This is a genomic window from Stenotrophomonas terrae (assembly GCF_039674165.1).
In the GTDB taxonomy this organism is placed as follows: domain Bacteria; phylum Pseudomonadota; class Gammaproteobacteria; order Xanthomonadales; family Xanthomonadaceae; genus Stenotrophomonas; species Stenotrophomonas terrae_A.
Map to the genome: position 1 here is coordinate 1 of NZ_JBDJMY010000023.1, position 55,605 is coordinate 55,605.

Genomic DNA, 55,605 nt, shown 5'->3' on the forward strand with positions numbered 1-55,605 from the left:
GGCGGATGAGGGGGCTTTGGCTTTTCAAGCAAAAGCGTGGCCGCCCCCCAACCCCCCTACCCCCAGCGGGGGAGGGGGTTCAAGCCAAAGCCAAGGCTAAAAGCCAAAGCCGGGGCTACGCCCAGAACAAAAGCCAAAGCCAAAGCCAAACCCTCGAAAGCAGAAAACCCGGCCTTGGCCGGGTTTTCTTCATGCAACGACTGCTCAGCCGTGAAACACCTTACTCGCCGCGCGTCACACGCTCTTCTTCTTCCAGAATCTTCTGCTGATCGAAGGAGGCCATGATGTCCTTCATGATCGGCCAGGTGCCTTCGCGGCCCAAGGCCGACACCAGGTACCACGGGCCGGTCCAGCCCAGCTCCTTGATGATCTGCTCCGCCGCCACCTTGGCTTCGTCCTCGAACATCAGGTCAGCCTTGTTCAGCACCAGCCAGCGCGGCTTGTTCAGCAGCTCCGGGTCGTGCTTGCCCAGTTCGCGCTCGATCGCACGCACCTGCTCAACCGGCGAAATACCCTCGACACCACCTTCCATCGGCGAGATGTCGACGAGGTGCAACAACAGGCGCGTGCGCTGCAGATGGCGCAGGAACTGCGCACCCAGGCCAGCACCATCAGCCGCCCCTTCGATCAGGCCCGGAATGTCGGCGATCACGAAACTGCGGTAATTCTCGACCTTCACCACGCCCAGGTTCGGGTACAAGGTGGTGAACGGGTAATCAGCCACCTTCGGCGTCGCCGCCGACACGGCTCGGATCAAGGTGCTCTTGCCAGCATTGGGGAAGCCCAGCAGGCCAACGTCAGCCAGCAGCTTCAGCTCCAGCTTGAGCAGACGCTCTTCACCCTCTTCACCCGGCAGCGCCTGACGCGGCGCGCGGTTGGTGGAGCTCTTGAAGTGCATGTTGCCGAGGCCGCCCTTGCCGCCCCTGGCCACCAGCAGGCGATCGCCATGGGTGGTCATGTCACCGATGACTTCATCGGTGTCGACATTCATCACCACGGTGCCAACCGGCACGGTGATGATCAGATCTTCGCCGCCCTTGCCGTAGGCCTGACGGCCCATGCCGTTCTCGCCGCGCTGCGCCTTGAAAATGCGGTCATGGCGGAAGTCGACCAGGGTGTTCAGGTTTGCGTCGGCGCGGATCCAGACGCTGCCGCCATTGCCGCCATCGCCACCATCCGGACCACCGAGCGGAATGAACTTCTCGCGGCGAAAGCCGATACAGCCATTGCCGCCGTTGCCAGCGATGACTTCGATCTCCGCTTCGTCTACAAGTTTCATGAATTTAACGCCGGGATTAGGAAATGGGGATTGGGGAATAGCAAAAGCAGGTACTGCCCATTATCGGCCCTGCACCCCGGAATGTCGGGGTTCCAACGAAAAACCCCGCCGAAGCGGGGCTCTCGTCAGCTGCCCACACCGGAGTATGGGCGGCTTGCGCGTACGGAATTAAGCTTCCGTGACAACGCTGACGGTACGGCGCTTGTTGGCACCCTTCACCGTGAACTCAACCTTGCCATTGACCAGCGCGAACAGCGTGTGGTCACGGCCCAGGCCGACGCCTGCACCCGGGTGGAACTGGGTGCCGCGCTGACGCACGATGATGTTGCCTGCTTCGATGGCCTGGCCACCGAAGATCTTGACGCCGAGGTATTTCGGGTTGGAATCGCGACCGTTGCGCGAGGAACCTACGCCCTTTTTATGTGCCATGACGGATGCTCCTTAGCAATTAGCCGGCGATGCCGGTGATTTCGATTTCGGTGTAGTACTGACGGTGACCCTGACGCTTCATGTGGTGCTTACGGCGACGGAACTTGATGATCCGGACCTTGTCGGCGCGGCCATGAGCCACAACCTTGGCGGTCACCGAAGCGCCCTTCAGCGCGTCACCCAGCTTGATGCCATCGGCATCGCCGAGCATCAGGACGGTGTCAAACTTGATCTCTTGGCCGGCTTCGACTTCGAGTTTTTCAACGCGCAGGGTTTCACCCTGAACGACGCGGTACTGCTTACCGCCTGTTACCAGAACTGCATACATGACCAGACTTCCTCTGTAGTTATTGTGGTCGCCTTGCCCGCCGTCGAGGGCGGACAGAAGCGGGATTTTACCGGCCACACCCAGCTCGGGTCAACCCACCCCCTGCCCTGATACGCCGGGGCTGAACGCCAGTTCAGGCCCGCGCCCGGGATCCACCACATTGGCGGGAAACAGCACTGGCAAAACTGGCAATTGCCCCCAAATGACAAGGCCGCTAGGCTGATTGACTGCCGTCAGCGACGCCCCCACACCCCCTGCTACCGGCCCCCAGCCGGCAGTGGTCCAAATCGGATTTCCCATGGCGATGGATTTCATCCGCATCCGCGGTGCGCGGACGCACAACCTCAAGAACATCGACCTCGACCTGCCTCGCGACAAATTGATCGTGATCACCGGCCTGTCCGGCTCGGGCAAGTCCTCGTTGGCGTTCGACACCATCTATGCCGAAGGCCAGCGCCGCTATGTCGAGTCGCTGTCGGCGTATGCGCGGCAATTCCTGAGCGTGATGGAAAAGCCCGATCTGGATCACATCGAAGGCCTGTCGCCGGCGATCTCCATCGAGCAGAAGTCGACCTCGCACAACCCGCGCTCGACCGTGGGCACCATCACCGAGATCTACGACTACCTGCGCCTGCTCTACGCCCGCGTCGGCAGCCCGCGCTGCCCGGACCACGGTTATCCGCTGGAAGCGCAGACCGTCAGCCAGATGGTCGACCAGGTGCTGACGCTGGATCCGGAGCAGCGCTACATGCTGCTGGCACCGGTCATCCGCGAGCGCAAGGGCGAGCATGCACAGGTCTTCGACCAGTTGCGCGCGCAGGGTTTTGTGCGTGTGCGCGTTGACGGCGAACTGTACGAAATCGATGAAGTGCCGGCGCTGACCCTGCGCCAGAAACACACCATCGAGGCGGTGATCGACCGCTTCCGCCCGCGCGAGGACATCAAGCAGCGCCTGGCCGAAAGCTTTGAAACTGCCCTCAAGCTGGGCGACGGCATGGCCACGGTGATGCCGCTGGAAGCCGCTGACACCACCCCGCAGCTGTTCTCTTCCAAGTACAGCTGCCCGGTCTGCGATTACGCGCTGCCGGAACTGGAACCGCGCCTGTTTTCGTTCAACTCGCCGGTCGGCGCCTGCCCGGGCTGCGATGGCCTGGGCGTTGCCGAGTTCTTTGATCCGAACCGCGTGGTCGTGCACCCGGAACTGTCGCTGGCTGCCGGTGCGGTGCGCGGCTGGGACCGTCGCAATGCCTATTATTTCCAGCTGATCGCCTCGCTCGCCAAGCACTACAAGTTCGACGTGGATGCCACTTGGCAATCGCTGCCGGACAACGTCAAGCAGGCCGTGCTGTACGGCAGCGGCGAAGACCAGATCACCTTCACCTATTTCACCGAAGCCGGTGGCCGCAACCAGCGCAAGCACCGCTTCGAAGGCATCATCCCCAACCTCGAACGCCGCTACCGCGAGACCGAATCGCCGGCCGTGCGCGAGGAGCTGGCCAAGTACATCAGCTCGCGGCCGTGCCCGGAGTGCAAGGGCGCGCGCTTGAACAAGGCGGCGCGCAATGTATTTGTCGCCGACCGTCCGCTGCCGGAAATCGCGGTGCTGCCGATCGATGAAGCCAAGCGCTTCTTCAGCGAGCTGAGCCTGCCCGGCTGGCGCGGGGAGATCGCCACCAAGATCGTCAAGGAAATCGGCGAGCGGTTGGGCTTTCTGGTCGATGTCGGCCTGGATTACCTCACGCTGGAGCGCAAGGCCGACACTTTGTCCGGCGGTGAAGCGCAGCGTATTCGTCTGGCCTCGCAGATCGGTGCCGGCCTGGTTGGCGTGATGTATGTGCTCGACGAGCCGTCCATCGGCCTGCACCAGCGCGACAACGAACGCCTGCTCGGCACCCTCACCCGCCTGCGTGACCTCGGCAATACGGTGATCGTGGTCGAGCATGACGAGGACGCGATCCGGCTGGCCGATTACGTGGTCGATATCGGCCCCGGTGCGGGCGTGCATGGTGGTGAAATCGTTGGCCAGGGCCAGCTGCAGGACCTGCTGGACGCGCCGCGCTCACTGACCGGCCAGTATCTGTCGGGCAAGCGCCGCATCGAGATCCCGGCACGCCGGCACAAGCCCAATCCGAAGATGACGCTGCGCCTGCGCGGCGCCAGCGGCAACAACCTGAAGAACGTGGATCTGGACGTTCCGTCCGGCCTGTTGACCTGCGTGACCGGCGTGTCCGGCTCGGGCAAGTCGACGCTGATCAACGACACCTTGTTCTCGTTGGCGGCGAACGAAATCAACGGCTCTTCGCATCCGATCGCCAAGTACAAGAGCGTCGAAGGCCTGGACCTGTTCGACAAGGTCGTCGACATCGATCAGTCGCCGATTGGCCGCACCCCGCGCTCCAACCCGGCAACGTATACCGGCTTGTTCACGCCGTTGCGCGAGCTGTACGCGCAGGTGCCGGAAGCGCGTGCGCGCGGCTATTCGCCCGGCCGTTTCAGCTTCAACGTGCGCGGCGGCCGCTGCGAAGCCTGCCAGGGCGATGGCTTGATCAAGGTGGAAATGCACTTCCTGCCGGACGTGTACGTGCCTTGCGATGTCTGCCACGGCAAGCGCTACAACCGCGAGACGCTGGAGATCCTCTACAAGGGCTACAACATCAACGACGTGCTGCAGATGACGGTCGAAGATGCATTGCGCCTGTTCGAGCCGGTGCCGTCGATCGCGCGCAAGCTGGAAACGCTGATGGACGTGGGCTTGAGTTACATCAAGTTGGGCCAGAGCGCGACCACGCTGTCCGGTGGTGAAGCACAACGCGTCAAGCTGTCCAAGGAACTGTCGCGCCGTGATACCGGCCGCACCCTGTACATCCTCGACGAGCCGACCACGGGCCTGCATTTCCACGACATCGAAGCGCTGCTCGGCGTGCTGCACAAGCTGCGCGACGAGGGCAATACGGTGGTGGTGATCGAGCACAACCTGGACGTGATCAAGACTGCTGACTGGATCGTTGATCTGGGCCCGGAAGGTGGCCATCGCGGCGGTACCGTGCTGGTCACCGGCACACCCGAAGACGTGGCTGCGCACCCGGACTCCTACACCGGCCAGTTCCTGGCCAAGATGCTGCCTTCAACCAGCGCGCGCCCCGAACAGCCGGCCGCGGTCGCCAACAAGCCCGATGCGCGCCCGCCGCGCAAGGAAAAGCCGGTCAAGAAGACGGCCGCCAAGAAGGCTGCCGCCCCCGCAAAGAAGAAGGCTTCGAAATGAGCAGTGAGCACAAGCAACTGGCCCGCGTACCGATCAGCGTGCGCTGGCGCGACATGGACTCGATGGGCCACGTCAACAATGCCAAGTACGTGTCCTACCTGGAGGAAGCGCGCGTGCGCTGGATGCTGGGCGTGGAAGGCGTGTCGATGAGCGACCGCATCGCCCCGGTGGTAGCCAATACCAACATCAACTACCGGCTGCCGATCGTGTGGCCGAACGACATTGTGGTGGAGTTGTTCGTCGAACGCCTGGGCAACAGCAGTGTGACCATTGGTCACCGCATCGTTGACCAGAACGACGACAGCAAGCTGTACTCGGACGGCAATGTGGTGGTGGTTTGGATGGATACGCAGACCGGCAAGAGCGCGCCGTTGCCGGAGGCTGTGCGCGGGGCTTCGAGCTGAGCCGAAGCGAAGCCTGCAGATCGGAAAGATGCCTGACACATCCCTTCTCCCGCATGCGGGAGAAGGTGGCCCGAAGGGTCGGATGAGGGGAGCTTTTAGAGCTTTTTGAGCTATGAAGCGCCCTCACCCCAACCCCTCTCCCGGTGGGAGAGGGGCTTTAGCTGCGATTGCGAGCATGACGGTGAACTGCCGGCATACGCATCGCCTTACTTCAACGCCACCTTCGGGAAATCCACCGGCACATCCAACGCCACGTTGATGTAGTTGGTGAATAGGTTCAACGCGACATGCGCCAGAATCTCGACGATCTGCTCGTCACCGAAACCCACGCTGCGCAGCTCTGCCACATCGGCATCACCCAGCTGTGCACGTTGCTCAACAACCTTCAACGCAAACCGCAAAGCTGCGGCAGTGCGCGCGTCATCGGATTGCCCCGCCTGTGCGGCGGCCATTTCAGTGGCGGTAGCGCCGGCTTGCTGGCCCAGCACGGTGTGCGCGGCCAGGCAGTACTCGCAGCGGTTGCGGTTGGCGATGGCGACAGCAAGCTGCTCGCCGAGCTTGCTGCCAAGACTTCCGTTGCCCAGGGCGCCAAATGCACCCCACATGCTCTGCAACGCAGCCGGTGAATTGGCGACGGCCTTGAACATGTTCGGCGTCGCGCCGAAGGCTTTGTGGATCTGCGCCAACAGCGGCTGGCTGGCGGCCGGGGCGGTCTGGGTTTGCAGGTTGATGCGTGACATGGTGATCTCCTGATCAGATGGGGTGAACTACCGGGCCGTCAGCCCGTGAGCAAAGTATTGCCTTGCGATCCGAACGATTTGATACGATCAGTCCAACAAACAAACCAATTGATACAGATGAGCACACTTCCGCCCGTGGATCGCCTGGCCGGCGTGCTGGAGAACTTCCGCTTCCAGGCGCAGCTTTTTCACTCCGGCCCGCTGTGCGGGCTGACCAGCTTCGATGCCGATGAAGGCCATGCCTATCTGCACGTGCTGCGCCGCGGGCAGCTTGAGGTCAGCCATCCCGGCAGCCGCGACATCCCGGCCTCAATGCACTTCAACGAACCGACCCTGCTGTTCTATCCGCGCCCGCTCAGCCATCGCTTCCACAACCCGCCACGCGAAGGTGCCGACTTCACCTGCGCGCGGCTGGACTTCGATGGCGGCATCGCCCATCCGCTGGTGCGCGGTTTGCCGTCGCTGATTGCGCTGCCACTGGCCCGTATTCCCGGGCTGGCGATGACGCTGGAGCTGCTGTTCAACGAAACCGACCATGTCCGCTGCGGCCAACGCCTGCTGACCGATCGCTTGTTCGAAGTGGTGGTGATCCAGCTGCTGCGCTGGCTGCTGGATCATCCGCAGGAAGCCGGCATTCCCGCCGGTTTCATCACCGGCTTGTCGGATCCGCGGCTGGCACGTGCGCTGGCCGCCATGCACGACCGCCCCGGCGAAAGCTGGACGCTGAGCAGTCTCGCCGAACAGGCCGGAATGTCGCGCACCGCCTTCGCCAATAGCTTCCGCGATGTGGTCGGGCAGACCCCGCTCGACTACCTGACCGATTGGCGTATCGCCCTGGCCCAGCGCCGGCTGCGCCAAGGCCGGCCGATCAAGGCCCTGGCCGACGAGCTGGGCTATGCCAATGCTTCGGCGCTGTCGCGCGTGTTCGCTGCGAAAACCGGAATGGCGCCGCGTGAATGGCTGAAACAGGCTACTGCCGATCCCGCGGCGGTCAACGGCACTGACTAAGGCGCCGGCGCCTCGCGCCGTACCTGCAACGATCCATCGACCTTTGTTCCACCCTCCAGACTCAGCCGCAACGGCAGCTGCGCACCTTCGGCAAGCGGCACTTCCGGCTGCATCAGCATCAGGTGCATGCCACCGGGCTTGAGTTCGACCGATGTGCCCGCCGCGACCGGCAGGCGTTCGATCTCGCGCATCCGGCTTACCCCCTGCACCATCGTGGTTTCGTGCAAGGACACTTCGCCGAACGCCTTGCTGCCAGCCCCGATCACCACCACCTCGCCGGCACAATCGTTGCGGATCCGCGCATAACCCGCCGCCATCCGCATTGCCCCCGGCGTCAGCCGCACCCACCCCTGCTCCAGCTTCACGCAGGCCGGCGCCGCGGCCGATGCCTCGAATGCACACAGGGCCAACAGTACGCACACGAATGGTTTGGTTATCATCGGGCCACGACTCCTTGCCGTACGAGAAACCGCAGCATGACCACGCTCATCGAAGTGATCAACCATGGCCCCATCCGCGAACTGCGCCTCGCCCGGCCGCCGGTCAACGCGCTGGACACCGAGCTGTGCCGCGCCCTGATTGCCGCCGTCACCCTGGCCATGAGCGACGACGTGCACGGCATCGTGCTGTCCGGCAGCGAGCGCATCTTCACTGGCGGCATGGACGTACCGCACCTGCTGTCGCACGGCGATGACAAGCGCAAGCTGATGGACAGCTGGCAGGCTTTCTTCGGCGCCGCGCGCGCCCTGGCCGAAAGCCGCGTGCCGGTCGTGGCCGCACTCACCGGCCATTCGCCGGCCGGCGGCTGCGTACTGGCGCTGTGCTGCGATTACCGGGTGATGGCGCGCAGCACCGACCCTGCCAAGCCCTATGTGATCGGCCTGAACGAGGTACAGGTAGGCCTGGTGGCACCGGAAGGCATCCAGCGGCTGATGCGTCGCGTGGTTGGCCCGCACCGCGCCAGCGTGCTGCTGAGCGGCGGCCAGCTGGTCAGTGCCGAACGCGCACTGGAGATCGGCCTGGTCGATGAACTGGCAGACGGTGCCCCGCTGGTGGTCCAACGCGCCATCGGCTGGCTGCAGGCCCAGCTCAAGCTGCCGCCGCAGCCGATGCTGCAGACCCGCGCCATTGCCCGTGTCGACCTGCATGAGGCCATGCAGGCCGAGCACATCCAGCTGGAGCGCTTTGTCGAAGCCTGGTTCTCGGCGGATGCGCAGGGCGCTTTGCAGGCCTTGGCTGCTCGCTTGGGCAAGAGCTAGGAACGAGGGGGGCGGAGTGAGTAGCGAGTAAGAGCCAGGGCAAGAGCGAGTGTCCGAAGACTGCGGTGGCGGTGGCTGCGGCTGTTGCCCTCTCTCACTCCTCACTCCTCTTAACCCACTCCTCGCCCCACGGGCTCACTCCTCTTGACTCACTCCTGACCCCTATATAATCGCGGCCTGTCGATAAAAAGGCCGCTGCCTTGTCCAACACGCCCGAACCCGTGGTCTCAGAACTGATTGACCTGCTGTCGCTGGAGCGGCTGGAGGACAACCTGTTCCGTGGCCAGAGCCGTGATATCGGCACCAAATACGTGTTCGGTGGGCAGGTGCTGGGGCAGGCGCTGGCCGCAGCGCAGGCCACGGTCGTAAACGGCCGTCACGTGCACTCGCTGCACGCCTACTTCCTGCGCGCCGGCAATATCGACCACCCCATCGTCTACGACGTTGACCGTACCCGCGACGGTGGCAGTTTCTCGGTCCGCCGGGTTACCGCGATCCAGCACGGCAAGGTGATCTTCTTCTGCGCGGCCTCGTTCCAACAGGCCGAAAGCGGCGCCGAACATCAGCACAAGATGCCGGAAGTGCCGCAGCCCGAAGACATCGAGCCGCAACGTCCGCTGCCCGCCGATGTGCTGGAGCGGCTGCCGGTCAAGGTGCAGCGCTGGCTGTCGCGCGGCGGTCCGTTCGAGTTCCGTCACGTCTACCCGCGCGACGAGCTGAATCCACCCAAGCGCCCGCCCTACCACCAGGTGTGGCTGCGCTTGAACGAGAAGATCGGCGACGCGCCGGAACTGCATCAGGCGCTGTTGGCCTATGCCTCCGATTTCCATCTGTTGGGCACGGCAACCTTTCCGCACGGCATCAGCTACTACCAGCCGCACGTGCAGATGGCCTCGCTGGACCACGCCATCTGGTTCCATCGGCCATTCCGCGTGGATGATTGGCTGCTGTATTCACTGGACAGCCCCAGCGCGCAGGATTCGCGCGGGCTGGCGCGCGGCCAGTTCTATACCCGCGATGGCGTGCTGGTTGCCAGCACCGCGCAGGAAGGCCTGATCCGTGTGACCCCCGACGACAACGAAGCGAGCAAGGGCTGAACCATGCGCAAGATTTTCAGCAGCCAGCGCGTCGAGAACGCCGAAGGTGTGGCGCAGATCCTGCGCGATGCCGGCATCGAGGTGCGCGTCACCAATGGCCGCTCATACCGCACCAAGCGTAGTGGTCAGTTCAGCTATACCGACAAGGTCAACAACGACAACCAGCCCGCCGTGTGGGTGGTGCATGCCAACGACCAGCCGCGTGCGCGCGAAATCCTGCGCGACAAGCGCCTGCTCGATACCACCCGCCGCGACCACCCGACCGCCGAATATGCCTTCCGGGAAACACCGGCTGAAACCGGCACCAGGCGCAACTGGGCCTGGCGCATCCGCATCGCCCTACTGGTGGTGATCGCCGGCGTAGCGCTGGTGATCATGCTGCGCCATCGCAATGCGCCCGCCCCCGCGCCGGCTGCGGCGCCGGCCAGTACCGCAGCACAGAGCCAGCCCACCGCTGCGCCACCGGCCGAAGACGAGTTCCGCGTGCGCATCCAGCCGCAGCCTGACAGCCAGCCACCGGCTCCGGCTCCGGCTCCGGCTCCGGCTCCGGAAAAATAATCGGTCACATCGGGCCGCCGCGTCCGTCCTGTTTGGCAGTACCGTCGCAAAGGCCTGTCCGATGAGCACCGAAACGCTGGAGACCCTGCTGCTGAACGAACTGCCTGCCGCCCGCAAGGGCTGCATGCAGTCCTACGGGCGCATCGTTGTGGCCTGCCAGAACACGGTGACCGCCATCGCCCTGGCCATCACCCGTGACGTGCAGGCCAGCGAGGACATCGCCCAGGAAGCCTTCATCAAGGCCTGGCAGCAACTCACCCAACTCAACAACGCCTCCAGTTTCCTGCCCTGGCTGCGACAGATCACCCGCAACCTGGCCCGCGACTGGCTGCGTGCCAACCGCAACCGTCCGCTCAGCGGCGAGGCCGCGGAAATCGCCATCAGCATGGCGGCCGATCCCTCGCCCAATGGCGTGGATGCAATGGCACGGGTGGAGGAAGAACTGGTCGCCGAGGAAATCATCTCGGCCCTGCCCGAAGACAGCCGCGAAGCCCTGCTGCTGTATTACCGCGAAGGACAAAGCTCGCAGCAGGTGGCGCTGCTGCTCGGCCTGAGCGATGCGGCGGTGCGCAAGCGCTTGTCGCGTGCCCGCGCCAGCGTGCGCGAGGAAATGCTCAAGCGCTTTGGCGAATTTGCACGCAGCACCGCACCGGGCACGGCCTTCGTTGCATTGCTCAGTTCAACGCTGATGCTGGCAGCACCCGGCACCGCCAGCGCGGTGATCCTCGGCACCAGCGCTGGGGTAGCAGGCACGGGGATCGGCAAGCTGGGCATTGGCGGCCTTGGCGCCAGCACCGCCAGCAGCGGTGCGGCGGCGGGCACGCTGGGGGCCATGATCAACAACCTGTTCCCCAACTCGTTTGCTGTCTGGGTGGTGCTGGGCTCTGTTGCGCTCGGCACCGGGGCAACCTATCTCTCCAATCTCTACCTGTTGAGCTATGCCGAAACGGCGGAAGAGAAACGCAGCGTTCGGCGCTTCATGCGTTTGATCACCCTCAGCGCATTTGCGTTCTGCATCTGCACCATGGCCGGCGTGGCCCTGCGCATGGGCGTGGTCGGCGGACTGCTGACGATGGCCGTAGGCATGATCGTTCTGAACTACCAGTATCTTGTGATCCTGCCCCCGTTGATGGCACCCATGCTCGCCCGCGACGCAGCACGCCATGGCCGCACCGGACCCACCTGGGTCTACCAGAGCATGTTCGGGCGCAGCGCCATTGCCGTCACCTCGCTGATCGTGGTGGCACTGGTGCTTTTCGTCCTGCTGCGGCACTGAACCCGGCAAACAAAAACCCCCGCTGTTGCCAGCGGGGGTTGTCGATCGGCGCCTCTCCGGAACTTACTTCGCAGCCGGAGCCTGCGGCGGCACCGGGCCACGCGGGCCACGGTGATCACGATGACCGTCGTTGCGCGCGGCCTCCAGTTCGGCCGGGCTCAACTTGCCATCCTTGTTGGTATCGGCCTTGGCAAACCATTCGGCGCGACGCTGTTCGGCGCGGGCCTGGCGATCTGCCTGGTCGATATAGCCGTCCTTGTTGACGTCCAGACGGGTGAAGTTGGCCTGGTACTCGGCGGCACTGATGCGGCCGTCATGGTCGGTGTCCATGCCGCGCATGAAGCCGCCATCACGCTGCCCGTGCATGCCGCCATGGCGACCGCCGCCGTGACGTCCGGCATGGCGCGGCTGCGGCATTTCTTCGCGCTGCAGCTTGCCGTCCTTGTTCTTGTCCAGTTCGTCAAAGCGCTGTGCCATGCGCGAATGCGCTGCTGCTTCCTGGCGGTCGACCACGCCGTCGTTGTTGGCGTCCAGACGCGCCGGAGCCGGCTTCGGATCGGCCGGTGCGGCAGCCAAAGCCAGGCCGGTCGCCGAGGTGGCCAGCAGCATCGCCAGCAGGAGGAGAGGTTTGCGGTGGGTCTGGGTCATGGTGTGGCTCCGTGGTGAAACTGCGGACGCGGCATTGCGTCCTCGCTACGGTCAACGCCCCAACCGCCGCACCGGTTGACCTGTACTGCGGGGATATTCATCGCGCAGACAGGCGCAGGTTTTGCGACGCGGCGCCGCTATGCTGTGCGCATGGCAGCCCACGGTGACAACAACAACGAAGAACTGCGCCTGTTCCAGACCGGCGAGCACGCCTGTGGCTATTGGCCGGAACGACAGGCGCGCGACCTGGTGCTCGATCCGCAGGATCGCCGCCTGGGCGCGCTGTATCCAATGGCCTTGACCTGGGGCTTCCGCCGCTCCGGCGACCTGGTCTACCGCCCGCACTGCGAAGGCTGTCGCGCCTGTGTCCCGGTGCGCATACCGGTGGCGCGTTTCAACCCGGACCGCAGCCAGCGCCGCTGTCTGGCGCATAACGCCGACCTGGACTACCGCATCCTGCCCGCCGAACGTACCGAAGAGCAGTTCGCGCTGTACCAGCGCTACCTGCAGCACCGCCACCTCCATGGCGGCATGGACGGCCACGGGCCGCACGAGTTCGATCAGTTCCTGATCGGCAGCTGGTCGCACGGCCGCTTCATGGAGATCCGCACCCCGGGCGCTGCCGGCAAGCGCGGGCAATTGCTGGCCGTTGCGGTCACCGACGTCACCGAGCAGGGCCTGTCAGCGGTCTATACCTTCTTCGACCCGGACCAGGCCAAGCGCGGCCTGGGCACCTACGCCATCCTGCAGCAGATCGCCTGGGCGCAGCGCAATGGCCTGCCGCATCTCTATCTGGGCTACTGGATCAACGGCCATCGCAAGATGGACTACAAACGGCGTTTCCATCCGCTGGAGTATTTCGACGGCAAGCGCTGGATGCCGGGCGGCAAAGACAACGCCGAGGGCTTTCCTTGAGTGGGAACGCGCTCAATTGTGACCCCTTGATACACATTTAACCGGTAGTTATGCAGAATGGGAATGTCATCGCGCATCGTGGTGGCGCAAGGAAGTACCCATTCAACAGGAGCAATGCGTGAAGACCCAACTACTGATTCTGGCTGCAATTGGCACCCTGGCCCTGGCCGGCTGCAAGAAGGCCGAAACCCCGGCCACCGACGCCCCGGCCGCTGCACCGGCTACCGCCGCTGCCGAAGTCACCCCGGCTCCGGCCACCGACACCGTCAAGGCCGGCACCGGCGTCCCCGAATGCGACCAGTACCTGGAAAAGGTCTACGCCTGCATCAGCGACAAGGTCCCCGAGGCCCAGCGCGACATGATGAAGCAGGGCATCGAGCAGTCGCGTAGCGCCTGGGCCGGCGTGACCGACAAGACCGAGCTGGCCAACCAGTGCAAGACCGCACTGGAACAGGCCAAGACCAGCTTCGCCCCGATGGGCTGTACGTTCTAAGCAACGTCACAGCGCTGTCCACGAACGCCCCGCTTGCGGGGCGTTCGTGTTTTCGCCTCATCGTCATGGCAACGTGAGAAAATCCATGGATGCGCATCTCAACCCTACTCGCCCCGATGACCCTGCTGTTGGCAGCCTGTTCCACCTCACCCAGCGGCAGTGCCGCCGCGCCGGAGCAGCTGCGGCTGGCGACGTACAACACCTCGCTGTACTCCGATGACGAAGGCGGCCTGATCCGTGAGCTGCAGGGCGACAGCGCGCATGCGCGCAAGATCGCTGCTGTGCTGCAACAAGCACGCCCGGATCTGGTCCTGCTCAACGAATTCGATTTCGACGACGCACACCGTGCCGCCGACCTGTTCCAGCAACGCTATCTTGAAGTCGCCCAGCCCGGCGGCGGCGAACCCCTGAAATACCCCTACCGCTATCTGGCCCCGGTCAATACCGGCGTTCCCAGCGGCCTGGACCTGGACAACAACGGCAGCGTCGGCGGCAAGGGCCGCGAGCGCGGCAACGATGCCTGGGGCTACGGCCTGCACCCCGGCCAGTACGGCATGCTGGTGCTCTCCCGGTATCCCATCGATGAAGCTGCGGTGCGCACCTTCCAGTTGTTGAAGTGGAGCACCCTGCCGGGCGCGCTGCGCCCGATCGATCCGGGCACCGGCAAGTCGTTCTGGCCGGACGCGGTTTGGTCGCAGCTGCGGCTGTCTTCGAAATCGCATTGGGACGTACCGGTGCGCACACCGCTGGGCACCGTGCATGTACTGGCTTCGCACCCCACTCCGCCGGTTTTCGACGGCAAGGAAAAGCGCAACGCCGCCCGCAACCACGACGAACTGCGACTGTGGAAGGAATACCTGGACGGCGGCGACAAGCCTTGGCTATGCGATGACAAGGGCAGCTGCGGCGGCCTGGCCGCCGATGCGCGCTTCGTGATCGTCGGTGATCTGAACAACGACCCGGCCGATGGCGATGGCCGCCATGACGCCATCCTCGAACTGCTGGAACACCCGCGCGTGCTGCGCTACCCGACCCCGAGCAGCATTGGCGCCGAGCAGACCAGCCTGGCCTATGCTGAAAAGGGCATCGTCCGCCGCGGCGCACCGCAGCACGCCACCGGCGACTTCGGCCCGCGCTCGGGCACGATGCGCCTGGACTATGTACTGCCCTCCACTGGCCTGAGCTACATCGGCAGCGGCGTGTTCTGGCCGGCCAACGAGAGCCCGGAGGCGAAGATAGCCGATGGCAGCGACCACCATCTTGTCTGGGTGGATGTGAAATAAAAAAAACGCCGGCTAAGCCGGCGTTTTTTTTGCTTCTGGATTTTGTGGTAACGGCGTAAGCCGCGAAGCAGCTGCATCATCAGATCGCAAAGACCATGGCATTTGAGCAATGCCAGCTTCGCGGCTGACGCCGCTCCTACAAGCTGGCGATACCCTGCATTTGTGGGAGCGGCATAAGCCGCGAAGCTCATACATCATCAGGTCACGACGCTTCCCGCTGCTCCAGTAATGCCAGCTTCGCGGCTGACGCCGCTCCTACAAGCTGGCGGCACCCTGCACTGTAGGAGCGGCGTCAGCCGCGAAGCTGGAGCACCAGCAAGAGCGGTGAAGCTTACCCCTCCCCAACCCTCCCTTTGCCTTCGGCAAAGGGAGGGAGCAGAGCCGCTCAGCGCAGTTCGATGCCAATGGCAGCTGCGGCATCACGGGCGATCGCGCGGGCCTGGTCCACGTCGGCTGCACGAGCAAGCGTCACACCGACGCGGCGTTGGCCCTGCACCATCGGCTTGCCGAACAGGCGCAATGCGGAATCCGGATGTATCAATGCCTCGGCAACGTTGCTGAAGAACGGCACGCCATTGCCCTGCGCCAACATCGCGCACGAAGCCGATGCACCGTTGTGGCGGATCGTCGGAATCGGCAGGCCGAGGATGGCACGCGCGTGCAATGCGAATTCGCTCAGTTCCTGCGACACCAGCGTGACCAGACCGGTGTCGTGCGGACGAGGGGAGACTTCGCTGAACCACACTGCGTCGCCTTTCACGAACAGCTCGACGCCGAACAGGCCCCAGCCACCGAGGTCATCGGTGATCGCCCGCGCAATCTGCTGCGCGCCCTCCAACGCCTTGGCCGACATCGCCTGCGGCTGCCAGCTTTCGCGGTAGTCGCCATCCTTCTGCAGATGGCCGACCGGATCGCAGAACGCGGTACCGCCGGCATGGCGCACGGTCAGCAGGGTGATCTCGTAATCAAAATCGATGAAGCCCTCAACGATGCAGCGGCCGGCACCGGCACGGCCACCGGTCTGTGCGTATTCCCAGGCCGGGCCGATGTCGGCCTCATCGCGCAGTGTGCTCTGGCCCTTGCCCGAGGACGACATCACCGGCTTGACCACGCACGGCAGGCCAATCGCGGCAACGGCGTCGCGGTACTCGGCTTCGGTATCGACGAAGCGATACGGCGAGGTCGGCAGGCCCAGGGTTTCCGCTGCCAGGCGACGGATGCCTTCGCGGTCCATGGTCAGGCGCGCTGCGCGCGCGGTAGGGATGACCCGCAGGCCCTGCTCGGCCTCCAGCTGCACCAGGGTTTCGGTATGGATGGCCTCGATCTCGGGCACCACCAGATGCGGCTGCTCCTGCGCGAGCAGCGCCTTCAGCGCGGCCGGATCCAGCATGTCCAGCACGTGGCTGCGGTGGGCCACCTGCATGGCCGGGGCATTGGCGTAACGGTCGGCGGCAATCACTTCCACCCCGAAACGCTGCAGCTCGATGGCCACCTCCTTGCCCAGTTCGCCCGAACCAAGCAGCAGGACGCGGGTGGCGGACGGGGACAACGGGGTACCGAGGGTGATCATCAGGCAGGTCCGGAAGGGCGATAAAGAGGGTGCCTATTCTAGGCAAGCTGGCCCGGTAAGGGTTGGCCGGCGGCCCCGTCACCACGCGGGGCCGTAGCTCGGGTACGCGTAGCGCACCCGGGATTCACCGCGATGACATCTGGCGCTGCCGCCGGGAAGGATTCCCACACCCCCGGGTGCGCTGCGCTTACCCGGGCTACCGGACCTGGCCGGAAGCCGATTGTCAGAACCGCTTGCATGTTGATATCAATTTGATATCTTCCATATCAACTACCACGGAAGATGTGCCATGAAAGAGAAGTCCATCGGTTCCATGACCGGCATCCCCACCCTGCTTGGCACTCTCCTGATGATGCTTGCCGGCGCCATCGCAATCATCGCAGCGATCGTCGTCACCAAGAATGGCACCGGTGGTGGCGGGCCGATGGTGATCGGCGGCATCGTGCTGGTGATCGTCGGCATCTTCCTCAGCTGCGGCCTGTACATGGTTCAGCCCAACCAGGTGGCCGTGATCAGCCTGTTCGGCAAATACGTCGGCACGGTCAAGGAAAACGGCCTGCGCTGGAACAACCCGTTCTTCAGCAAGCGCACCGTCAGCCAGCGCGTGCGCAACTTCGAAAGCGGCAAGCTCAAGGTCAATGAGCTGGACGGTTCGCCGATCGAAATCGCCGCGGTCATCGTCTGGCAGGTGGTCGATGCTTCCGAAGCGGTCTACAACGTCGACGACTACGAGAGCTTCGTGCACATCCAATCCGAATCGGCGTTGCGGGCGATGGCCACCAGCTATCCCTATGACCAGCACACCGAAGGCCAGCTGGCCCTGCGCAGCCACGCCGCCGAGATCTCCCAGCACCTGAAGGACGAACTGGCCGAGCGCCTGGCCGATGCCGGCGTGCAGGTACTTGATGCCCGCATCAGCCACCTCGCCTACGCACCGGAAATCGCCCAGGCCATGCTGCAGCGTCAGCAGGCCAGCGCGGTGATCGCCGCACGTACGCAGATCGTCGCCGGCGCCGTCGGCATGGTTGAGATGGCACTGCTGGAACTGCAGAAGAACGCCGTCGTCACTCTGGACGAAGAGCGCAAGGCGCACATGGTCAGCAACCTGTTGACGGTGCTGTGCTCGGACCGTGGCACCCAGCCGATCGTCAATGCCGGTTCGCTGTACTGAACAACGTAGTGAGGTAATCGTAGTGAATGTCTTCGCCCCCCTGATCATTGCTGCCACCGGCATCCCCGCCCTGTGTTTCGCCGTATGGAGCGGACGCCCGGGCACCGCGCATGCGCGCGGCATGGGCCTGCGCTGGGCCTTGATCGCGCTGTGCATGTTCGTGGCGGCCACCGGCGTCTATCTGGCCGGTGACAACCGCAACATTGCCTACGGCGTGGTCATCGCGCTGGTGGTTGCGGTCAATGCGCTGGGTATTTCCCTGCTGGTGCATCTGCGTCGCGGCAACAACGGAGCACCCCGCCGGTGAGCGAGAAGAAGGCCTATCCGCTGCGCATCAACGCTGATGTTCTGGCCGCGACCCAGCGCTGGGCCGATGACGAGCTGCGCAGCCTCAACGCGCAGATCGAGTATGTGATCCGCGACGCCCTGCGCAAGGCCGGGCGCCTGCCCAAACCTAAAGCTGATGACAAGGAAGAGCAATGAGCAAGCGTTGGCAGTACCTCACCGTCGAACTTTCTCCGTCCATGCTCAAGGGCGGCCCGGCCAGCGACAAGTTGCAGGCCGAGCTGACCAAGCAAGGCAACCTTGGCTGGGAACTGGTCAACATGGTGCACTACGGGCAGTTCGCACCGGCAATGCTGATCTTCAAGAAGGAGCAGTGATGAAAGCGGCCCGTGCATGGATCACAGGACTTGCACTGCTGGCAGCGGCAGCAACCGCCAACGCAGGCGAGGCACCGGCCACACTGGCAGGCCGCCTGCTTGATCAACTCGATGCCGCGCAATACGCCGCCGCCGAAGCCAGCTTCTCGCCACAGATGAAAGCTGCAGTCCCGGCCGACAAACTCAAGGCGGTGTGGGAGTCATTGCCCGCTCAGATGGGCGCGGCAGGCCCGCGTGGCACCGCCGTAACCAGCGAAACGGATGGCTTCCGCATCGTCGTCATTCCGCTGCAATACGCCAATGGCGGCCTGCAGGCGCGCATCGTGCTGGACAAGGACGACAAGGTTGCCGGCTTCCTGGTGCAGCCCGCCGCCGCGCCGCCGGCACCCGCACCGGCCGCCGACGCCAGCTACATCGAGAAGGATTTCAGCGTACCTGCAAGCGGCACTGCGACCGCCGGGTTGCCGGGCACGCTGACCCTGCCCAAGGGCAAGGGCCCCTTCCCCGCCATCGTATTGGTGCATGGCTCCGGGCCGCAGGACCGCGATGAAAGCGTCGGCCCCAACCGCCCTTTCCTCGACATCGCGCGCGGCTTGGCCGCGCAGGGCATTGCCGTGCTGCGCTACGAAAAACGCAGCCATGCGCGCCCGCAGGATTTCAAGGCGACTTTCAGCATCGATGACGAAACAACCGACGATGCCGTGGCCGCAGTGCGTGCGCTGGCCGCTACCGCAGATATCGATCCCGGGCATATCTACCTGCTCGGCCACAGCCAGGGCGGATTGCTGGCCGGCCGCATCGCCAAGGCCGCCAACGGCACGCTGGCAGGGCTGGTACTGCTGGCTGCACCGGCTCGCCCCATCCTTGATCTGCTGGCCGAACAGAACCGCTACATGGCCAATCTCGACGGCACAGTCAGCAGCGACGAAAACGCGCAGCTGGCCGCGCTGGATGCTGCCATCGCTGCGGTGCGCGCCAATCCGGACGCGCGGCTGATGGAGGTCCCCGGCCGCTTCTGGCAGCAGCTGGAACAGGTGGACCCGGTTGCCGATGCGCGCGACAGCCAACTGCCCATGTTGCTGCTGCAGGGCGGTCGCGACTTCCAGGTGGTCGATGCCGATTGGCAGCGATGGAAGCAGGGGCTGAAAGGCGAGCGTTACCGCTTCCGGCATTACCCCGCGCTCAACCACCTCGGCATCGCCGGTGAAGGCAAGGGTTCGTTGCAGGAATATGCGCGCCCCGGCCATGTCGATGCCGCACTGATCAACGACATCGCACAGTGGATCAAGGCGCAGCCATGAGCAGCCGCAGCGCCACAGGCGCGCCCGCAAGCGCGTCATTCAAGGTCGCCGCCCCCACCAGCTCGCTGTTGTTCTGGCTGTGGTCGCCAATGCTGCTGGTGCTCAGCATCGACCCCTTGATCAGGCTGTTCGCGGGCAAGCTGCCGTTCGAGGCGGCGTTCAATTCCTGGGGCGGCTGGCTGGTGCTGCCGCTGGTCGGCATTGCGTTGACCCTGGCCTACCGCCGCCGCGAACTGCGCCTGGATCCGCAGCAGCTGACCATCGCCGCCACCCTGTACACGCGACGGGTGCCGCTGAGTTCGATGTGGATCGAGCGTGCGCGCATCGTCAACTTTGCCGAGAACCCCGACTTCAAGCCCGGCATGAAGTCCAACGGCTTCCAGTTCCCCGGTTTCCGCGCCGGCCACTTCCATATGAAGGATGGCGGCAAGGGCTTCTGCCTGATCACCGATGACAGCCGTGTGCTGGTCATCCCCTTGCGCGACGGCAACAGCGTACTGGTCAGCCCCGAGCAGCCGCGCGCATTGCTGGATGAACTCAAGCGACTGGCCGGCAACGGCGCACGGGCCTAAGCTGCGCGTATGCGCAACGCTCCCCATATCCTGCTCAATACGCCCGACATCGAAATCTGGCCGGGCGGCCTGCTGCGTGCGCGCAGCAGCGACGATGCCCGCATCCTCGCCCGCGCAAGCCATGTGCTGCGACGCAAGCGCGACGGCCGCTATCTGGCCGCACAGCTGGGCGGCGGGCTGATGCCGCTGGTCAATCGGCTGGCGGACGAGCCCGGCATCGACTTCGCATTGACCGCACTCGACGCCCTGCGCACGCAGCCATCACGCATACCACCGCCGGGCGGCAGCTTGCCGCTGCAACAACTGCATCTGCACCTGCAGCAACTGGACCTGGATGCCGACGCATATGCCACGCAGACCGGCCTGCCGCTGGTCGCCGAACCTGCGCATCTGCGCCTGGCCGGCTTCGATCGCTACCGTCGCCCGCTCTGGCTGACCACCGCTGCAGCGCGCGGCTGGCAGCGCATGCAGCAGGCTGCCGCCATCGATGGCGTAGCGCTGGATGCGATCTCCGGCTACCGCAGCCACGACTATCAACTCGGCATTTTCGAACGCAAGCTGGCACGTGGCCTGAGCGTGGACGAGATCCTCACCGTCAACGCCGCCCCCGGCTACAGCGAGCACCACGGCGGTGACGCGCTGGACATCAGCACGCCTGGCGAACCACCGGCCGAGGAATCCTTCGAGCACACCGCCGGGTTTGCCTGGCTGCAACAGCATGCAGCGCGCTTCGGTTTCCACATGAGCTACCCGCGCGACAACCCGCACGGCATCGTCTACGAACCCTGGCATTGGCGTTACCGCAGCGCAGAAGCGCTGTAGGAACGGGGCACACGGACGCCTGTGGGAGCGGCGTAAGCCGCGAAGCTGGTAATAGTCGAACCGCCGGAACAAACGCAATCAACCGGGCACAAACCAACCGCGGGCTGATGCGTGCGGCCGGCGATTCTCTGTGTTGATGGTTTATTTGCTTCGCGGCTTACGCCGCTCCTACAAGCGCCGGCATGCGCTGTTGTTTGTGGGAGCGGCGTAAGCCGCGAAGCTGGCGTCAATCAAACCATCGGAAAATCGCGCAGTGACTGCGCGTCGGGCGAATGTAAAGCGCTGGTTGGTATGCACAGGCTGTATTCCCTGCGCTGGAACTTCATCGGCTTCGCGGCTTACGCCGCTCCTACAAGCACCGGCGTGCGCTGTTGTTTGTGGGAGCGGCAGCTTGCGGCTGCCGTCGGCTCATCAGCTTCGCGGCTTACGCCGCTCCTACATCCTTACAACCTGCTGATGCGCTCAGTCCTGCGAGCGGTTGGTCTTTTGTTTGGGCTCGGCACTGAAATCGGCGATGCGCCACAGATAGAGGCTGGCCCAGGTCCGGTATGGGCCCCAGCGCTCGCCGCGCTCGGCCAAGGCTTTGGGGGTCAACATGGCCTCACTGCCATCCACACGTTGGGCGCCCTTGCGGATGCCCAGGTCATCTATCGGCAGGATGTCAGGACGCCCCAGGCGAAACATCAGCATCATTTCCACGGTCCAGCGGCCAATCCCGCGCACCGGTACCCAGGCGTCAACGATGGCGTGGTGGTCCATCAGCGACATCTGCCGCAGGTTGGGCAATTCGCCCGCCGCCTCGCGCCGCGTCAGGTCGCGCAATGCCAGTGCCTTGTTGCCCGATACGCCGCAAGCGCGCAGGCCGGCATCGTCGATCAGGCCCAGACTGGCCGCATGCAGGCGCTTGCTGCCAATCGCGGCCTCCACCCGCCCGACGATGGTCGAGGCAGCCTTGCCACTGAGCTGTTGGAACAGGATCGCCCGCGCCAATGCATCCACCGGATCGAAACTGCGCGTCCAGCCCTGCGGTGCCGGCAGCGGCCCCAGCCGGCGCATCCAGCTGGCCAGGCGCTTGTCCACCCGCTGCAGATGCGCCTGGGCAGTGTCGATGTCGAAACCGCGGCTATAGCGGGGCATGGCTCAGCGGCGCAGGGCACTGAGTGCCAGCAGCAACCAACCGCCCATCAAGGTCATGCCACCGGCCGGCGCCAGGGTCGTCGGCCACTGCATCAGCACATTGCCAACCAGGCTGCCCGAGAACAACAACGTCCCCACCAGCAACACATACAGTGCCCCGCGCCCAAGCTGGTTCAACGAGGCCGCGCCCAGACATACCAGCACTGCGCCATGGCCGAATGCGTACAGCGCGGCGGTATTCAAATGCGACTGTGCCAGCGCTTCGCTCACACCATGTGAGGCATAGGCCGAAAGCCCGACTGCCGCCGCCGCCAGCAGGCCGCCGCAGAACGCAAGAAACGAAGGTTTACGCGTCCGCCGCTCCACTCCCAACATGTCCTTCTCCCATCATTCAAGCCAGCACTTGCCACAAAAAAAACGCGCCGCTGGAAGCGGCGCGTTTCTTCGATCAGATCATCGTCAACTACCGATGATTACTTGACCGCCCAGTAGAGGTCGTAGGAACCATCAGTGGTGAAGGCCTTGGCCACGCCACCCTTCCACGACTCATACGGACGATCAACAACTTCGTTGCCGGTGGTGGTTGCCCATGCACGCAGGCCGTTACGGGCCAGGTCCAGGCCAGCCATGTGGCCGGTGTAGGAAGCAAATGCCGAGCGGTGCGCCGGAGCATGCACGTAGGTCACCGGGTTGCCCGCGGGGATCTTGACGGTCAGTTCGGCAGCGTCACCGGCAGCAACCGGTGCAGCAGCAACGGCCGGAGCAGCAGCTTCGCCGTCCTTCTTGTCAGCAGCCTTGTCGGCAGCCGGGGCAGCACTGCCCTTGCGAACCGGCAGAGCCACGTCGAAGGCGTACTTCTCAGCACCGAAATCGGTGGTGACGATACGCACCGGACCGGCAGCGACAAGACCATTGGCATCCATCGTGCGCTTGATCCATTCCATGTTGTCGTCGATCGACTTCTGGATGGCATCGTTGTTGCGGTCGATGTTACCGGCGTTGACCACCAGCAGGTTTTCAGCCGGCACCTGGATGACCTTCAGGTCGACCAGCGGTGCTTCCGGAGCGGCGTAGTCAACGTTCGGCACCGAGGCCAGCATGTTGGCCATGCGCGACAGACCCAGCTTCAGGTCGTCACCGATGTGACGGCTGACGTACAGGCCGGCGTAACGACCAAACAGGTCGAAACCGTAGTTGACGCTGTAGTCCTGGGTGATCTTGACGTTGCGGTCGTTCTTGCCGGTCGGCTCGAGCGTGAACGAGGTGACCTTGTCGGTACCGCGCGTTGCATCATCAATGGCGATCACGACGCGCTTGTTCTTCTCGCTATCGGTGATCTCCCAGCTACCCTGGCCCAGATCCTTGGAGGAAAAGTCCATGCGTGCGCCCTTGCCGGCGTCCGGACCACTGAACTTCAGCTCCACTGCCTTGTCGCGCAGCACAAGCGGATTCCAATCCTTGAAGCGGCGCAGGCTGTTGACCGTGTCATACACGATGGTCATCTTGCGATTGGTTTCGATGCTTTCGGTAATGTGGCGCTCGCCCGGCAGACACACGCCAATGAGGACAAACAGGCCAGCCACGATCCCCAAGGCGATCAGGAACTCGATAATACGGGTCATTCAGGAGTCTCCGGGGCCGATCCCACGGCCGGGTTGATTTGAAGGGAAGCCCCCATCCTATCAGGGTTTCCGCAGGTTGTTCAGCACATTTGGCGCACCGGTTTCCATTACCAGAACGCGCTATCTCCACGCCAGGTTGCAGGGTAGCGTATCAACCGCCAACCCTACGCGCCTTCAGCCGATAGCTTGCACCGTATTTCGCGTGCAGGGCGGCTATTTTCCACCCTCTCCGGTGCCCAGCACCAGCCCTGCCGGCATCTTTTCGCAATCAGCCTGCCGCATTCATCCAGCGCCGGGCAGGCGCACCTGCCCCGGCCCCTTGCTCAGACCAGCTGCAGTTCAAATGCCTTGAGCACGGCACGGGTACGGTCGCGCACACCCAGTTTGGAAAGAATATTGGAGACGTGGTTCTTGATGGTGCCCTCGGCCACACCCAGCGAATTGGCGATCTCCTTGTTGGAAAAGCCACTGGCCATCAGCCTGAGGATCTCGGTCTCGCGGTCGGTCAACGGGTCCGGCCGGTCCAGGCTGACGAACTCGTTGCGCATGTGCTCCAGCCCGGACAGCAGGCGCTGGGTCACCGCCGGCTGCACCAGCGAGCCCCCGTTTGCCACGGTACGGATGGCGCCGACCAGCTGTTCAAGGGTCACATCCTTGAGCAGGTAGCCCTTGGCGCCGGCCTTGAGCCCTGCCAGCACCAGCTGATCATCATCAAAGGTGGTCAGGATGATCGAGGGCGGCAGCGTGCCGGCGCGGCTCAGCGTCTGCAAGGCCTCCAACCCGGACATCACCGGCATGCGCATATCCATCAGCACCACGTCCGGCTGCACCTGCGGTATCACTTCCACCGCCTGGCGCCCGTCGATGGCTTCGGCCACCACTTCGATGCTGTCATCCAGCGCCAGCAGTGAACGGATGCCCTGCCGCACCAGGGTTTGGTCGTCGACCAGACAGACACGGATCATCAATTCACTCCTTGCGGCCCTGAGGCCAACATCATATTGGTTACCAGTGGCAGGCTGGCGCGAAGACAGAAACCCTCACCGCGTCGCGCCGAAACATCCAGCACACCCCCATATTGCGCCAGCCGTTCACGCATGCCGCGCAAACCATTGCCCGGCATTATTTCCTCAAAATCGCCACCGATACCGTCATCATGCGCGCAGATAACCACTTGTTCAGCGTTGCGCTCGACCTTGATCCAGAGATTGCGGGCACCGGCATGGCGCACCGCATTGGTGATGATCTCCTGCGTACAGCGCAGCAGCACGTGCGCACGCTCGGGATCTTCGACGCTGAACGGATCATCCACCTGCAGATGGATGTCCAGTGACGGCACCCGCTCGGTCAAGGGCCGCAAAGCCGCCGCCAGATCAATCGCGCCGCTTTCGCGCAGCTGGCTGACCGCCTCGCGCACGTCAGTGAGCAGCAATTTGGCCAGCGTATGCGCCTGGCGCACGTGTTCCTGCGCCTGGCCTTCGGTGATATGCCCGGCCACTTCAAGATTCAGGCTCAGCGCGGTGAGGTGATGGCCGAGCAGGTCGTGCAGCTCGCGCGAAATGCGGGTGCGTTCATTGACCCGGGCACTCTCGGCCAGCAACAGGCGGGTGGCGCGCAGCTCGGCGTTCAAGCGCCGCTGCTCCTCGCGCGCCTGGGTCTGCTGCCGGGCCACCAGGCTGGTGACAAAGATGAACATCGAGAAGCCGCCGTACAGCAGCGACTGCAGCAGCGCCTCGAACAGGGGCAGGCCCAGGATCAGGTTGTAGACCGGCAGCACCGCCAACTGGCTCAGCACCAGCCAGAAGATCCCCACCCAGCGGCTCAGCAGCCACGGGATCACCCCGGCCGCCACCATCATCAGGATGCTGCCCAGGCCGGTGGCCGAGAGGTAGCTGACCGCCAGCGCCGATACCGTCAGCACCAGCAGCGCCAGGCGGTCGTACCAGCTGGTATGGCCGGCGGCGTTGAGCCCACGGGTCAACCAGAAGTAGCAGCCGCCAAAAGCCAGGTAGGCAACGAACAGCCATACCGCCTCGCCGGCAGCCGGCTGCAGCACGCCCTCTTCCGGGGCGTACTGGGTATAGACCAGGGGCAAGCTGACCAGGGCCCAGGTAAACAGGCCGGCCAGGCGGAGCACACGGGTATGGCTGAGGTATCCCAACATCGGACCATGGTAAGGATCCGGGGGCCTTGGCGCCCTCCCTCGTAAGTCATGGGTGCCGATGATGGCTGCCGGCTCGCCCGGCTCGGCTGACCCATGCGATAATCGCGCCACAGCCCACTGGGCCGACCGCGATACCCCACGGAGTCACAATGTCGATTGTCATCCGCGACGTGCGCGAGCACGAGCTCGATTCCGTCCTGGCACTGAACAACAACGCTGGTCTTGCGATTCTTCCGCTGGATGCAGCCAAGGTCCGCCGTTTCTACGAAACCGCCGAGTATTTCCGGGTTGCCGAACGCGACGGCAACATGGCCGGTTTCCTGGTCGGCTACGGCAGCAACAGTGCACATGACAGCTGCAATTTCGCCTGGTTCCAGCAGCGCTACCCCAGCTTCTTCTATATAGACCGCATCGTGGTGGCCAGCCGCCGCCGCGGCGGTGGTGTCGGCCGCGCGTTCTACGCCGATGCCCAGAGCTACGCCGAGCTGCGCTACCCGCAGATGGCCTGCGAGGTGTTCCTTGACCACGGCGCCGATGCCGCCCTGCTGTTCCATGGCAGCTTCGGTTTCCGCGAGGTCGGCCAGAACACCATGCCCTCGGTCGATGTGCGGGCCAGCATGCTGCTCAAGGATCTGTGCAGCTACGAGTGGGTAAAAGAGACCTATGGCGACAACCTGCCCGACGTTCCCTGGGTAGGCAACACACGCCGGCTGCTGCAACAGCGGCCGACCGGAACCTGAGATGGCAGTGAATTTGGATTACGAACAGGCTGGTGAACTGAAAATCGGGCAGGTCGGCATTGCCAACCTGCGTATCCGCACCCTCGATGTAGCGCGGCTGAGCCAGGAAATGCGCGAGCGCGTGGCGCGCGCGCCCAAGTTGTTTGGCCGGGCGGCGGTGATCCTGGATTTTGGCGGTTTGAGCCAATTGCCCGACCGCGCTACCGCCCAGGAGCTGGTCAACGGCCTGCGCGACGCCGGCGTACTACCGGTCGCGCTGGCCTACGGCACCAGCGAAACCGAGACCCTGGCCCAGCAACTGGGCTTGCCCCTGCTGGCCAAGTTCCGCGCCCAGTACGAGCGCGCCGACGCCGAACCGGCCGCCGCCCCAGCGCCAGCCCCGGCGCCAGCAGCCACCCCGGCAGCAAGTAAACGCGCATCGGCAGCGGTGCCCGCCGCCGCCTCGCAGGCCGTCACCGAGGCCACCGCGCCACAGCCAGGACGCATGCAACTGGCCACCGTGCGCTCCGGCCAGCAGCTCTACGCCGAGAACTGCGACCTGACCGTACTCTCAACAGTGGGTGCCGGCGCCGAGGTCATCGCCGACGGCAGCATCCATATCTACGGTACGCTGCGTGGCCGCGCATTGGCCGGTGCCCAAGGCAACACCAGCGCACGCATTTTCTGTCGCGACTTCCATGCTGAATTAGTCGCGATTGCAGGACGGTATAAGGTACTGGACGATATTCCGGACAACCTGCGCGGCAAGGCCGTACAGGTCTGGCTGGAGCAGGACCAGATCATGATTGCTGCGCTGGATTGACGCAGCCCCCAACGACATTCAGGAGAGATCCTTTGGCTGAAATAATCGTAGTCACTTCCGGCAAAGGTGGCGTGGGCAAGACCACCTCCAGCGCCAGTTTGGCCTGTGGCATCGCGCGGCGCGGCAAGAAAGTCGCCGTCATCGACTTCGACGTCGGCCTGCGCAACCTCGACCTGATCATGGGCTGTGAGCGCCGGGTGGTGTACGACTTCGTCAATGTCGTCCACGGCGAGGCCACGCTCAAGCAGGCACTGATCAAGGACAAGCGTTTCGACAACCTGTACGTGCTGGCCGCCTCGCAGACCCGCGACAAGGACGCACTGAACAAGGAAGGCGTGGAAAAGGTCCTCAAGGACCTGGCTGCCGACGGCTTCGACTACATCATCTGCGACTCCCCGGCTGGCATCGAGAAAGGCGCGTTCCTGGCGATGTACTTCGCCGACCGCGCGGTTGTCGTGGTCAACCCGGAAGTGTCCTCGGTGCGCGACTCGGACCGCATCATCGGCCTGCTCGACTCCAAGACCGCCAACGCCGAAGCCGGCAAGCCGGTACCGGCCTACCTGCTGCTGACCCGCTACAGCCCCTCGCGGGTTGAAACCGGCGAGATGCTGAGCATCACCGACGTGGAAGAAGTGCTGGGGCTCAAGGCCATCGGCGTCATTCCCGAATCGGGCGACGTGCTCAACGCCTCCAACAAGGGCGAGCCGGTCATCCTGGACAACGAATCGCCGGCCGGCCAGGCCTACGATGACGCCGTGAGCCGCATCCTGGGCGAAGACCGCCCGATGCGTTTCATCACCGTGGAGAAGAAGGGCTTCTTCAGCAAGTTGTTTGGAGGATAAGCATGGGACTGCTCGACTTCCTGAGACAGAAGAAGACGACCGCCGAAACGGCGAAAAACCGCCTGCAGATCATCATCGCGCAGGAGCGCAGCACCCGTGGTGGCCCGGATTACCTGCCGCTGCTGCAGCGTGAGCTGCTGGAAGTGATCAAGAAGTACGTCAACATCGACGCCGATGCGGTCCGCGTGGACCTGGTCAAGGATGGCGCCAACGACGTGCTCGATATTTCCGTGGCCCTGCCCGACGACAAGTAACCAACATCCCGGCGGCTGCGGCCGCCGGGGCTTCTGCGCCCGTGAACGAAACCCCTGCCAACGATCCAACCCGCCCGGTGCTGTGCGTGGGAGATATCCAGTGGAGTGACGCGCTGAGCCTGCTCGCGCGCCATGGCCTGCGCCTGAACCATGTTGCTGCGGGCGAGAAAATCCCCGGCAGTTACTGGGGCGAGCCCGAGGCCGGCATCATCGCCTGCGATGTCTATGTGCGCGACGACACACCGGTGCATTCGATGCTGCACGAATCCTGCCACCTGATCGTGCTGCCGCCCGAGCGCCGCGCACAGGTGCATACCGACGCCACCGACTCGGTACCCGAGGAAGACGCCACCTGTTACCTGCAGATCGTGCTGGCCGGGCAATTGCCGGGCGTAGGCAGCGCGCGGCTGATGGCCGACATGGACAGCTGGGGCTATACCTACCGGCTGGGTTCGACCCAGGCCTGGTTTGAGCAGGATGCCGAAGATGCCCGCCAATGGCTGGTTGAGCGCGACCTGCTGCCGCTGTAATTGTGGGAGCGGCGTAAGCCGCGAAGCTGGCAATGCTCGGCGGCCAGCAACGCCGTTATCTGTTGATGTCCCGGCTTCGCGGCTTACGCCGCTCCCACAACAGCCCCCGCTCTAACGCGGTCTGGAGCTGCTCATATCCAGGGTAACGCGGGTGCCGCGCTCCGGCTGCGAATGGATATCCAGCCGCCAGCCCAGGTGATCACATAGCCGCGCGATCAGGTCCAGGCCAATGCCCGCGCCCGGGTTGCGCTCACCCTTGGTCATGCGCGCATAGACCTGCGCGACTTCTTCCGGGCTCATGCCGTGGCCGGGATCCTCGATGCTCAGCACCGCATCGGCGGAAATAGCCATGCGCACCACGCCGCGGTCACTGTTTTCGATGGCGTTGCGCAGCAGGTTGCCAATTGCGGCCTGCACCACTGCCAGCGGCGCAAGTATCCGGCACGGCGCCGCTTCCACCAGCAGCAGTTCCAGCTCCTTGCCCTTGGCCAGGTAACGATGGTCTTCGGCGATTTCCGGCAGCAGCTCATCCAGCGCCACCAGTTCACTCATCGCGGCCAGCTTGGCCGGGTCGCGCGCAAGCACCAGCAGCAACTGGATCAACTGCTCCATGCCGGTGGAGGTACTGCGTACCCGCAGCAGCTGCTGACGCGCCCTTTCCGGCAGGCCCGGCTGCTCCAGCGCCAGCTCGGTGGCGCCACTGATCACCGCGATCGGCGTGCGCAGCTCATGGCTGGCGGTGCTGATGAAGGCCCGCTCACGCTCGACGAAATGCTCATTGCGCTGCAGGTAGTCGTTCAAGGCGCCGGCAATCACTTCCAGCTCGGCACTGCCGCGCCGGTCCACATGCACGCGTTGCCCACGACGTTCGGGGCTCAGTTTGGCGATGTCCTGCGCCAGCACCGACAGCGGCCGTACCAGCCGGGTCATGCCCACCCAGGCCATCAACAGGGTCACCAGCAGCAAGGCCACACCAGCCAGCAGTGCCCAGCGGGTAATGAAGTGCTCAAGCTCGCCGAAATCGGTGATATCCAGTGCCAACACCACCCGCCCGAAGTCGGAGGTATCGCGCACCATCACCGCCATGTCCTTGCCTTCCAGCAAGGCCCCGTCATGCAGCCCGGGATGCAGTTTGGCCAGGCCTTCAGGGATGCCTGCGGGTACATGCGCCGCATAGAAGCGCAGCGTGTCCGAATCCTGCCAGTGGTAGTTCGGGTCGCTGCGCATCTGGCCGATGATGCTGTCCAGCTCGGTGTTCAACAGCGAACGCCACACCGCATGCTCGGCGTGCTCGTGCACGTAGTTGGCCGCACTGAATACCGCCAGCGTCACCAGTGCCACATAGATCGCCAACCAGCCCAGCAGCTTGCGGCGCAGGGTGCGGCGTGTCATTGCGCCGTACCTGCCGCCGGCGCGGACAGGCGATAGCCCACGCGCGGCAAGGTCTGCAACAGCTTCTGCTCGAACGGGCCATCAACCGCGCGCCGCAGTTCGTAGATATGTGAGCGCAGCATGTCGCCATCGGGGGGCTCGTCGCCCCACAGGGCGTATTCGAGCTGGTTGCGGGTGACCGCCGCCGGGCTGGCGCGCATCAGCACTTCCAGCAACTTGCGGCATGCCGGGTACAGATGCAGCACCTGTCCGCCACGCTGGGCTTCAAATGTGGCCATGTCCAGCTGCAGGTCATGCACCTCCAGCACCTTGCGCGGGTTGCGCCCATGGGTGCGTGCCAGCACCGCCTCCAGCCGCACTTCCAGCTCGGGCAGGGCGAAGGGTTTGGTCAGGTAGTCATCGGCGCCGGCGCGGAAGCCGGCGATCTTGTCGGGCAGCTCGTCGCGGGCGGTCAGCATGATCACCGGCACTTCGGAACGGAACTCCTCGCGCAGCTTGCGCAGTACCTCCGGCCCCTCCAGGCGCGGCAGCATCCAGTCCAGCAGAATGGCGTCGTAGCTCTGGGTGCCCGCCAGGTGCAGGCCGGTGATACCGTCCGGAGCGACGTCGAGCGTGTGCCCGCGCGCTTCGAAATAGTCGAACAGGTTGGCGATCAGGTTGCGATTGTCTTCGATGACCAGCAGCCGCATGCGGGCATGACCTTGCTGCCCCGGGCCGGGGCATTACCGACGTATCCTAGCGCCGCAATTGTCGGATTGTCGTCGGATTGGCTTCGGAACCCAGTCGAAGCCGGCCGTTGGCGGTTTCGACGCGTTTCCAACGTTGCCTGCGCCATCATCCTGCCAGCCTTCGACACCGAGCCGCCTGTGCACCCAACTCCGTCCCGCGCTCCCCGTAGCAATCTCTGGTTCGCGATCCTGATCGCGCTGGTCGTCATCAGCTTGCTGGCCGGGCTGGGCATGCGCTCCCCCAACCCGCCGGACGAACCTCGTTTTGTGCTGGCTGCACGGCATATGGTGGAAACCGGGCAGTGGTTGCTGCCACATCGCGGCAGCGAGTTGTATGCGGAAAAGCCGGCCACCTTCATGTGGATCCAGGCCGCCGCCTACAAGGTGATCGGCGACTGGAACCTGTCATTCCTGGTGCCATCGCTGCTGGCGGCACTGCTCACCCTGTGGCTGACCTGGGACATGAGCCGGCGCCTGTGGAACCGCCAGATCGCCCGCTATGCGGTGGTGGCGCTGTTCGTCTGCATCCAGTTCGGGCTGATGGCCAAGCGCGCGCAGATCGACATGGTGCTGGTCGCCATGACCACCCTGGCACTGTGGGGGCTGCTGCGACACCTGCTGCTTGGCCCCAACTGGTGGGCGCTGGCGCTGGCCGCTTTTGCCGCCGGCGCCGGCACCGTCACCAAGGGCGTTGGCTTCCTGCCGCTGTTGATGCTGCTGCCGTGGATGGCCTGGCGCTGGTGGCACCCGCAGGCCGCTGGCCCTGGGCGCAGCTGGCGCTGGTGGCTGTTGTTGCCGGCTTTCCTGGCCGGCACCGCGATATGGCTCGGCCCACTGGCCATTGCCCTGCTGCAGAACCCTGAGCCGCACCTGCAGGCCTATGCCAAGGAACTGCTGTTCAAGCAGACCGGCACCCGCTATGCCAACGCCTGGCACCATCACCAGCCGTTCTGGTACTACCTGCAGGTGATGGCGACGCTGTGGCTGCCGGGCAGCCTGCTCGCGCCGTGGCTGCTGCCAGCCTGGTGGCGCCGCTGCCGCCGCGCCGATCCGCGCTACATCCTGCTGCTGGGCTGGGCACTGCTGGTGCTGCTGTTCTTCAGCGCCAGCCCGGGCAAGCGCGAGGTCTACATCCTGCCGATGCTGCCGGCCTTGGCCGTGGCCGCCGCCCCCTTGCTGCCGGGCCTGCTACGGCGTACCAGCGTGCGCTGGCTGCTGCTGCTCTATGTACTGGTGCTGGCCATCGCCACGCTGGTGGTCGGCTATGGCGCGGTGCACGGTGATGGCTGGGCGCAGCGCAACGCGATCAAGCGCGCGATCGACCCGTGGGTATTGCCACAGGTCGGCTGGTGGCTGATCGGCTTCAGTGCCGCCTCGATGCTGCTGCTGGCAGTGCTGCGACTGCGCCGGGCCGGCCTGGCGGTGGTGCTGAGCACGGTGCTGCTGTGGAGCATGTACGGCCTGGGTGCGATGCCGGCACTGGATCCTTACAGCTCGGCCTCGTTGCTGATGGACAAGGTGCGCGCCCGGATCGGCCCGGACGCGCAGCTGGGCATGGTCGCCTGGCGTGAACAGAACCTGCTGCAGACCCATCCACAAGCCACCGACTTCGGCTTCAAGCGGCCGGTCGCTGAACAATGGGAGGATGCAGCACGGTGGGTGACTGAAGACCCGCAGCATCGCTGGCTGTTCGTGCTGGACAAGGCGATGACGCCCTGCGCTGACCGCAGCCAGGTCATCGATATCGGCAGCGCCAACCGCAACAACTGGCAACTGCTGCCTGGCACCGCCCTGCACGCCGATTGCATCGCCAAGACCCATGGCGTGGTGGTCGGCGGTGACGCCGCGATCGAGGACAGCGGCGACTGAGCGTTTCTGCGGCAATCCGCTGGCGGGTTGCCGCCTTCACATCATCAGCAGCGGCTGACGATGCTGAAGCTTCGACATAATTCCCACATCACTCCGACTGCGCTCCGACAGCGGCGGTAACAGCATGCAGCCATCCTACTGATGGCCTGTGTGCTCCATGCCCCATTCCCCCCGCCCGCTCCCTGCCACGCTTCAACCTGCCAGCAGTGCGGCCTTCGCCATGCAGGCCTTGTGGTTGCCGTTGCTGCTGGCATTGCTTGCCAGCACTGCCTTGATGGCCGGCGGCGGCGACCAGTGGTTGGCCGATCAGTTGTTCCAGTTGCAAGGCCAACAGTGGGCCGCCAAAAATGCCTGGTGGAGCGCACACCTTGTTCACAAGGGCGGGCGAAATCTCAGTTTCCTGATGGCGGCATTGGTAGCGCTGGCGCTGATCCGCAGCACCTTGCATCCGCGCTGGAAGCCGCTGCGGCGGCCGCTGGGCTATCTGCTGCTGTCTGTGGCCCTGTCCACCGGCATCATCGCTCTGCTCAAGTCCTGGACGCATATGGACTGCCCCTGGGACCTGCAGCGCTACGGCGGGCTGCGGCCGTTCATCGGCTTGTTCGAACAGCGCCCGGTACTGCTCGGCCACGCCGCCTGCTTCCCCGGCGGGCATTCCGGTTCGGCCTATGCATGGATAGCGGCGTATTTCTTCATGTTGCAGGTACGGCCGCAATGGCGCCGGCCGGCACTGCTGATTCCCTTGGCCATCGGTGTCGTGTTTGGCCTCACCCAACAGTTGCGCGGCGCCCATTTCCTGTCGCATGACCTGTGGTCGCTGGCGATCAGCTGGTCGGTCGCGGTGCTGTTGTACGCATGGATGTTCGCGCCATCCCTGGCCACTGCACGGGCACCCCGCCCGGTCACCACCGTTGGAGAAACCGCATGAGCACCACGCTTTCGCGCCCTGCCAGCCTGCGCTTGAGCTGGGACCGCCTGCGTGCGTTCCGCCCCGAGATCAGCACCGAAATGCTGATCCTCGCAGCCAGCCTGTTCTTCGCGCTGGCCTGCAACGGCTTGTTCTGGCGCAGCGCGATGGCGGCCAACCCCGGCAGCGTGCTGTTTGCGCTGTCCTTGTGCGCACTGCTGGTTGGCGTGCATGCGTTGCTGTTGAGCCTGCTGCTATGGCGCTGGAATGCCAAGGTGGTGCTGACCGCGCTGTTCATCACCACCGCCTTCGCGGTGCACTACATGAGCAGCTTCAATGTCTATCTTGACGCGGACATGCTGCGCAACGTGCTTGCCACCGACCGCAAGGAAAGCAGCGAGCTGATGACCCCGGCGCTGATCCTGCCGCTGCTGGCCTACGGCCTGCTGCCGACGCTGCTGCTGTGGCGCCTGCGCCTGCGCAAGCGCAGCTGGGGCAAAGCCCTCCTGTGGCGCGTTGCCTTCATAGCCGGCGTAGTGCTGGTGACCGGCGCCGGCGCGATGGCCTCCTTCCAGGACATATCGGCGCTGATGCGCAACCACCGTGAAGTGCGCTACCTCGCCACGCCAGTGAACTACCTGATCGCGCTGAAGCAGAACCTTGCCAGCTCCAGCCCGATCAAGAAGGAGCCCAAGCAGGCAATCGGCACCGACGCCAAGGTGCTGCCGCGCGCGGCCACCAGCAAGCCACGACTGCTGGTGCTGGTGGTGGGCGAAACCGTGCGTGCGCAGAACTGGGGCTTGAATGGCTATGCACGGCAAACCACGCCCGAGCTGGCGCAAACCGGTGCAGTCAACTTCCCCGACATGCATGCCTGCGGCTCCAGCACCGAGGTATCGCTGCCCTGCATGTTCTCGCCGTATGGCCGCCACGACTACGACGAGAAAAAAATCCGCAACCATCAATCCCTGCTGCACGTGCTGGAACATGCCGGCATCAGCACCTTGTGGCGCGACAACCAGTCCGGCTGCAAGGGCGTATGTGATGGTCTGCAGATAGAGCGCCTGGACGATGCCAAGACCCCCGGACTGTGCGCCGATGGCCGTTGCATGGATGAAATCCTGATCGACAACCTGGCCAGCCAGGTGCGCGCCAAGCCGGGCGACCGGGTGGTGGTGCTGCATCAGCTGGGCAACCACGGCCCCAGCTATTTCCAGCGTTACCCGGCGCAGTTCCGCCAGTTCGCACCCACCTGTGACACCCCGGACCTTGGCAAGTGCGAGCGCCAGGAAATCGTCAACAGCTACGACAACGCGATCCGCTACACCGACCACTTCCTGAGCCGCACCATTGCTGCGTTGCGCGGCCTGGACGACTACGACACCGCAATGATCTACCTGTCCGATCACGGCGAATCACTGGGCGAGAAAGGTTTGTATCTGCACGGCATGCCGTATGCGATCGCCCCCGAAGAGCAGACCCGGGTACCGATGCTGATGTGGTTTTCACCGGGGTTCGTGGCCGACCGCGGGCTGGACGTCCAGTGCCTGCGCCACCGTGCCGGGCAACGCACCGACCAGGACAACCTGTTCCCCTCGGTATTGGGCCTGATGCAGGTGCAGACGTCGGTGTATGACCGCTCGCGGGATGTGTTTGCTGGATGTACGGGGTGAATTGTTTGAGCGGGTTTGAGGGCTGAGGGAAAGCGCTGAGGCAGCGGCTCGATTGGTGCGGTTCTTGGCTCTTGGTTTTTTGTTTTTTGTTTTTTGTTTTTGGCTTTGGGCTTTGGGCTTTGGGCTTTGGGCTTTGGGCTTTGGGCTTTGGGCTTTGGGCATTGGGGCTTTGGGCATTGGGCATTGGGGCTTTGGGCATTGGGCATTGGGCTTGGGCTTGGGCATTGGGCTTGGGCTTGGGCATTGGGCATTGGGCTTTGGCTTTGGCTTTGGCTTTGGCTTTGGCTTTGGCTTTGGCTTGGGCTTGGGCTTGGGCTTGGGCTTTGGCTTTGGCTCTGGCTTCACCTTCCCTTCTCCCGCCTGCGGGGGAAGGTGCCCGAAGGGCGGATGGGGGGAAGCTTCTGCAATTGCGTGATTCGTGTTCCACCGATAACCCACCAGCTTCGCGGCTTACGCCGCTCCTACAACAAACTGGTGCCCCATCAGCTTCGCGGCTTACGCCGCTCCCACAAACAAGCGCTGTTCCGCTCCCCTAAGCAGCCGGCCACCGGCGACCTGGAGCTGTCATGACCACCTTTCCGCAATGGCTTCCGTGGGCGCTGCTGTCGGCGGTGTTCGCCGCGCTCACCGCCATCTTCGCCAAGCTCGGCCTGCAGAACATCGATTCGGACATGGCGATGCTGCTACGCACCGTCATCATCAGCGTGGTGCTGGCGATGTTCGTCGCGGCTGCCGGCAAATGGAGCAACCCGCTGCAGCTGCCCGGCCCCACCGTGGCCTGGCTGGCACTGTCTGCCTTGGCCACCGGCGCCTCCTGGATGTGCTATTTCCGCGCACTGCAGCGTGGCCCGGCCGCGCAGGTGGCGCCGGTGGACAAGCTCAGCGTGGTGCTGGTTGCCCTGTTCGCCGTCACCTTCCTGCACGAGCGCCTGGGCTGGCGTGAATGGCTGGGGGTGGTGATGATTGGTGGCGGCGTGCTGCTGATGGCGCTCAAGCGCTGACCTTTGTCCACTTGCGGCCCGGCCGCCGCCCCACTAGCCTTCGCCGGTACTTACTACCCGGGGTTTGCTGTGAAGAATCGTCATTTGGTCCTGGCCGCCGCCGTCGGCGTGGCCGTGCTCTCGTTGGCTGCCTGTAAAAAGGACGCCGCCACCGACACCGCCAAGCCGGCTACCACCCAAGCCGCACCGGCCGAAAGCGCCGACCAGTTCATTGCCCGGGTCAATGCCGAATACAAGGCCATGTACCCGGAGATGACCTCGGCGCAGTGGCTGTCGTCCACCTATATCAACGACGATTCGGCACGCGTCGCGGCCAAGGCCAACGAGCGCTGGCTGACCGTGCTCAACGGCTGGATCGAGCAGGCCAACAAGTACGAAGGCCAGCCGATGAGCGCCGATACCAAGCGCGCCATCAGCCTGCTCAAGCTGATGACCTCGATGCCCGCCCCGCGTGACCCGCAGAAGCTGGCCGAGCTGGCCGGCATTGCCACCAAGCTGGAAGGCGACTACGGCGCCGGCACCTACTGCGTGGGCGAAGGCGACAAGCAGAACTGCCGCCAGCTCGGCGACCTGGAGCACGTGCTGGCCGGCTCGCGCGACTATGACAAGCAGCTCGACGCCTGGCAGGGCTGGCACTCCACCGCCGTGCCGTCGCGCGCCAACTACCAGCGCTTCGTCGAACTGGTCAACGAAGGCGCCCGCGAACTGGGTTACACCGATGCCGGCCAGATGTGGCGCAGCGGCTATGACATGCCGGCCGAAGAGGTTGGCCCGGAAACCGACCGCCTGTGGGGCCAGCTCAAGCCGCTCTACGAGCAACTGCACTGCTACACCCGCACCAAGCTGGACAAGGAATACGGCAAGGACAAGGCCGAAGTGGGCGGTGGCATGATCGCTGCGCACCTGACCGGCAACATGTGGCAGCAGGACTGGAGCAACCTGTGGGACATGACCGCGCCGTACCCGAACGCCGGCAGCCTGGACATCACCGCCGCGCTGGAAAAGCAGTACCAGACCAATCTCAGTGGCGCCCTGGCCAAGGCCGGCGGCAGCGACCCGGCAAGCCGCTTCAAGGCGCAGCGTGAGGCCGAGCTGGCCACCGCCAAGCAGATGACCGAGCGCGCGCAGGACTTCTACGTGTCGCTGGGCATGCCCAAGCTGCCGGACAGCTACTGGCAGAACACCCAGTTCATCAAGCCGCTGGACCGCAACGTGGTCTGCCATGCCAGTGCCTGGGACATGAACATGGGCGGCGACGGCAAGGAAGTTGGCCCGGACGTGCGCACCAAGATGTGCATCACGCCCAACGAAGAAAACTTCACCACCATCTACCACGAGCTGGGCCACATCTATTACGACCTGGCCTACAACCCGCTGCCGCCGTTGTTCCAGGGTGGTGCCAACGACGGCTTCCACGAAGCCATCGGCGACACCATCGTGCTGGCGATGACGCCGAAGTACCTCAACTCGATCGGCCTGGTCGATGCGCAGCAGGAAAGCCGTGAAGCCACCATCAATGCGCAGATGCGCATGGCGATGTCGGGCGTATCGTTCCTGCCGTTCGGGCTGATGATCGACCGCTGGCGCTGGGGCGTGTTCGATGGCTCGATCAAGCCGGACCAGTACAACCAGAAGTGGTGGGAACTGAAGGCGCAGTACCAGGGCGTGGCCCCGGCCACTGCCCGCGGCGAGGAGTTCTTCGATGCCGGCGCCAAGTACCACGTACCGGGCAACACGCCGTACCTGCGTTACTTCCTGGCGCGCGTGTTGCAGTACCAGTTCTACAAGGGCCTGTGCGATGCGTCCGGCTATACCGGCCCGCTCAACGAGTGCAGCTTCTACGGCAACAAGGAAGCCGGCCAGAAGTTCTGGGCGATGCTGAGCAAGGGCTCCAGCCAGCCGTGGCAGGCCACGCTGAAGGAACTGACCGGCACCGAGAAGCTCGATGCCGCCCCGATGCTGGAGTACTTCTCCCCGCTGCAGGAATGGCTGAAGCAGCAGAATGAAGGCCAGATGTGTGGATGGCAGGCGGCTGCGCCGGCGGCGGCTCCAACAGCGGCACCAGCGCAGCCCTCGGCACCGTAAGCGCTGCAGCTGATGACACAAGCAAAGGGCGCCGCAATGGCGCCCTTTGCTTATCCGCTAGCGCAGCATCTGCGTCGAGGCCAACCGCCACCCGCAGCAACCAACAGAGCAGTAGCGCAGCAGGATCTGCCATACCCCAGCCTTGACACATCGGCATGCCGTGGCATCGTTGCCCGGTCACATCGGGAGATACGAATGAAATTTGCTGCAGTTCTTGTTGCACTCGCTGTTCATGCGCCTCTGCTCAAGCCTGCGCTCGCCTCCGAGATTACCGGCGCCGAGCAGATACATCTCGGCATCACCGATGCGAGCAGCACACTTGGCTTCGTCTTCACGCCTCCAGCCGAAGAAGGCTGGACAAGGAACGGTTCCGGAATGAGCACAACGCTCAGCTGGAACGCGGAATCCCCTTCGGACGACCGCAAGATCGAAGCCTACATGACCACGCTTGATGCGCCCATCTCGCCAATCGGCGGCTACATCAGGACCATCAAACGCAATCTGGAACAGGGCTACGCCAGCAGCTCCCGCTTCAAAATCAGTTCACTTCAAGTGAGCGAGTATCCTGCGGATCCACGCTGCGCAAAAATCCACCTCCTGCTCGAAGCGCGGCAGCTAACGGCGGCTGGGAAACAGCAATGGAGCGAGCAGTACGCACTCTCCTGCGGCTCGCTGCAATCAAAAGGCGTCGGCTACGAGTTGCGCTACTACCAACGCTATACCGATGGCCATCGCGATCACGGCTTGGAATCAAAAGCCAACGCCGTACTGGACAGCTTGGACATCGAAGGCGGCTGATGCATGCAGTCTTCGGTTCGCTTCGATCACAGCTCTGCGATGATCAAGCGCGAGCGGGCACGCAGCTTGTTCGCCGCACCCAAGCACACGCGGAAACACCTGAGCCAAATTGGTGGACGGCAGTCATTCCAAGGATGAACATGGACAGCAGCAACATCGCAGACCGCAGCAATGCCGACACTTCCCTGACCGGGCCTGGCAGCTACCCGCTCGATCTCACCGGCCCCAGCAGCCACACCTTGATGCGCACCCTGGGTGCGGGAAGCCTGGTCATCGCAGCGCCTGGCTCCGCAGGTAAGTCCGATCTGCAGGTCGCGCCTGATCAGAAGATCAACTGGGCAGCCTTCGCCCCATTTGCCACTCCCGCAGGCTCCCCCTGGCCGCGCGTGATCCACTACGCAGGCTCGGATCTAGGCATCTTCGAGTGGGCCCGGCAGCGCCCCATTGAACAGCTGACCTGGACGCCGGTGCTCCACACGGACACCCTGGTCGACGCCTCCCGATCCAACATCCGCACCTTGGCGATTCAACTGGACCTGCCGGGCGCGAACCTGCAGCTGCTCATGCCCGCGCAGGAAATCGCAGCGAACCTCCATCTGAGTATCTCCGGCGATATCGGCCGTTTCTCTGCACAGGGACAACTGCCCCGCTCCCTGTCACTGGCCCCGGAAACGGGCTCACGCAGGGAAACTTCTGCGTTCCAGCTACCAGACATGGGCGAACTGCATGAGGTCCACGAGCTGATGCTGGTCAACAAGCCGATGGGCCGCCCCATCTCGCTGAAGTGCCTGTCGCGCTTCACACAACTGCAGTCGCTGAGCCTTTACGGCAACTTCGTCGACCTGGAAGCGCTTGCCGAACAGCCACAGCTGCAGAACCTGCAGCTGCGCTATATGCCGTCTTTGGAAGGTTTGCCCGTACTCAGCTGCTGGCCTGCGCTGGACGGTTTCATCGCCTTCAACATCGAGGAAGCCGCAGGCAAGCGTCTGCGCCAGCAACTGAAGGCACGCACCCCGCAACGCCCGTGGACCAAACATGCGTCGGTCTCGCAGCTTCGCAAAGAAAGCTGGTGGGAAAGCGAATTCGGCCGCCCGTTCTCGGCTTGGTCAAAACGCTTGGCGAAACAGGCCAATGAGGCATTCGATGGCGCATTGGCAGCCTTGGCTTCGTCGCATTCGCTGGCCGATGCTGAAGCAGCCTTCAGCGAATTTGCCCGCCGCTTCAACGCCCTCAAGGGAATAGAGACGACGGAACGCGACGACCTGGGTGAAGCCATATGGCAACTCAGCAGTTCCGAGCACGCCGTGCGCATTGGCGTGACTGAAGAACTGGCGCAACAGTGGTTCGATGCCGTGCGTGACTATTGATCGGAACTGCACAGGCATTGCTTCAACGCTGCACTTCCGCAGCCTTCTACAAGAAGCCCGCACATCGAAGCGGCTCTGGGCGCACACCCACTCAACGAATATGGAAGACCACTGGTACCCGCAGTGTGATCTTTTCCACATCCGCCGTCGCCATTCCCGGCTCAACGTTCCACCCCAGTGCGGCCTCACGCGCTGCTCTGTCGAGGATGGCACTCCCACTACTTTCGTCGATGGCGACGCCCGTTACCACTCCGTCACCGGACAAGGTGATCAACAGGACAACGCGACCTTCGATATCCTCATCCCAGGCAGCGCGGGGATAACGTGCGGGCTTGGTGCGCGCCTTGTCTGCCAGCAACATTCCCAGAAATTCGGATGGACTGGCACCTGCACCACGCTCAGCAATCGCGCCGACTTCAATTTCGGCCGGCTTCAGTGCAATTCGAAATTGCACTGGCACACGCCGTCGCTCGCCTGACGACGCGATCACACCAGTCGCACGCCAATTTCGAGCCGCCACCCGTGCATTTGAATCCAGCAACGGGTCGCCGCTACTCTGCTCAATCAGCACCGAGGTAATGACACCGCCTTTCAATACGTCAATCACCAGAACCATCTGCCCATCGGACTTTATTCCCGAGTGCGGTATTGGAATAGGTGACTCCAGCGCAGCAAAACCCGCCGCAGGCAGGTCAACTACAACCTCCCCCTTTGAAGCGAACAGATTGGGCATGGCCGGGATAGACGGAGCCATCTCTGCCCTCAAGCCGCGCCCGCTCAGCACACGCCGCGCCTCGGGTAACACCTGCTCCGCAGTTGATTGGCTGCGAGCAGCATCATCACTTCCAATACTTGCCGTAATGTGGCCGCCTGGCTTGCTGGACATTGCGCTCACCCGCGCCTTGAGGATGGCCAAACGCGCAATGGAAGAGTCAGGTAACAGGCTTGCGTGGAACTCCAGATCCTTGCGAATCATCCTCTGATACGTTTCGATCAGACTGGGTTGCGCCCCCGCAGCATCTCTACTGCGCGTGAGTTTTTCCGCAGTGATCAGCGCACCGAATGCCAGCTCCTCGTCCGAATCAACGATCATCGACGCATAGCTTTGCCACAGCGACGGCGTGGTCGGCTGATAGCTGAGCAGTGCTTCCTGCAGCGACACGATTTCTTCCAACTGGGTATTCAGCTCATGATTCGGGTTCGCCGAGTCCGCGGACACTGTGTGCATCCGCATGGCGGAGTTCAGGTCGGCCAGGCGATGTACCAGCAACTGCACACCCCCTAACGTCGCGTCTGGCACCGCCGCCCACATTGCTTCAACCGCGGCACCGCGTTCATGCCTGAGCTCAGCCGAGCCAGCGGGATCCTCGGTTCCGTTGAGCGTTGCATAGAAGCGGTCTTTGGCCACCTCGTAAGCAAGCTTCTGGTCACGATCAGGCAATCGCTGGCGCAGCCCTGCCCATCGCTGCAGATCTTTCATGGCCTCATCAGCTGACTGTTGATTGCCGCGTGCAGCAGCACGCGCTATCACGACTACTTTCTCGCCAGCATCACGCTCATAGGCACCGCGCGATCGCCATTCCTCCACACTTGGACCGTCGCCTGCGATCGGCGTCCCAGTATCCTTCGACGCCATGGGTGTCGTTTCCGCGCCCATCGGTGACTTGCCAGTTCCAAGCAGTAGAGAAAAGAAGCCAACAGCTATCAGCACTGCCGCAAGCAGATAGCCACGAGAGCGATCCTGCGCCGCCACCTCCAGCAGCGACCACACCACCGCCACGCCGCCAATCATTACACCCGCTCTAAACGCCACCATGCCGTCACTCAGATTTTCCAAGGACAGCAGCTGCCCAAGCTTGGCAATTCCACCGAAGGCAAATGAGGCCAGCCAGCCCCAAACTGGCGCCAGCACCAGCAGCATTGCCAGCGCGACGAGCAATCCGAGAGCGGTTTTCAAGGTCTTTTACTCAGAATCAGCATAGGCACAAAGACGATGAAAACCAAGCTGGCCAATAACAGTAGTCCGCCATGCATTCCCAGCATCATGTCCACACTCCAGCTGCGGGACGCCACCGCTTTGTAGCTCCTGTAAGCAGGCATGCCCCAACTCATTACCCAGCCAAACAACAGCGGCCCAGCGATAGCCACCACTATCCGCGTCCTAAAACCGATCCGTCCCACCGGCTGTGCGGCGGGCGCGGCAGCTACGGCGTTCTGTGCTGCTGTGACCGTTGCTCCTGTGGCACGTGGCCGCTGTTGATGCCGCAGACCGCTCTTTGCCTTTTTCCCGGGACGGGCTTTGCTGGCACGCACACTGTTGGCCAACAAGGTCTTGCGCGCACAAGCCGCACACGGCATGCCACTGAAATGCTGATGCGCGCCATCCTTCGCGCACTTCACCAGCAATCCATTGTTGCGGCGCGCATAGCGCAGCAGCAGCGACGACCACTCGGCTACCGCCGGGCGCCGCCGGGCCTGGTTGGCGAACGCGCGGTCGAACATGTCACGCAGCTCGGCCGGAAATGCCGCATGGCCGCTGACCGGCGATGGCAGGATGCGGGTGTCGCCCCTGCCCTGCGCATAGGGATAGAGATGGGCGGCAATGCGCCCTGGCAGATCACTTGGCAGCGTCGCGCCATTGGGCCTGCCGCTATACGGATGCAGGCCCGAGTTGAGCAGCTGGAACACCATCACCGCCAGCGCAAACCTGTCCTGTGCTTCTTCCTCGCCGGCGGCAACGCCGCGCTGCTGAAACTCGGCAGCCAGGTAATCGGTGGTGACCTGCTCGGAAAGAAAACGTTCGCCCTTGCCCTGGATGCTGAAGCCATCGCAATCCAGCATCGCGATGAACAAGGACTTGCGGTAGAAGCGCACATTGAGCGGCTTCAGATCCACCACGTAGTGCTGGCGCTCATGCAACGCGGCCAGCATCACCGCCAGGTTGGCGGCCAGCGTCATCTTCGGGCCGAGCGCTGTTGGCAAGCCCTCTTCGCGCGCCTGCCGCTCCTGCAGCACATGTTCAAGGTCACTGGTGGCGGCAACATCCAGCGCCGGCATGGTGAAGCCGAGGAAGCCGCGCGCCTTGTCGCGCAGCAGGCCGGTGGGCCAGGCAATCTGCACCTGGCGCACGCCCTTGTCCTCGACATCGGGCAGGTCCGGGCGCAGCTCCAGCATCGCCCGCACCTTGCGCTCGTAGACCTGCCCGCCCTTGTCGGAGTGATAGAGCTTGGCGACTTCGTGCGGGCGTTCCTTGATCAGGAACACACTGCCTGCACCGCCGCTCTTGAGCAGCCGGCCCAGGGTCAGCGGTGCGCGCTGCTCGTCGTAGATGGTGTCGCCGGCTTGTGCGGCCATGCGCCTAGACCGGCAGCGCCACCAGCAACGTCTTGTCGTCGCCAGTGATGTGATCGGTGCGCGGATCGGCCAGCGTCGCCTGCAAGGCTTGGCTGCCATGCGCGGCATCCACGCCGCCCAGATAGCGCAGCACCGGTGCGATGAAGGGCTGGAACAGGCCACTGCCATCGCGGGTCATCGCAAACGGCTGCACCCCATCGGACATCAGCACCATCGCCTGCACGCGCCCTTCGAAGCGGGTCAACCGCAGTTGCTCACGCCAGTTCCCACCCGTGACGAACCAGGTCTCGTTAGCGTATTCGCCATTGGCTGGCAGCGATACCGCCGGCGCCTGCGGCGGGGCAAACTCACAGGCCGCCACGCCGTCCCCCACATGGAAGAACCAGCCGCCGCCGGCGTCGGCTACAACCCCGACCAGGGTGCAGGCGTGGTCGGCCAGTGTCAGCTGTTTGCCAGCGGCAATGCTACCCAGCTGCTCACGGGCGCCGATGATTGCCGCCTCGATGATTGCGCGCAGCGTATCCACCGACATCGCAGCCGGATTGCCGTCCAGCTGACGATGCGCGGCAATCGCCGCCACCACCGCCGTGGAAACCGTCTTTGCCCCCGTATCACTGTGCGTGGCCGAGCCCGCGCCATCACAGACCGCGGCAATCAGCACGCGCCCTGCGCAGGCCGACGCGTATGCGTCCTGGCATGGCTGCCCGCGATCCAGATGGGAGCGCCCGGTGGCCGATGCGGCCATCACCCGCCAGCCCATGTTCAAACCGTCACGTTTGACCAGCTGTCGGTCGACGGCAGCTGTACCTGGCCACCGGGCGTGGAGTTGGACACCACCCGCATGCTGGCACTGAGCCACATGAACAATTCCTTGAACTGCAGCCCCTGCAGGCGCTTCACGCCGCGCTCGCCATTGCGGCTGAACTGGCCGAGCACGCCGATATCGGCGTTGCCCACACCAATCGGGAACACCGCCACCTTGTTCTGCTGCTCGGCATCGCGGCAACGCTCGGCCACGGCTTCCCAGGCGTCGGTGGGGTTGCCATCGGACATCAGAAACAGCCAAGGCCGCGTATAAGCCACGCCGGCCTGGCGGAAGCGTGCCTTCTCGTCTTCAATTTCCTGCAGGGCCAGCTCCACCGCGGCGCCGGTCGGCGTGGTGCCATTGGCGGAAAGCTCGGGCGCGCTGAAATCCATCGCGTCACACCAGTCACCGGTGATCGCCGCATTGTCCATGTCGCCGTATTCGATCAGCAGCACGCGCACGCGCTTGGCGGCGATCACGTCGCCCTTGAGCTCCTGCTCCAGCAGCTTCAGGCCTGCATTCAATTGCGCAATGGGTTCCCCGCTCATGCTGCCGGAACAATCCAGCACCAGAATCAAGGGCGTGCGCTGCTCGCTGTTATCAACCAGCGACACATCAGGAATAGCTGCAACAGACATCAGGTGTGCCTCCATGCTCAGGGGACGTCGTGGCCGGATTATAGCCACAACTGTGGCCGCGGCTTCTTACATCCCCCAAGCCACGCCTGGACCGCCCGCTTCCTCGCAGCGTCCCCATCGGCCAAAACCTGTTTCAGCCCCTGCGCACCACGCCTCCGTGGCTGCGCTACCATCCGCCGCAACGGGGCCCGGCGGACAATGGGCACCCTTACCCGCGACCGGGCTGGCCCGGCAGCACAACAGGAGTACCTGGCATGACCTGGATCATCGCTGTTGCTCGTTGGCTGTTTGCGCTTTTCTACATCTATGTCGGCGCCAGTTGGCTCTCCTACAAGTTGTTCGGCACCGCGTGGCCGGACCACAAGGAAGCCCCTGCCGCCAAGGCACTCACCACCGCACTGACCGACAGCGGCATCGTTGATCCGTTGATCGCATCGGCTTGCCTTGCCGGCGGCCTGCTGTTGCTGTTCCGACGCACCGCCCCGCTGGGCATCGTCGTACTCGCGCCGCTGGTGGTTGGCATCTTCATCTTCCACGTGTTCCTAAACCACGATTGGCCATGGGGAACATTTCATCTGTGCTACCTGGGCATGCTCGCTTGGCTGCATCGCGCAGGTCTGCAACCCTTGTGGAATTTCCAGACGATTCCCGCCAGCAAAGCGCATTGAACTCGATGAAATCACTCCCCCGCCTGTCTGCCGTGCTGTCGATGCTGCTGGTGCTGGTGGCATGCAGTTCCACGCCTGCCCGTAGCCCACCGCCTGCAGATGCAGCGGCCATCAAGGAAAACTGCGCGCTTGCCCGGGAAAGACAGAACGAAATCGCCATCTCGCATTGGTGCGACAAATCAGGGAAGCGTTGAAATCCAGCGGGAGTTCCGGCTCCCGGGTGCGCTGCGCTTACCCGGGCTACACCCGTCGCACACCAACCTGTAGTGCCGAGCCATGCTCGGCAGTGGCCTCACCGCTAGACCAGAAGCAGCACAACCAAACGTGTACGTGCTTCGCGGCTTACGCCGCTCCCACAAGAGGCGCCGCAGCCCATCGGGCAATCACCAGCGGTCACAGACGACAAGGGCGCCAATGGCGCCCTTGTCGGTTTCAAACCTGTGCGCAGGTTCAGTGCGTACCGGCAGCTGCCTTGCCTTTCGCGCCCAGCTCACCGGCCAGGTTGCGCTTGTAGGTATCGAAGTCGATGCCCTGCTCGGCCACTTCGGCATGCGCAGCGTCCTTGAGTGCGTCCGAATACATCAGCCGCACGGGGGTATCGTTGTTCTCGTGCCATTCGGCGGCCTGCATGATCAAGGCCAGCACGCGTGCGGCACTGGTGGTCTCACCGGCGATCTTGCCATCCATGCCCAGCACCCATTCGCCATCGCGACGGACGATACCGGCCAGCAGGCCACGGTGCTGATCACGCAGCTCGGCATGCGGCTCAACTTTCGGCTTTTCCGGCGGATTGGCTTCGGCCTGGTTGCGTTCGCGCTCGGCCAGCTTCTTCTTCGCCTCGCGGCGGCCTTTGGATTGGATCGACATCAGTTGTTCACTCTTTGAACGGCCGCCGGTGATGGCGGCGCGGCTATTGTCCCCGATGCGGGGAGAAATTCGTGTCAGGACGCGGTTTCGGCGCGCTGGGCGCGCAGGCTGATGCGCTCCCACTTCCACATCGCCCAGCTGCCGAAGGCGAACAGGGCCGCGCCGATGGCCAGGGTCAGGCCACTTCGGCTGAGCATCGGCGACAGCACGCCGGCGATGATGGCGTTGGTGACCAGCGTACTGAAGGCCTGCATCGATGAGGCCGTGCCGCGCTGGCGCGGGTACATGTCGAGGATGGCCAGGGTCAGGATCGGGAAGATCAAGGCCACGCCGAACGAGGTCAGGGTCAGCGGCAGCACCGCCCACGGCACCGTCATTTCGGTGGCGAAGGCGTTGTAGGCAATGTTGTAGATCGCCGCCACCGCCATGAAGCAGTAACCGATGCGCACTGCGCGCGCGCCGTCCATACGCCCTGCCGCACGGCCCGAAGCATAGGCGCCCAAGGCCATGCCGCCGATGGTGGGAATGAACAGCCAGGCGAACTGGCGCTCGTTCATGTGCAGCAGATCGAGCACGAAGGCCGGTGCCGAGGCGATGTACAGGAACAGCCCGCCGAAACCCAGCGAGCCGGCCAGGGCCAGCCGCAGGAAGCGCGGATTGACGCCGATGCTCACGTAATCCTGCAGCAGGCGCTTGGGGTGCAGGCTCAACCGTGCGTGCGGCGGATGGGTTTCCGGCAGCCAGATGCAGGTGATCAGCAGCAACAGCGCCGAAAAACCGACCAGGAACCAGAAGATGCCCTGCCACTGCGTCCAGCCCAGCAGCCAGCCGCCGATGATCGGGGCGATGGCCGGGGCGATGGAGAAGATCATCGACACCTGGCTCATCAGCCGTTGCGCGTCATCGCCGTCGTACAGGTCGCGGATCACCGCGCGGCCGATGATGTAGCCCACGCCAGCCGACAGGCCCTGCAGGAAGCGGAACAGCAGCAGCGTGCCCATGTCGGTGGAAAGCGCGCAGCCGACCGAGGCGCCAATGAACACCACCAGCCCACCGATGATCACCACCTTGCGGCCAAGCGCATCGGACAGCGCACCGTGCACCAGGCTCATCAATGCGTAGGCCAGCAGATAAACGCTGATCACCTGCTGCATGGCCAGTTTGTCGGCCCCCAGATCGGCGCCCATCTGCGGGAATGCGGGAAACACCGCATCGATCGCGAACGGGCCGAACATCGACAGCCCCGCCACCAACAAGGCGATACGGCGCAATGAAACCTGCTTGCTTGCTTCCATGGTTTTCAATAACCAGCAACGGCACCAGCGCGGGGCCGGTGCGGGGTGAGAGACCAGATGAACAGGGCTGGGCGCCGGCGGCGCCACACGGCCATGATGCGGCAATTTGTCCGGACATTCACCCGCTTCAGGTAGCGGTTCCGGGCAGCCCGGCCTTGCGCGTGCAAGGCGCGCGTTTGAAACCGGGACGTAGATGGTAATCCAAGCCGCTGCGCGGGTCTGCCCCGGGGCTTTACCGGGCTATAATCGGGCGGCTGCACGAACAAGGTGGGAGAAGCGGTTCACCCCGCTGCCGAAGGCGCAAACGCCCGTAATCGCTCAGGCCCGATACCACCCGTATCAAAACTCTGGAGAGACCGGTTCAATCCGGCGCCGAAGGTGCACGAAGCGCACGATCCTCGTCGCGTCGCTTCCAAACTCTCAGGCAAAAGGACAGAGGGGCGCGAGGTAAGCCTTTGGCTTGCCGGCTGTGGTGGCGCGCGTGCGCGGCACCCGGACGGCAGCAGGGCAAGCCTGGCTCACCGCCCCTGCCCTGCATGCCTTCTCCGGACGTCAGCCATGACCCAGAACACTTTTTCGCTGCGCGAGCTCGAACACCACTCCGCGTTCGTCGACCGCCACATCGGCCCCAACGACGCTGAAATCGCGCAGATGCTGCGCACCGTTGGCCATGATTCGCTCGAAGCGCTAACCGACGCCATCGTGCCGGGCTCGATCAAGTCGCCGGCACCGCTGGCGCTGCCCGAGTCGCTGACCGAAGTCGACGCGCTGGCCAAGATCCGCGCCATCGCCGACAAGAACAAGGTACTGCGCAGCTTCATCGGCCAGGGCTATTACGGCACCCACACGCCGAACGTGATCCTGCGCAACATCCTCGAGAACCCGGCGTGGTACACGGCCTACACGCCGTACCAGGCGGAAATCTCGCAGGGCCGCATGGAAGCGCTGATCAACTTCCAGACCATGGTCGCCGACCTGACCGGCATGGAAATCGCCAACGCCTCGCTGCTGGACGAAGCCACCGCCGCAGCTGAAGCAATGACCCTGGCCAAGCGTTCGGCCAAGTCCAAGTCCAAGACCTTCTTCGTACAGGACAGCGTGCACCCGCAGACGCTGGAATTGCTGCGCACCCGCGCCGAGCCGATGGGCATCGAGCTGCAGATCGGCAAACCGGCTGATGCGCTGACCGCCGACACCTTCGGCGTGCTGCTGCAGTACCCGGACAGCCTGGGCAACATCGGCGACTACAAGGCGCTGGTCGAAGCCGTGCACGCCCGCCAGGGTCTGGTCGCCGTAGCCACCGATCTGCTGGCACTGACCCTGATCGCCGCTCCCGGCGAATGGGGCGCGGACATCGTGGTCGGCAACAGCCAGCGTTTCGGCGTGCCGTTCGGTTTCGGTGGCCCGCACGCGGCCTTCATGGCCTGCCGTGACGCCTACAAGCGCTCGATGCCGGGCCGCCTGATCGGCGTTTCCGTCGATGCCGAAGGCAAGGCTGCCTACCGCCTGACCCTGCAGACCCGCGAGCAGCACATCCGCCGCGAGAAGGCCACCTCCAACATCTGTACCGCACAGGTGCTGCTGGCCGTGATGGCCTCGATGTACGCCGTCTACCACGGCCCGGAAGGCCTGCAGCGCATTGCCCGCCGCACGCACCGTCTGGCCGCGATCCTCGCCGCTGCTCTGCGTGGCAAGGGCGTGGCAGTTGGCAACGACTTCTTCGACACCCTGCACATCACCGGCGTTGATTCGGCCGCGCTGAAGGCCAAGGCCGAAGCCGCCGGCATCAACCTGCGCATCATCGATGCCGGCTCGGTCGGCATCAGCCTTGACGAAACCGCTACCCGCGCCGACGTAGTCGCGCTGGGCCAGCTGTTCGGCGCCAACGTCGATGTGGATGCACTGGATGCCAGCACCGCCGACGCGCTGCCGAAGGGCCTGGTCCGTAGCAGCGAGTTCCTGTCCCACCCGGTGTTCAACACGCACCACAGCGAGCACGAGATGCTGCGCTACCTGCGTTCGCTGGCCGACAAGGATCTGGCGATGGATCGCACCATGATCCCGCTGGGCAGCTGCACCATGAAGCTCAACGCCACCGCCGAGATGATCCCGGTGACCTGGCCGGAATTCGCCAACATCCATCCGCTGGCACCGGCTGATCAGGCGCAGGGCTACAAGGAACTGATCGACGGCCTGGAAGCGATGCTGGTCGAGTGCACCGGCTATGACGCGGTGAGCCTGCAGCCGAACTCCGGCGCGCAGGGCGAATACGCCGGCCTGCTGGCGATCCGCGCTTACCACCGCTCGCGCAACGAAGGCCATCGCGACATCTGCCTGATCCCGGACTCGGCGCACGGCACCAACCCGGCCTCGGCACAGATGTGCGGCATGACGGTTGTTGTCACCAAGACCGACGGCAACGGCAACGTCGATGTCGAAGACATCCGCCGCAACGCCGAGAAGTACAGCGACCGTCTGGCCGCGATCATGATGACCTACCCGTCCACGCATGGCGTGTTCGAGGAAGAGGTGGTCGAGATCTGCGAGATCATCCACAAGCACGGCGGCCAGGTGTATACCGACGGCGCCAACATGAACGCCCTGGTCGGCGTGGCCAAGCCCGGCAAGTGGGGCTCGGACGTGTCGCACCTGAACCTGCACAAGACCTTCTGCATCCCGCACGGCGGCGGCGGCCCGGGCGTTGGCCCATGTGCGGTGAAGTCGCATCTGGCACCGTTCCTGCCGGGCAAGCTCGGCGACAACGGCCCGGTCGGCATGGTCAGCGCAGCCAGCTTCGGCAGCGCCTCGATCCTGCCGATCAGCTGGATGTACATCACCCTGATGGGCACCGCCGGCCTGCGCAAGGCAACCCAGGTTGCACTGCTCAACGCCAACTACATCGCCAAGCGTCTGGCACCGCATTACGCCACGCTGTACACCGGCCGTAACGGCCTGGTGGCGCATGAGTGCATCCTCGACGTACGTCCGCTGGAGAAGACCTCCGGCATCGGCGCCGAGGACGTGGCCAAGCGCCTGATCGACTTCGGCTTCCACGCACCGACCCTGAGCTTCCCGGTTGCCGGCACGCTGATGGTGGAGCCGACCGAGAGCGAATCGCAGCACGAGCTGGACCGTTTCATCGACGCGATGATCCAGATCCGCGAGGAAATCCAGGCCATCGAAGACGGCAAGCTGGACCGCGAGGACAACCCGCTCAAGCATGCTCCGCATACTGCCGGTGCAGTGTCGGCCAGCGAGTGGACGCATGCGTATCCGCGTGAGCTTGCCGCCTTCCCGCTGCCCTCGCTGAAGCTGCAGAAGTACTGGCCGCCGGTTGCACGCGTGGACAACGTGTACGGCGACAAGAACATCATGTGCGCCTGCATTCCGGTGGATGCGTACAAGGAAGATGTGGAGGCGTGATCGGGCTTGATTGCCTGATGGCGTGAATGAAAACAGCCGGCGAAAGCCGGCTGTTTTTTATGTCGATTGGAGAGCTGGAGCGCAGGGTCTTCCTGGAGCGGTGCGAACAGCAGGCGGCAGGATTTCTGCTTTGGCTTTGGCTTTGGCTTTGGCTTTGGCTTTGGCTTTGGCTTTGGCTTTGGCTTTGGCTTTGGCTTTGGCTTTGGCTTCGGCTTCGGCTTTGGCTTCTGCTGCTTCTGCTTTGGCTGTCCCTTCTCCCGTTTACGGGAGAAGGTGCCCGAAGGGCGGATGAGGGGGATTTTGACTTTGCTTAGCTAGAAGCTTCCCCTCACCCCAACCCCTCTCCCGCATGCGGGAGAGGGGCTTTGAGCAAACAGCCGCAGCTCCTCAATACCCCTTCTGCTTCAACCACGCATCCACCTGCGGCTTGCGCTCTTCGCGCAGTCGCAACTTTGTCTGGATCCCGGCAATCGCCGTCTCCGCATCACGCCGCGACGTCGGCGCGATATGCGCCTCGGCGAATGCCTTGATCTTGTCCACCATCTGCAGGTTGTCCGCACTACGCCCCAGGCCCGGGTAATAGCGCGCACGCGAGGTACTGTCGACCAAGGTATCCACCTTCTCGCGATGGGCAACGGCGAAATCAAACGCCAGATCCGCATGCTCACGCGACACACCACCAATCATGCCCGCGCTGTTGGTCGCACCCGGCTCATCGCTCAGCGCCATGTCCAATGCACGCTGCGCCAACGCCTTGTCCTTGGGCAAGGCCAACAAGCCGTAGTACTGGTCACGCACCATTGCCGAGGTTTCCTGCCTGGCAAGCGTGTGCAGCTTGTCCCAGGTTGCAGCGTCGGCATTGCGGGCCACCACGCCGAGTACGCTGCTGCGCAGCTCCGGCGACAGTGAGTCAGGTTTGGTCAGGAAGGCATCAAAGCGACGTTGCGCTTCGGCAATCACCTGCGCGTCGTCCAACGCCGCCAAGGTGTTGATCAAACTGCTGCGCAGCTCCTTGGTCTGCGCCGAGTCACTGTCCTTGCCGTCCCAACCCAGTGACTGCAGTACCGGCGACAGACGCGAGCGCGCATAGCCACGGAACGCGGCCTGGCGTGCCGTATCGCCATCAAACATGCTGTCGATGCCATTCAAGGTGCCGGCGACCATGTCCCACAGATCGGTCGGTGCGTCAGCGGCGACCTTTGCGGTCAGATCCAGCAGGTCCGCATCCGGCTGCAGGCCAGCGGCAGCCAAGGCACTGGTATCCATCATCACGCCCAGCTGGTCCACTACCGGCAGCTTGTCGAAGCCAGCACTCAAGGCCTTGAACTGGGCAGGCGCATACAAGCTGCGGTAATAGCCCTTCTGCCCGGCATTGACCAGCAATGGTCCGCTGCAACCCGGCAACTGAACCTGGGTATCGCCGTCGACCAAGGTATGCACCACCTCGCCACTGCCCACACGCAGACTCACCGGTACGCGCCAGTGCAGCGGCTGCTTGTCCTTGCGGTCAATCGTGTACTCGCCCTGGCTCAGCTTCACCTGGGTGTTGCCGGCCACGCAGCTGCTGCTGGCGCGGATCAAGGGCACGCCCGGTTGCAGGGTGAAGTCATGTGCCACTTCCATGAAGCGCTTCCCCGGTGCTGCCTTGTCGATCTCGGCCCACAGGTCATCGGTGACCGCATTGCCGTAGGCATGGGCGGCAACGTAGCGCCGTACGCCGTCGCGCCAGGCATCGGCGCCTACATAATCCTCGAACATCGAGATCACCGCCGAGCCCTTGCCGTAGGTGATGCCATCAAACGCCTGGCTGGCCTGCTCCACCGTCGCCACGTGCTGCACGATCGGGTGAGTGGTGACGAAAGCATCGCGCGCCATCGCACCGCGGCTGGTGTGCGCGGCATCGACGCTGTTGATGTCCCATTCCGGATGCAGCTTGCGGGTGGTGCGCGCTTCCATCCACGAGGCGAAGCCTTCGTTGAGCCACAAGTCGTCCCACCAGGCCATCGTCACCAGGTTGCCAAACCATTGGTGCGCGATTTCATGCGCGGCGATCGAGAACACCGCCTTCTTGTCGGAAACGCTGGACACCTTCGGGTCCAGCAACAAGGCGTATTCAAAGGTGAAGATCGCACCCCAGTTCTCCATTGCGCTGAAGAACTGGCTGCCGCCGGGCGCGGCGATATTGTCGAGTTTGGGCAGCGGATACTTCACACCAAAATAGTCGTTGTATTCGCGCAACACCTCCGCGCTTCCCTCAAGGGCAAAGCGCGCCTGTTCAACCTTGCCGGTCTGGGTGATGACGCCTATCTCGGTGCCGCCCTCGTTGACGGCTTCACGCTCGAACTCGCCACTGGAGAAGAACAGCAGATAGGTCGACATCTTCGGCGTGGTCTGGAACACCACCTGCTTGAGCCCCTTGCCCAGCGGCTTGCTGCTGGCCACCGGCATGTTGCTGACCGCCATTTCGGCTGCCGGCACGGTGACGCTCAGATCGAACGTGGCCTTGAAGCCGGGCTCATCCCAGGACGGAATGAAACGGCGCGCGTCGGAGTTCTCGAACTGGGTGAACAGCGCGCGCTTTTTGCTGCCATCGGCCACCGGGTAATCCAAGGCGAACAGCCCGTTTGCCTGGGTGTTGATGGTGCCGCTGTAATCGATGTTCAGCGTGTAGCGACCGGGCGCCAGCGGCGCGGCAACACTGAAGCTGGCGGTCTGGTTGGCCTCGTCCACGCTGATCGTGACCGGCATGGTCTTGCCGCCGCCTGCTGGCTGCAGCTGGCTCTTGCCGAAACGCATTCCCGCTGCCTGCAACACGATGCTGGCGGTGGGCTGCAGCACTTCCAGATCGATACTGACCTTGCCATCGAAGCGCATCTGCGCAGCGTGTGGCGTGATCTCCACCCGGTAATGCTGCGGACGCGCAGTGCGCGGCAGCTGGGTGGTGATTTCGTTCGGGGCTGCGGCGGAACCCGCCGCTTCAGCAGCAAATGCTGCGGGCGGGGCAACACAGGAAAGGGCAAGACTGATCGCGACAACAAGGGAACGGCGCATCAAAGCTCCTGACGGAAGAACATGGGCTTGATGCCCACCACCTCCGCATCATCTGCCCCTCCAACGCCTCCCAACACCCCCGGAAGTCATAGCCCTGCGCGAGCTGCTTCCTGTTGCGCGCGCTCTGCGATCATCGCCCGGTACTGACGCGGGGCCATCCCAACCTCGGCCTTGAATTTGCGGGTAAATGCGCTCTGGTCACTGAAACCACAGGCCTGGCCGATGCTGGCCACGCTGTCCTCGCCATGCAGCAGGTGCAGGGCGATCTGGATGCGCAGACGGGTAAGCACCTGCTGCGGCGTCATCTGGAACACCTTGCGGAACGAACGCTCCAGCTTGGACAGTGAGAAGCCGGTGATGTCCAGCAAGGTCTGCATGCGCACGTTTTCAGCGTAATGGGTGTTGAGGTAATCCAACGCCAGCCGCAGGGGTTCGTACTGCGACTCCAGGCCGCCGCGCTGGCCCAGATCACGCGAAATGCCGATCAGGCCGATCACCTTGCCGTTCTCTACAATG

56 protein-coding genes and 1 riboswitch (1 of these 57 only partly in view) are annotated in these 55,605 nt (G+C 64.0%); of the genes, 34 read left to right on the top strand and 22 right to left on the bottom strand.

Going from position 1 to position 55,605, the window contains the following annotated elements; translation table 11 throughout:
• Window positions 1-220: 220 nt before the first annotated feature.
• The 3 genes from obgE to rplU all read right to left on the bottom strand — a co-directional run bounded on the left by obgE (window position 221) and on the right by rplU (window position 2,036).
• Window positions 221-1,279 (bottom strand): GTPase ObgE, encoded by a 1,059-nt coding sequence (gene obgE, locus ABE493_RS11450; RefSeq protein WP_346499044.1) that lies wholly within the window; start codon window positions 1,277-1,279, stop codon window positions 221-223.
• 168 nt (window positions 1,280-1,447) lie between these two features.
• Window positions 1,448-1,708, bottom strand: coding sequence for a 50S ribosomal protein L27 (gene rpmA, locus ABE493_RS11455; protein ID WP_346499045.1), 261 nt, complete (start codon window positions 1,706-1,708; stop codon window positions 1,448-1,450).
• 19 nt (window positions 1,709-1,727) lie between these two features.
• Window positions 1,728-2,036 carry a 50S ribosomal protein L21 gene (gene rplU, locus ABE493_RS11460; RefSeq protein WP_346499099.1) on the bottom strand — a complete coding sequence of 103 codons (309 nt, stop codon included), beginning with the start codon at window positions 2,034-2,036 and terminating at the stop codon, window positions 1,728-1,730.
• A gap of 298 nt (window positions 2,037-2,334) precedes the next feature.
• Here rplU and uvrA point away from each other — a divergent pair, with 298 nt between their 5' ends.
• Complete coding sequence (gene uvrA, locus ABE493_RS11465; RefSeq protein WP_346499046.1) at window positions 2,335-5,298, top strand: excinuclease ABC subunit UvrA; 2,964 nt, start codon at window positions 2,335-2,337, stop codon at window positions 5,296-5,298.
• On the top strand, window positions 5,295-5,702 hold the full coding sequence (locus tag ABE493_RS11470) for an acyl-CoA thioesterase (protein ID WP_346499047.1): 408 nt from the start codon (window positions 5,295-5,297) through the stop codon (window positions 5,700-5,702). The genes uvrA and ABE493_RS11470 overlap by 4 nt, the downstream gene beginning before the upstream one ends.
• A gap of 206 nt (window positions 5,703-5,908) precedes the next feature.
• On the opposite strand, the gene ABE493_RS11475 is transcribed toward ABE493_RS11470, so the two are convergent.
• Window positions 5,909-6,442 carry a carboxymuconolactone decarboxylase family protein gene (locus ABE493_RS11475; RefSeq protein ID WP_346499048.1) on the bottom strand — a complete coding sequence of 178 codons (534 nt, stop codon included), beginning with the start codon at window positions 6,440-6,442 and terminating at the stop codon, window positions 5,909-5,911.
• 117 nt (window positions 6,443-6,559) lie between these two features.
• Between ABE493_RS11475 and ABE493_RS11480 the strand changes: the two genes are divergently transcribed.
• Complete coding sequence (locus ABE493_RS11480) at window positions 6,560-7,450, top strand: AraC family transcriptional regulator (protein ID WP_346499049.1); 891 nt, start codon at window positions 6,560-6,562, stop codon at window positions 7,448-7,450.
• Here ABE493_RS11480 and ABE493_RS11485 read toward each other — a convergent pair.
• Window positions 7,447-7,890: a copper chaperone PCu(A)C gene (locus tag ABE493_RS11485; protein WP_346499050.1), complete on the bottom strand. Its 444-nt coding sequence runs from the start codon at window positions 7,888-7,890 to the stop codon at window positions 7,447-7,449. The two genes, ABE493_RS11480 and ABE493_RS11485, sit on opposite strands and share 4 nt — an antisense overlap.
• A 36-nt stretch (window positions 7,891-7,926) precedes the next feature.
• On the opposite strand from ABE493_RS11485, the gene ABE493_RS11490 reads away from it, so the two are divergent.
• From ABE493_RS11490 to ABE493_RS11505, 4 genes are all read left to right on the top strand, one after another.
• Window positions 7,927-8,709 (top strand): enoyl-CoA hydratase/isomerase family protein, encoded by a 783-nt coding sequence (locus ABE493_RS11490; RefSeq protein ID WP_346499051.1) that lies wholly within the window; start codon window positions 7,927-7,929, stop codon window positions 8,707-8,709.
• Between the two features lie 200 nt (window positions 8,710-8,909).
• Complete coding sequence (gene tesB / locus ABE493_RS11495) at window positions 8,910-9,806, top strand: acyl-CoA thioesterase II (RefSeq protein WP_346499052.1); 897 nt, start codon at window positions 8,910-8,912, stop codon at window positions 9,804-9,806.
• 3 nt (window positions 9,807-9,809) lie between these two features.
• Complete coding sequence (locus tag ABE493_RS11500) at window positions 9,810-10,364, top strand: pathogenicity-like protein (protein WP_346499053.1); 555 nt, start codon at window positions 9,810-9,812, stop codon at window positions 10,362-10,364.
• A gap of 61 nt (window positions 10,365-10,425) precedes the next feature.
• The gene (locus ABE493_RS11505) at window positions 10,426-11,640 is read left to right on the top strand and encodes an RNA polymerase sigma factor (protein WP_346499054.1); all 1,215 of its coding nucleotides are present in this window, start codon (window positions 10,426-10,428) and stop codon (window positions 11,638-11,640) included.
• Between the two features lie 63 nt (window positions 11,641-11,703).
• Here ABE493_RS11505 and ABE493_RS11510 read toward each other — a convergent pair whose 3' ends face one another.
• Window positions 11,704-12,288, bottom strand: coding sequence for an EF-hand domain-containing protein (locus ABE493_RS11510; RefSeq protein ID WP_346499055.1), 585 nt, complete (start codon window positions 12,286-12,288; stop codon window positions 11,704-11,706).
• 150 nt (window positions 12,289-12,438) lie between these two features.
• On the opposite strand from ABE493_RS11510, the gene ABE493_RS11515 reads away from it, so the two are divergent.
• From ABE493_RS11515 to ABE493_RS11525, 3 genes are all read left to right on the top strand, one after another.
• Window positions 12,439-13,203: an arginyltransferase gene (locus ABE493_RS11515; RefSeq protein ID WP_346499056.1), complete on the top strand. Its 765-nt coding sequence runs from the start codon at window positions 12,439-12,441 to the stop codon at window positions 13,201-13,203.
• A 118-nt stretch (window positions 13,204-13,321) separates the two neighbouring features.
• Window positions 13,322-13,696: a hypothetical protein gene (locus tag ABE493_RS11520; RefSeq protein WP_346499057.1), complete on the top strand. Its 375-nt coding sequence runs from the start codon at window positions 13,322-13,324 to the stop codon at window positions 13,694-13,696.
• 116 nt (window positions 13,697-13,812) lie between these two features.
• Window positions 13,813-14,979 carry an endonuclease/exonuclease/phosphatase family protein gene (locus ABE493_RS11525; RefSeq protein ID WP_346499100.1) on the top strand — a complete coding sequence of 389 codons (1,167 nt, stop codon included), beginning with the start codon at window positions 13,813-13,815 and terminating at the stop codon, window positions 14,977-14,979.
• 385 nt (window positions 14,980-15,364) lie between these two features.
• Here ABE493_RS11525 and purT read toward each other — a convergent pair whose 3' ends face one another.
• Entirely contained in the window at window positions 15,365-16,549 is a 1,185-nt protein-coding gene (purT, locus tag ABE493_RS11530; RefSeq protein ID WP_346499058.1) for a formate-dependent phosphoribosylglycinamide formyltransferase, read from the bottom strand.
• Window positions 16,550-16,838: 289 nt separating this feature from the next.
• Here purT and ABE493_RS11535 point away from each other — a divergent pair, with 289 nt between their 5' ends.
• The 7 genes from ABE493_RS11535 to ABE493_RS11565 are packed head-to-tail and all read left to right on the top strand — an operon-like array spanning window position 16,839 to window position 21,077.
• Complete coding sequence (locus ABE493_RS11535; protein WP_346499059.1) at window positions 16,839-17,720, top strand: SPFH domain-containing protein; 882 nt, start codon at window positions 16,839-16,841, stop codon at window positions 17,718-17,720.
• Window positions 17,721-17,742: 22 nt separating this feature from the next.
• Window positions 17,743-18,027 carry a hypothetical protein gene (locus ABE493_RS11540; protein WP_346499060.1) on the top strand — a complete coding sequence of 95 codons (285 nt, stop codon included), beginning with the start codon at window positions 17,743-17,745 and terminating at the stop codon, window positions 18,025-18,027.
• On the top strand, window positions 18,024-18,203 hold the full coding sequence (locus tag ABE493_RS11545; RefSeq protein WP_057630133.1) for a hypothetical protein: 180 nt from the start codon (window positions 18,024-18,026) through the stop codon (window positions 18,201-18,203). Before ABE493_RS11540 ends, ABE493_RS11545 begins: the two co-directional genes overlap by 4 nt.
• A complete protein-coding gene (locus ABE493_RS11550; protein WP_057630131.1) occupies window positions 18,200-18,382 on the top strand; it encodes a DUF4177 domain-containing protein in 183 nt (60 codons plus the stop codon). Before ABE493_RS11545 ends, ABE493_RS11550 begins: the two co-directional genes overlap by 4 nt.
• Window positions 18,382-19,683, top strand: coding sequence for an alpha/beta hydrolase (locus ABE493_RS11555; RefSeq protein ID WP_346499061.1), 1,302 nt, complete (start codon window positions 18,382-18,384; stop codon window positions 19,681-19,683). Before ABE493_RS11550 ends, ABE493_RS11555 begins: the two co-directional genes overlap by 1 nt.
• Window positions 19,680-20,255 (top strand): PH domain-containing protein, encoded by a 576-nt coding sequence (locus tag ABE493_RS11560; protein ID WP_346499062.1) that lies wholly within the window; start codon window positions 19,680-19,682, stop codon window positions 20,253-20,255. The genes ABE493_RS11555 and ABE493_RS11560 overlap by 4 nt, the downstream gene beginning before the upstream one ends.
• Window positions 20,256-20,264: 9 nt before the next feature.
• On the top strand, window positions 20,265-21,077 hold the full coding sequence (locus ABE493_RS11565; protein ID WP_346499063.1) for a M15 family metallopeptidase: 813 nt from the start codon (window positions 20,265-20,267) through the stop codon (window positions 21,075-21,077).
• Between the two features lie 462 nt (window positions 21,078-21,539).
• On the opposite strand, the gene ABE493_RS11570 is transcribed toward ABE493_RS11565, so the two are convergent.
• The 5 genes from ABE493_RS11570 to ABE493_RS11590 all read right to left on the bottom strand — a co-directional run bounded on the left by ABE493_RS11570 (window position 21,540) and on the right by ABE493_RS11590 (window position 26,000).
• Window positions 21,540-22,214 (bottom strand): DNA-3-methyladenine glycosylase family protein, encoded by a 675-nt coding sequence (locus tag ABE493_RS11570; protein ID WP_346499064.1) that lies wholly within the window; start codon window positions 22,212-22,214, stop codon window positions 21,540-21,542.
• Window positions 22,215-22,217: 3 nt separating this feature from the next.
• Window positions 22,218-22,589, bottom strand: coding sequence for a DUF423 domain-containing protein (locus ABE493_RS11575; protein WP_346499065.1), 372 nt, complete (start codon window positions 22,587-22,589; stop codon window positions 22,218-22,220).
• A 98-nt stretch (window positions 22,590-22,687) separates the two neighbouring features.
• Window positions 22,688-23,836 (bottom strand): SRPBCC family protein, encoded by a 1,149-nt coding sequence (locus ABE493_RS11580; protein ID WP_346499066.1) that lies wholly within the window; start codon window positions 23,834-23,836, stop codon window positions 22,688-22,690.
• Window positions 23,837-24,159: 323 nt separating this feature from the next.
• Window positions 24,160-24,801 carry a response regulator gene (locus tag ABE493_RS11585; protein WP_057630117.1) on the bottom strand — a complete coding sequence of 214 codons (642 nt, stop codon included), beginning with the start codon at window positions 24,799-24,801 and terminating at the stop codon, window positions 24,160-24,162.
• Entirely contained in the window at window positions 24,801-26,000 is a 1,200-nt protein-coding gene (locus tag ABE493_RS11590; protein ID WP_346499067.1) for a sensor histidine kinase, read from the bottom strand. Before ABE493_RS11590 ends, ABE493_RS11585 begins: the two co-directional genes overlap by 1 nt.
• Before the next feature lie 149 nt (window positions 26,001-26,149).
• Here ABE493_RS11590 and ABE493_RS11595 point away from each other — a divergent pair, with 149 nt between their 5' ends.
• From ABE493_RS11595 to ABE493_RS11615, 5 genes are read left to right on the top strand one after another with little or no spacing between them, the layout of a single operon-like run.
• Entirely contained in the window at window positions 26,150-26,740 is a 591-nt protein-coding gene (locus ABE493_RS11595; RefSeq protein ID WP_282271145.1) for a GNAT family N-acetyltransferase, read from the top strand.
• A 1-nt stretch (window position 26,741) separates the two neighbouring features.
• Window positions 26,742-27,542 (top strand): septum site-determining protein MinC, encoded by an 801-nt coding sequence (minC, locus tag ABE493_RS11600; RefSeq protein ID WP_346499068.1) that lies wholly within the window; start codon window positions 26,742-26,744, stop codon window positions 27,540-27,542.
• Between the two features lie 32 nt (window positions 27,543-27,574).
• Complete coding sequence (gene minD, locus ABE493_RS11605) at window positions 27,575-28,384, top strand: septum site-determining protein MinD (protein ID WP_346499069.1); 810 nt, start codon at window positions 27,575-27,577, stop codon at window positions 28,382-28,384.
• 2 nt (window positions 28,385-28,386) lie between these two features.
• The gene (minE, locus tag ABE493_RS11610; RefSeq protein ID WP_057630107.1) at window positions 28,387-28,638 is read left to right on the top strand and encodes a cell division topological specificity factor MinE; all 252 of its coding nucleotides are present in this window, start codon (window positions 28,387-28,389) and stop codon (window positions 28,636-28,638) included.
• A gap of 41 nt (window positions 28,639-28,679) precedes the next feature.
• Window positions 28,680-29,168 carry a hypothetical protein gene (locus ABE493_RS11615; protein ID WP_430980765.1) on the top strand — a complete coding sequence of 163 codons (489 nt, stop codon included), beginning with the start codon at window positions 28,680-28,682 and terminating at the stop codon, window positions 29,166-29,168.
• Window positions 29,169-29,279: 111 nt separating this feature from the next.
• Here the strand turns inward: ABE493_RS11615 and ABE493_RS11620 are convergent, their stop codons facing one another.
• Window positions 29,280-30,560, bottom strand: coding sequence for a sensor histidine kinase (locus ABE493_RS11620; RefSeq protein WP_346499070.1), 1,281 nt, complete (start codon window positions 30,558-30,560; stop codon window positions 29,280-29,282).
• Window positions 30,557-31,249, bottom strand: coding sequence for a response regulator transcription factor (locus tag ABE493_RS11625; RefSeq protein WP_346499071.1), 693 nt, complete (start codon window positions 31,247-31,249; stop codon window positions 30,557-30,559). The genes ABE493_RS11620 and ABE493_RS11625 overlap by 4 nt, the downstream gene beginning before the upstream one ends.
• A gap of 177 nt (window positions 31,250-31,426) precedes the next feature.
• Here ABE493_RS11625 and ABE493_RS11630 point away from each other — a divergent pair, with 177 nt between their 5' ends.
• The 8 genes from ABE493_RS11630 (at window position 31,427) to ABE493_RS11665 (ending at window position 40,988) form a co-directional block, all read left to right on the top strand.
• A complete protein-coding gene (locus tag ABE493_RS11630; RefSeq protein ID WP_430980766.1) occupies window positions 31,427-33,157 on the top strand; it encodes an ArnT family glycosyltransferase in 1,731 nt (576 codons plus the stop codon).
• A 157-nt stretch (window positions 33,158-33,314) separates the two neighbouring features.
• Window positions 33,315-34,085, top strand: a complete 771-nt coding sequence (locus ABE493_RS11635; RefSeq protein ID WP_346499072.1) for a phosphatase PAP2 family protein — start codon at window positions 33,315-33,317, stop codon at window positions 34,083-34,085.
• On the top strand, window positions 34,082-35,737 hold the full coding sequence (locus ABE493_RS11640) for a phosphoethanolamine transferase (RefSeq protein WP_346499073.1): 1,656 nt from the start codon (window positions 34,082-34,084) through the stop codon (window positions 35,735-35,737). The genes ABE493_RS11635 and ABE493_RS11640 overlap by 4 nt, the downstream gene beginning before the upstream one ends.
• Window positions 35,738-35,801: 64 nt before the next feature.
• Complete coding sequence (locus tag ABE493_RS11645; RefSeq protein ID WP_346499074.1) at window positions 35,802-36,152, top strand: hypothetical protein; 351 nt, start codon at window positions 35,802-35,804, stop codon at window positions 36,150-36,152.
• A gap of 151 nt (window positions 36,153-36,303) precedes the next feature.
• Window positions 36,304-36,738, top strand: coding sequence for an EamA family transporter (locus tag ABE493_RS11650; RefSeq protein ID WP_346499075.1), 435 nt, complete (start codon window positions 36,304-36,306; stop codon window positions 36,736-36,738).
• Between the two features lie 69 nt (window positions 36,739-36,807).
• Window positions 36,808-38,823 carry a M2 family metallopeptidase gene (locus ABE493_RS11655; RefSeq protein WP_346499076.1) on the top strand — a complete coding sequence of 672 codons (2,016 nt, stop codon included), beginning with the start codon at window positions 36,808-36,810 and terminating at the stop codon, window positions 38,821-38,823.
• Window positions 38,824-39,018: 195 nt separating this feature from the next.
• Window positions 39,019-39,621: a hypothetical protein gene (locus tag ABE493_RS11660; RefSeq protein WP_346499077.1), complete on the top strand. Its 603-nt coding sequence runs from the start codon at window positions 39,019-39,021 to the stop codon at window positions 39,619-39,621.
• On the top strand, window positions 39,621-40,988 hold the full coding sequence (locus tag ABE493_RS11665; RefSeq protein ID WP_346499078.1) for a hypothetical protein: 1,368 nt from the start codon (window positions 39,621-39,623) through the stop codon (window positions 40,986-40,988). The genes ABE493_RS11660 and ABE493_RS11665 overlap by 1 nt, the downstream gene beginning before the upstream one ends.
• A 91-nt stretch (window positions 40,989-41,079) precedes the next feature.
• Here ABE493_RS11665 and ABE493_RS11670 read toward each other — a convergent pair whose 3' ends face one another.
• From ABE493_RS11670 to ABE493_RS11685, 4 genes are read right to left on the bottom strand one after another with little or no spacing between them, the layout of a single operon-like run.
• Entirely contained in the window at window positions 41,080-42,945 is a 1,866-nt protein-coding gene (locus tag ABE493_RS11670) for a TonB family protein (protein WP_346499079.1), read from the bottom strand.
• A complete protein-coding gene (locus ABE493_RS11675; protein ID WP_346499080.1) occupies window positions 42,942-44,342 on the bottom strand; it encodes a hypothetical protein in 1,401 nt (466 codons plus the stop codon). Before ABE493_RS11675 ends, ABE493_RS11670 begins: the two co-directional genes overlap by 4 nt.
• Window positions 44,343-44,346: 4 nt before the next feature.
• Window positions 44,347-45,102, bottom strand: coding sequence for a PP2C family serine/threonine-protein phosphatase (locus tag ABE493_RS11680; protein ID WP_346499103.1), 756 nt, complete (start codon window positions 45,100-45,102; stop codon window positions 44,347-44,349).
• Window positions 45,103-45,104: 2 nt separating this feature from the next.
• Window positions 45,105-45,785, bottom strand: a complete 681-nt coding sequence (locus ABE493_RS11685; protein ID WP_346499081.1) for a vWA domain-containing protein — start codon at window positions 45,783-45,785, stop codon at window positions 45,105-45,107.
• A 254-nt stretch (window positions 45,786-46,039) separates the two neighbouring features.
• Here ABE493_RS11685 and ABE493_RS11690 point away from each other — a divergent pair, with 254 nt between their 5' ends.
• Window positions 46,040-46,453, top strand: coding sequence for a hypothetical protein (locus tag ABE493_RS11690; RefSeq protein WP_346499082.1), 414 nt, complete (start codon window positions 46,040-46,042; stop codon window positions 46,451-46,453).
• Entirely contained in the window at window positions 46,450-46,647 is a 198-nt protein-coding gene (locus ABE493_RS11695; RefSeq protein WP_346499083.1) for a hypothetical protein, read from the top strand. The genes ABE493_RS11690 and ABE493_RS11695 overlap by 4 nt, the downstream gene beginning before the upstream one ends.
• Window positions 46,648-46,903: 256 nt before the next feature.
• On the opposite strand, the gene ABE493_RS11700 is transcribed toward ABE493_RS11695, so the two are convergent.
• Window positions 46,904-47,320 carry a hypothetical protein gene (locus ABE493_RS11700; protein ID WP_346499084.1) on the bottom strand — a complete coding sequence of 139 codons (417 nt, stop codon included), beginning with the start codon at window positions 47,318-47,320 and terminating at the stop codon, window positions 46,904-46,906.
• Window positions 47,321-47,394: 74 nt separating this feature from the next.
• Entirely contained in the window at window positions 47,395-48,615 is a 1,221-nt protein-coding gene (locus tag ABE493_RS11705; RefSeq protein WP_346499085.1) for a multidrug effflux MFS transporter, read from the bottom strand.
• Between the two features lie 337 nt (window positions 48,616-48,952).
• Window positions 48,953-49,061: riboswitch (glycine riboswitch) on the top strand.
• Between the two features lie 112 nt (window positions 49,062-49,173).
• On the opposite strand from ABE493_RS11705, the gene gcvP reads away from it, so the two are divergent.
• Window positions 49,174-52,038, top strand: a complete 2,865-nt coding sequence (gcvP, locus tag ABE493_RS11710) for an aminomethyl-transferring glycine dehydrogenase (protein ID WP_346499086.1) — start codon at window positions 49,174-49,176, stop codon at window positions 52,036-52,038.
• Between the two features lie 22 nt (window positions 52,039-52,060).
• Window positions 52,061-52,330, top strand: a complete 270-nt coding sequence (locus ABE493_RS11715; protein WP_346499087.1) for a hypothetical protein — start codon at window positions 52,061-52,063, stop codon at window positions 52,328-52,330.
• Window positions 52,331-52,425: 95 nt separating this feature from the next.
• On the opposite strand, the gene ABE493_RS11720 is transcribed toward ABE493_RS11715, so the two are convergent.
• Complete coding sequence (locus tag ABE493_RS11720; protein WP_346499088.1) at window positions 52,426-55,089, bottom strand: M1 family metallopeptidase; 2,664 nt, start codon at window positions 55,087-55,089, stop codon at window positions 52,426-52,428.
• 86 nt (window positions 55,090-55,175) lie between these two features.
• A protein-coding gene (locus ABE493_RS11725; protein ID WP_346499104.1) for an AraC family transcriptional regulator crosses the window boundary here: on the bottom strand, window positions 55,176-55,605 show its 3' portion. 302 nt of this gene lie beyond the right edge of the window; 430 of the gene's 732 nt are visible here — the last part of the coding sequence; the start codon falls outside the window, past its right edge — the gene reads right to left on this strand; it ends in the stop codon at window positions 55,176-55,178.

What these genes read in the sequence shown, in the direction of transcription:
- obgE (WP_346499044.1), bottom strand. Translation starts at nt 1,279, where the DNA reads ATGAAACTTGTAGACGAAGCGGAGATCGAAGTCATCGCTGGCAACGGC.
- rpmA (WP_346499045.1), bottom strand. Translation starts at nt 1,708, where the DNA reads ATGGCACATAAAAAGGGCGTAGGTTCCTCGCGCAACGGTCGCGATTCC.
- rplU (WP_346499099.1), bottom strand. Translation starts at nt 2,036, where the DNA reads ATGTATGCAGTTCTGGTAACAGGCGGTAAGCAGTACCGCGTCGTTCAG.
- uvrA (WP_346499046.1), top strand. Translation starts at nt 2,335, where the DNA reads ATGGCGATGGATTTCATCCGCATCCGCGGTGCGCGGACGCACAACCTC.
- ABE493_RS11470 (WP_346499047.1), top strand. Translation starts at nt 5,295, where the DNA reads ATGAGCAGTGAGCACAAGCAACTGGCCCGCGTACCGATCAGCGTGCGC.
- ABE493_RS11475 (WP_346499048.1), bottom strand. Translation starts at nt 6,442, where the DNA reads ATGTCACGCATCAACCTGCAAACCCAGACCGCCCCGGCCGCCAGCCAG.
- ABE493_RS11480 (WP_346499049.1), top strand. Translation starts at nt 6,560, where the DNA reads ATGAGCACACTTCCGCCCGTGGATCGCCTGGCCGGCGTGCTGGAGAAC.
- ABE493_RS11485 (WP_346499050.1), bottom strand. Translation starts at nt 7,890, where the DNA reads ATGATAACCAAACCATTCGTGTGCGTACTGTTGGCCCTGTGTGCATTC.
- ABE493_RS11490 (WP_346499051.1), top strand. Translation starts at nt 7,927, where the DNA reads ATGACCACGCTCATCGAAGTGATCAACCATGGCCCCATCCGCGAACTG.
- ABE493_RS11500 (WP_346499053.1), top strand. Translation starts at nt 9,810, where the DNA reads ATGCGCAAGATTTTCAGCAGCCAGCGCGTCGAGAACGCCGAAGGTGTG.
- ABE493_RS11505 (WP_346499054.1), top strand. Translation starts at nt 10,426, where the DNA reads ATGAGCACCGAAACGCTGGAGACCCTGCTGCTGAACGAACTGCCTGCC.
- ABE493_RS11510 (WP_346499055.1), bottom strand. Translation starts at nt 12,288, where the DNA reads ATGACCCAGACCCACCGCAAACCTCTCCTCCTGCTGGCGATGCTGCTG.
- ABE493_RS11515 (WP_346499056.1), top strand. Translation starts at nt 12,439, where the DNA reads ATGGCAGCCCACGGTGACAACAACAACGAAGAACTGCGCCTGTTCCAG.
- ABE493_RS11525 (WP_346499100.1), top strand. Translation starts at nt 13,813, where the DNA reads ATGACCCTGCTGTTGGCAGCCTGTTCCACCTCACCCAGCGGCAGTGCC.
- purT (WP_346499058.1), bottom strand. Translation starts at nt 16,549, where the DNA reads ATGATCACCCTCGGTACCCCGTTGTCCCCGTCCGCCACCCGCGTCCTG.
- ABE493_RS11535 (WP_346499059.1), top strand. Translation starts at nt 16,839, where the DNA reads ATGAAAGAGAAGTCCATCGGTTCCATGACCGGCATCCCCACCCTGCTT.
- ABE493_RS11550 (WP_057630131.1), top strand. Translation starts at nt 18,200, where the DNA reads ATGAGCAAGCGTTGGCAGTACCTCACCGTCGAACTTTCTCCGTCCATG.
- ABE493_RS11555 (WP_346499061.1), top strand. Translation starts at nt 18,382, where the DNA reads ATGAAAGCGGCCCGTGCATGGATCACAGGACTTGCACTGCTGGCAGCG.
- ABE493_RS11560 (WP_346499062.1), top strand. Translation starts at nt 19,680, where the DNA reads ATGAGCAGCCGCAGCGCCACAGGCGCGCCCGCAAGCGCGTCATTCAAG.
- ABE493_RS11565 (WP_346499063.1), top strand. Translation starts at nt 20,265, where the DNA reads ATGCGCAACGCTCCCCATATCCTGCTCAATACGCCCGACATCGAAATC.
- ABE493_RS11570 (WP_346499064.1), bottom strand. Translation starts at nt 22,214, where the DNA reads ATGCCCCGCTATAGCCGCGGTTTCGACATCGACACTGCCCAGGCGCAT.
- ABE493_RS11575 (WP_346499065.1), bottom strand. Translation starts at nt 22,589, where the DNA reads ATGTTGGGAGTGGAGCGGCGGACGCGTAAACCTTCGTTTCTTGCGTTC.
- ABE493_RS11580 (WP_346499066.1), bottom strand. Translation starts at nt 23,836, where the DNA reads ATGACCCGTATTATCGAGTTCCTGATCGCCTTGGGGATCGTGGCTGGC.
- ABE493_RS11585 (WP_057630117.1), bottom strand. Translation starts at nt 24,801, where the DNA reads ATGATCCGTGTCTGTCTGGTCGACGACCAAACCCTGGTGCGGCAGGGC.
- ABE493_RS11590 (WP_346499067.1), bottom strand. Translation starts at nt 26,000, where the DNA reads ATGTTGGGATACCTCAGCCATACCCGTGTGCTCCGCCTGGCCGGCCTG.
- ABE493_RS11595 (WP_282271145.1), top strand. Translation starts at nt 26,150, where the DNA reads ATGTCGATTGTCATCCGCGACGTGCGCGAGCACGAGCTCGATTCCGTC.
- minC (WP_346499068.1), top strand. Translation starts at nt 26,742, where the DNA reads ATGGCAGTGAATTTGGATTACGAACAGGCTGGTGAACTGAAAATCGGG.
- minE (WP_057630107.1), top strand. Translation starts at nt 28,387, where the DNA reads ATGGGACTGCTCGACTTCCTGAGACAGAAGAAGACGACCGCCGAAACG.
- ABE493_RS11620 (WP_346499070.1), bottom strand. Translation starts at nt 30,560, where the DNA reads ATGACACGCCGCACCCTGCGCCGCAAGCTGCTGGGCTGGTTGGCGATC.
- ABE493_RS11625 (WP_346499071.1), bottom strand. Translation starts at nt 31,249, where the DNA reads ATGCGGCTGCTGGTCATCGAAGACAATCGCAACCTGATCGCCAACCTG.
- ABE493_RS11635 (WP_346499072.1), top strand. Translation starts at nt 33,315, where the DNA reads ATGCCCCATTCCCCCCGCCCGCTCCCTGCCACGCTTCAACCTGCCAGC.
- ABE493_RS11640 (WP_346499073.1), top strand. Translation starts at nt 34,082, where the DNA reads ATGAGCACCACGCTTTCGCGCCCTGCCAGCCTGCGCTTGAGCTGGGAC.
- ABE493_RS11650 (WP_346499075.1), top strand. Translation starts at nt 36,304, where the DNA reads ATGACCACCTTTCCGCAATGGCTTCCGTGGGCGCTGCTGTCGGCGGTG.
- ABE493_RS11660 (WP_346499077.1), top strand. Translation starts at nt 39,019, where the DNA reads ATGAAATTTGCTGCAGTTCTTGTTGCACTCGCTGTTCATGCGCCTCTG.
- ABE493_RS11665 (WP_346499078.1), top strand. Translation starts at nt 39,621, where the DNA reads ATGCATGCAGTCTTCGGTTCGCTTCGATCACAGCTCTGCGATGATCAA.
- ABE493_RS11675 (WP_346499080.1), bottom strand. Translation starts at nt 44,342, where the DNA reads ATGGCCGCACAAGCCGGCGACACCATCTACGACGAGCAGCGCGCACCG.
- ABE493_RS11680 (WP_346499103.1), bottom strand. Translation starts at nt 45,102, where the DNA reads ATGGGCTGGCGGGTGATGGCCGCATCGGCCACCGGGCGCTCCCATCTG.
- ABE493_RS11685 (WP_346499081.1), bottom strand. Translation starts at nt 45,785, where the DNA reads ATGTCTGTTGCAGCTATTCCTGATGTGTCGCTGGTTGATAACAGCGAG.
- ABE493_RS11690 (WP_346499082.1), top strand. Translation starts at nt 46,040, where the DNA reads ATGACCTGGATCATCGCTGTTGCTCGTTGGCTGTTTGCGCTTTTCTAC.
- ABE493_RS11700 (WP_346499084.1), bottom strand. Translation starts at nt 47,320, where the DNA reads ATGTCGATCCAATCCAAAGGCCGCCGCGAGGCGAAGAAGAAGCTGGCC.
- ABE493_RS11705 (WP_346499085.1), bottom strand. Translation starts at nt 48,615, where the DNA reads ATGGAAGCAAGCAAGCAGGTTTCATTGCGCCGTATCGCCTTGTTGGTG.
- gcvP (WP_346499086.1), top strand. Translation starts at nt 49,174, where the DNA reads ATGACCCAGAACACTTTTTCGCTGCGCGAGCTCGAACACCACTCCGCG.
- ABE493_RS11720 (WP_346499088.1), bottom strand. Translation starts at nt 55,089, where the DNA reads ATGCGCCGTTCCCTTGTTGTCGCGATCAGTCTTGCCCTTTCCTGTGTT.